The organism is Idiomarina sp. 28-8 (assembly GCF_000320945.2).
Lineage (GTDB): Bacteria > Pseudomonadota > Gammaproteobacteria > Enterobacterales > Alteromonadaceae > Idiomarina > Idiomarina loihiensis.
The window spans coordinates 187,130-242,979 of sequence record NZ_DF266792.1; the positions used below are offsets into that span (position 1 = coordinate 187,130).

At 46.5% G+C, this 55,850-nt stretch carries 60 protein-coding genes and 1 pseudogene (1 of these 61 cut by a window edge); 35 read left to right on the top strand and 26 right to left on the bottom strand.

Annotated elements, in window-relative coordinates:
- From gcvT to gcvP, 3 genes are all read left to right on the top strand, one after another.
- On the top strand, positions 1 to 810 hold an 810-nt coding region (gene gcvT, locus RJ32_RS11095), incomplete at its 5' end, for a glycine cleavage system aminomethyltransferase GcvT (RefSeq protein WP_034822304.1).
- Between the two features lie 50 nt (positions 811 to 860).
- Entirely contained in the window at positions 861 to 1,250 is a 390-nt protein-coding gene (gcvH, locus tag RJ32_RS11100) for a glycine cleavage system protein GcvH (protein WP_011235321.1), read from the top strand.
- 125 nt (positions 1,251 to 1,375) lie between these two features.
- Positions 1,376 to 4,264, top strand: coding sequence for an aminomethyl-transferring glycine dehydrogenase (gene gcvP / locus RJ32_RS11105; protein ID WP_034822307.1), 2,889 nt, complete (start codon positions 1,376 to 1,378; stop codon positions 4,262 to 4,264).
- A 141-nt stretch (positions 4,265 to 4,405) separates the two neighbouring features.
- On the opposite strand, the gene RJ32_RS11110 is transcribed toward gcvP, so the two are convergent.
- Genes RJ32_RS11110 through hsdR form a run of 6 tightly spaced genes read right to left on the bottom strand, consistent with a single transcriptional unit; the run spans position 4,406 to position 14,696 of the window.
- The gene (locus RJ32_RS11110) at positions 4,406 to 5,761 is read right to left on the bottom strand and encodes a phospholipase D family protein (RefSeq protein WP_034822309.1); all 1,356 of its coding nucleotides are present in this window, start codon (positions 5,759 to 5,761) and stop codon (positions 4,406 to 4,408) included.
- Positions 5,762 to 5,773: 12 nt separating this feature from the next.
- Positions 5,774 to 6,589 (bottom strand): hypothetical protein, encoded by an 816-nt coding sequence (locus tag RJ32_RS11115; RefSeq protein ID WP_051018783.1) that lies wholly within the window; start codon positions 6,587 to 6,589, stop codon positions 5,774 to 5,776.
- Between the two features lie 2 nt (positions 6,590 to 6,591).
- Positions 6,592 to 8,433, bottom strand: coding sequence for an AAA family ATPase (locus tag RJ32_RS11120; RefSeq protein ID WP_051018785.1), 1,842 nt, complete (start codon positions 8,431 to 8,433; stop codon positions 6,592 to 6,594).
- Between the two features lie 11 nt (positions 8,434 to 8,444).
- The gene (locus RJ32_RS11125) at positions 8,445 to 10,433 is read right to left on the bottom strand and encodes a restriction endonuclease subunit S (RefSeq protein WP_034822311.1); all 1,989 of its coding nucleotides are present in this window, start codon (positions 10,431 to 10,433) and stop codon (positions 8,445 to 8,447) included.
- Positions 10,433 to 12,238 carry an N-6 DNA methylase gene (locus tag RJ32_RS11130; RefSeq protein WP_034822313.1) on the bottom strand — a complete coding sequence of 602 codons (1,806 nt, stop codon included), beginning with the start codon at positions 12,236 to 12,238 and terminating at the stop codon, positions 10,433 to 10,435. The genes RJ32_RS11125 and RJ32_RS11130 overlap by 1 nt, the downstream gene beginning before the upstream one ends.
- 31 nt (positions 12,239 to 12,269) lie before the next feature.
- Positions 12,270 to 14,696 carry an EcoAI/FtnUII family type I restriction enzme subunit R gene (gene hsdR, locus RJ32_RS11135; RefSeq protein WP_034822315.1) on the bottom strand — a complete coding sequence of 809 codons (2,427 nt, stop codon included), beginning with the start codon at positions 14,694 to 14,696 and terminating at the stop codon, positions 12,270 to 12,272.
- 154 nt (positions 14,697 to 14,850) lie between these two features.
- Between hsdR and RJ32_RS11140 the strand changes: the two genes are divergently transcribed.
- The 3 genes from RJ32_RS11140 to RJ32_RS11150 all read left to right on the top strand — a co-directional run bounded on the left by RJ32_RS11140 (position 14,851) and on the right by RJ32_RS11150 (position 17,261).
- Complete coding sequence (locus tag RJ32_RS11140; protein ID WP_051018786.1) at positions 14,851 to 15,360, top strand: hypothetical protein; 510 nt, start codon at positions 14,851 to 14,853, stop codon at positions 15,358 to 15,360.
- Between the two features lie 258 nt (positions 15,361 to 15,618).
- Positions 15,619 to 15,939 carry a helix-turn-helix domain-containing protein gene (locus RJ32_RS11145; protein ID WP_034822317.1) on the top strand — a complete coding sequence of 107 codons (321 nt, stop codon included), beginning with the start codon at positions 15,619 to 15,621 and terminating at the stop codon, positions 15,937 to 15,939.
- Positions 15,936 to 17,261, top strand: a complete 1,326-nt coding sequence (locus tag RJ32_RS11150; protein ID WP_034822319.1) for a type II toxin-antitoxin system HipA family toxin — start codon at positions 15,936 to 15,938, stop codon at positions 17,259 to 17,261. Before RJ32_RS11145 ends, RJ32_RS11150 begins: the two co-directional genes overlap by 4 nt.
- Positions 17,262 to 17,268: 7 nt before the next feature.
- Here the strand turns inward: RJ32_RS11150 and RJ32_RS11155 are convergent, their stop codons facing one another.
- From RJ32_RS11155 to RJ32_RS11165, 3 genes are read right to left on the bottom strand one after another with little or no spacing between them, the layout of a single operon-like run.
- Positions 17,269 to 17,664, bottom strand: coding sequence for a TM2 domain-containing protein (locus tag RJ32_RS11155; RefSeq protein ID WP_370543303.1), 396 nt, complete (start codon positions 17,662 to 17,664; stop codon positions 17,269 to 17,271).
- A gap of 14 nt (positions 17,665 to 17,678) precedes the next feature.
- Positions 17,679 to 17,903, bottom strand: coding sequence for a membrane protein insertion efficiency factor YidD (gene yidD, locus RJ32_RS11160; RefSeq protein ID WP_034822321.1), 225 nt, complete (start codon positions 17,901 to 17,903; stop codon positions 17,679 to 17,681).
- Between the two features lie 10 nt (positions 17,904 to 17,913).
- Positions 17,914 to 18,129 carry a DUF4177 domain-containing protein gene (locus RJ32_RS11165; RefSeq protein WP_034822323.1) on the bottom strand — a complete coding sequence of 72 codons (216 nt, stop codon included), beginning with the start codon at positions 18,127 to 18,129 and terminating at the stop codon, positions 17,914 to 17,916.
- Between the two features lie 228 nt (positions 18,130 to 18,357).
- Here RJ32_RS11165 and RJ32_RS11170 point away from each other — a divergent pair, with 228 nt between their 5' ends.
- Both RJ32_RS11170 and RJ32_RS11175 read left to right on the top strand, forming a co-directional pair.
- Positions 18,358 to 18,642: a helix-turn-helix domain-containing protein gene (locus tag RJ32_RS11170; protein WP_051018788.1), complete on the top strand. Its 285-nt coding sequence runs from the start codon at positions 18,358 to 18,360 to the stop codon at positions 18,640 to 18,642.
- Between the two features lie 5 nt (positions 18,643 to 18,647).
- The gene (locus tag RJ32_RS11175) at positions 18,648 to 19,916 is read left to right on the top strand and encodes a type II toxin-antitoxin system HipA family toxin (RefSeq protein WP_034822325.1); all 1,269 of its coding nucleotides are present in this window, start codon (positions 18,648 to 18,650) and stop codon (positions 19,914 to 19,916) included.
- Between the two features lie 11 nt (positions 19,917 to 19,927).
- Here the strand turns inward: RJ32_RS11175 and RJ32_RS11180 are convergent, their stop codons facing one another.
- Positions 19,928 to 20,275, bottom strand: coding sequence for a VOC family protein (locus RJ32_RS11180; protein ID WP_034822327.1), 348 nt, complete (start codon positions 20,273 to 20,275; stop codon positions 19,928 to 19,930).
- A gap of 139 nt (positions 20,276 to 20,414) precedes the next feature.
- Between RJ32_RS11180 and RJ32_RS11185 the strand changes: the two genes are divergently transcribed.
- The 6 genes from RJ32_RS11185 (at position 20,415) to map (ending at position 23,839) form a co-directional block, all read left to right on the top strand.
- Positions 20,415 to 20,942, top strand: coding sequence for a DUF4269 domain-containing protein (locus RJ32_RS11185; RefSeq protein ID WP_235598952.1), 528 nt, complete (start codon positions 20,415 to 20,417; stop codon positions 20,940 to 20,942).
- Between the two features lie 67 nt (positions 20,943 to 21,009).
- Positions 21,010 to 21,348 carry a thioredoxin family protein gene (locus tag RJ32_RS11190; protein WP_034822420.1) on the top strand — a complete coding sequence of 113 codons (339 nt, stop codon included), beginning with the start codon at positions 21,010 to 21,012 and terminating at the stop codon, positions 21,346 to 21,348.
- 383 nt (positions 21,349 to 21,731) lie between these two features.
- Complete coding sequence (locus tag RJ32_RS11200) at positions 21,732 to 22,277, top strand: GNAT family N-acetyltransferase (RefSeq protein ID WP_034822331.1); 546 nt, start codon at positions 21,732 to 21,734, stop codon at positions 22,275 to 22,277.
- An 81-nt stretch (positions 22,278 to 22,358) separates the two neighbouring features.
- Positions 22,359 to 22,670 (top strand): cupin, encoded by a 312-nt coding sequence (locus RJ32_RS11205; RefSeq protein WP_034822333.1) that lies wholly within the window; start codon positions 22,359 to 22,361, stop codon positions 22,668 to 22,670.
- 196 nt (positions 22,671 to 22,866) lie between these two features.
- Positions 22,867 to 23,073 (top strand): ParD-like family protein, encoded by a 207-nt coding sequence (locus RJ32_RS11210; protein WP_034822422.1) that lies wholly within the window; start codon positions 22,867 to 22,869, stop codon positions 23,071 to 23,073.
- Complete coding sequence (map, locus tag RJ32_RS11215) at positions 23,066 to 23,839, top strand: type I methionyl aminopeptidase (protein ID WP_034822335.1); 774 nt, start codon at positions 23,066 to 23,068, stop codon at positions 23,837 to 23,839. Before RJ32_RS11210 ends, map begins: the two co-directional genes overlap by 8 nt.
- A 96-nt stretch (positions 23,840 to 23,935) precedes the next feature.
- Here map and RJ32_RS11220 read toward each other — a convergent pair whose 3' ends face one another.
- The 12 genes from RJ32_RS11220 to RJ32_RS11275 all read right to left on the bottom strand — a co-directional run bounded on the left by RJ32_RS11220 (position 23,936) and on the right by RJ32_RS11275 (position 36,322).
- A complete protein-coding gene (locus RJ32_RS11220; protein ID WP_034822337.1) occupies positions 23,936 to 25,246 on the bottom strand; it encodes a methyl-accepting chemotaxis protein in 1,311 nt (436 codons plus the stop codon).
- 238 nt (positions 25,247 to 25,484) lie between these two features.
- A complete protein-coding gene (locus tag RJ32_RS11225; protein ID WP_235598953.1) occupies positions 25,485 to 26,732 on the bottom strand; it encodes a PAS domain-containing sensor histidine kinase in 1,248 nt (415 codons plus the stop codon).
- A gap of 49 nt (positions 26,733 to 26,781) precedes the next feature.
- On the bottom strand, positions 26,782 to 28,107 hold the full coding sequence (locus RJ32_RS11230; protein ID WP_034822341.1) for a sigma-54 dependent transcriptional regulator: 1,326 nt from the start codon (positions 28,105 to 28,107) through the stop codon (positions 26,782 to 26,784).
- Positions 28,108 to 28,109: 2 nt separating this feature from the next.
- The gene (locus RJ32_RS11235) at positions 28,110 to 29,303 is read right to left on the bottom strand and encodes an FtsX-like permease family protein (RefSeq protein ID WP_034822342.1); all 1,194 of its coding nucleotides are present in this window, start codon (positions 29,301 to 29,303) and stop codon (positions 28,110 to 28,112) included.
- Between the two features lie 5 nt (positions 29,304 to 29,308).
- Positions 29,309 to 30,607, bottom strand: coding sequence for an ABC transporter permease (locus RJ32_RS11240; protein WP_034822344.1), 1,299 nt, complete (start codon positions 30,605 to 30,607; stop codon positions 29,309 to 29,311).
- Between the two features lie 10 nt (positions 30,608 to 30,617).
- Complete coding sequence (locus RJ32_RS11245) at positions 30,618 to 31,316, bottom strand: ABC transporter ATP-binding protein (protein WP_011235286.1); 699 nt, start codon at positions 31,314 to 31,316, stop codon at positions 30,618 to 30,620.
- Positions 31,317 to 31,356: 40 nt separating this feature from the next.
- Positions 31,357 to 32,625: an efflux RND transporter periplasmic adaptor subunit gene (locus RJ32_RS11250; RefSeq protein ID WP_034822346.1), complete on the bottom strand. Its 1,269-nt coding sequence runs from the start codon at positions 32,623 to 32,625 to the stop codon at positions 31,357 to 31,359.
- A gap of 312 nt (positions 32,626 to 32,937) precedes the next feature.
- Positions 32,938 to 33,234 carry a HigA family addiction module antitoxin gene (locus tag RJ32_RS11255; RefSeq protein WP_011235284.1) on the bottom strand — a complete coding sequence of 99 codons (297 nt, stop codon included), beginning with the start codon at positions 33,232 to 33,234 and terminating at the stop codon, positions 32,938 to 32,940.
- Complete coding sequence (locus RJ32_RS11260; protein WP_011235283.1) at positions 33,234 to 33,512, bottom strand: type II toxin-antitoxin system RelE/ParE family toxin; 279 nt, start codon at positions 33,510 to 33,512, stop codon at positions 33,234 to 33,236. The genes RJ32_RS11255 and RJ32_RS11260 overlap by 1 nt, the downstream gene beginning before the upstream one ends.
- 82 nt (positions 33,513 to 33,594) lie before the next feature.
- A complete protein-coding gene (locus RJ32_RS11265) occupies positions 33,595 to 34,470 on the bottom strand; it encodes a DNA ligase (RefSeq protein WP_034822349.1) in 876 nt (291 codons plus the stop codon).
- A gap of 128 nt (positions 34,471 to 34,598) precedes the next feature.
- Positions 34,599 to 35,723 (bottom strand): DUF6136 family protein, encoded by a 1,125-nt coding sequence (locus RJ32_RS11270; protein ID WP_034822351.1) that lies wholly within the window; start codon positions 35,721 to 35,723, stop codon positions 34,599 to 34,601.
- Positions 35,720 to 36,322 carry an ATP-binding cassette domain-containing protein gene (locus RJ32_RS11275; protein ID WP_082815464.1) on the bottom strand — a complete coding sequence of 201 codons (603 nt, stop codon included), beginning with the start codon at positions 36,320 to 36,322 and terminating at the stop codon, positions 35,720 to 35,722. Before RJ32_RS11275 ends, RJ32_RS11270 begins: the two co-directional genes overlap by 4 nt.
- Before the next feature lie 184 nt (positions 36,323 to 36,506).
- On the opposite strand from RJ32_RS11275, the pseudogene RJ32_RS11280 reads away from it, so the two are divergent.
- From RJ32_RS11280 to RJ32_RS11290, 3 genes and pseudogenes are all read left to right on the top strand, one after another.
- A pseudogene (locus RJ32_RS11280) lies at positions 36,507 to 36,905 on the top strand (thiol-disulfide oxidoreductase DCC family protein).
- A gap of 41 nt (positions 36,906 to 36,946) precedes the next feature.
- Complete coding sequence (locus RJ32_RS11285; protein WP_034822355.1) at positions 36,947 to 37,927, top strand: catalase family peroxidase; 981 nt, start codon at positions 36,947 to 36,949, stop codon at positions 37,925 to 37,927.
- Entirely contained in the window at positions 37,920 to 38,444 is a 525-nt protein-coding gene (locus RJ32_RS11290; protein ID WP_034822357.1) for a cytochrome b, read from the top strand. The genes RJ32_RS11285 and RJ32_RS11290 overlap by 8 nt, the downstream gene beginning before the upstream one ends.
- An 11-nt stretch (positions 38,445 to 38,455) precedes the next feature.
- Here RJ32_RS11290 and RJ32_RS11295 read toward each other — a convergent pair whose 3' ends face one another.
- A complete protein-coding gene (locus RJ32_RS11295; protein WP_034822359.1) occupies positions 38,456 to 38,707 on the bottom strand; it encodes a TIGR03643 family protein in 252 nt (83 codons plus the stop codon).
- Between the two features lie 191 nt (positions 38,708 to 38,898).
- On the opposite strand from RJ32_RS11295, the gene RJ32_RS11300 reads away from it, so the two are divergent.
- From RJ32_RS11300 to RJ32_RS14550, 6 genes are all read left to right on the top strand, one after another.
- Positions 38,899 to 39,198: a Rho termination factor N-terminal domain-containing protein gene (locus RJ32_RS11300; protein ID WP_034822360.1), complete on the top strand. Its 300-nt coding sequence runs from the start codon at positions 38,899 to 38,901 to the stop codon at positions 39,196 to 39,198.
- A 123-nt stretch (positions 39,199 to 39,321) separates the two neighbouring features.
- Positions 39,322 to 39,927 (top strand): virulence RhuM family protein, encoded by a 606-nt coding sequence (locus RJ32_RS15240; protein WP_235598954.1) that lies wholly within the window; start codon positions 39,322 to 39,324, stop codon positions 39,925 to 39,927.
- 15 nt (positions 39,928 to 39,942) lie between these two features.
- Positions 39,943 to 40,320, top strand: coding sequence for a type II toxin-antitoxin system death-on-curing family toxin (locus RJ32_RS15245; RefSeq protein ID WP_268766518.1), 378 nt, complete (start codon positions 39,943 to 39,945; stop codon positions 40,318 to 40,320).
- A 76-nt stretch (positions 40,321 to 40,396) separates the two neighbouring features.
- Positions 40,397 to 41,095: a nuclease-related domain-containing protein gene (locus tag RJ32_RS11310; RefSeq protein WP_034822362.1), complete on the top strand. Its 699-nt coding sequence runs from the start codon at positions 40,397 to 40,399 to the stop codon at positions 41,093 to 41,095.
- 7 nt (positions 41,096 to 41,102) lie between these two features.
- Entirely contained in the window at positions 41,103 to 41,555 is a 453-nt protein-coding gene (locus tag RJ32_RS11315) for a hypothetical protein (protein ID WP_034822364.1), read from the top strand.
- A 168-nt stretch (positions 41,556 to 41,723) separates the two neighbouring features.
- Positions 41,724 to 41,894, top strand: coding sequence for a DUF3545 family protein (locus RJ32_RS14550; protein ID WP_011235272.1), 171 nt, complete (start codon positions 41,724 to 41,726; stop codon positions 41,892 to 41,894).
- A 73-nt stretch (positions 41,895 to 41,967) separates the two neighbouring features.
- Here RJ32_RS14550 and suhB read toward each other — a convergent pair whose 3' ends face one another.
- A complete protein-coding gene (suhB, locus tag RJ32_RS11320; RefSeq protein WP_011235271.1) occupies positions 41,968 to 42,744 on the bottom strand; it encodes an inositol-1-monophosphatase in 777 nt (258 codons plus the stop codon).
- 108 nt (positions 42,745 to 42,852) lie between these two features.
- On the opposite strand from suhB, the gene trmJ reads away from it, so the two are divergent.
- The 3 genes from trmJ (at position 42,853) to RJ32_RS11335 (ending at position 45,309) form a co-directional block, all read left to right on the top strand.
- On the top strand, positions 42,853 to 43,575 hold the full coding sequence (gene trmJ, locus RJ32_RS11325; protein WP_011235270.1) for a tRNA (cytosine(32)/uridine(32)-2'-O)-methyltransferase TrmJ: 723 nt from the start codon (positions 42,853 to 42,855) through the stop codon (positions 43,573 to 43,575).
- A gap of 66 nt (positions 43,576 to 43,641) precedes the next feature.
- Entirely contained in the window at positions 43,642 to 44,121 is a 480-nt protein-coding gene (gene iscR, locus RJ32_RS11330; protein WP_011235269.1) for a Fe-S cluster assembly transcriptional regulator IscR, read from the top strand.
- A gap of 30 nt (positions 44,122 to 44,151) precedes the next feature.
- On the top strand, positions 44,152 to 45,309 hold the full coding sequence (locus tag RJ32_RS11335) for an IscS subfamily cysteine desulfurase (RefSeq protein ID WP_034822367.1): 1,158 nt from the start codon (positions 44,152 to 44,154) through the stop codon (positions 45,307 to 45,309).
- Here RJ32_RS11335 and msrA read toward each other — a convergent pair.
- Positions 45,306 to 45,851 carry a peptide-methionine (S)-S-oxide reductase MsrA gene (gene msrA / locus RJ32_RS11340; RefSeq protein ID WP_034822368.1) on the bottom strand — a complete coding sequence of 182 codons (546 nt, stop codon included), beginning with the start codon at positions 45,849 to 45,851 and terminating at the stop codon, positions 45,306 to 45,308. The genes RJ32_RS11335 and msrA overlap by 4 nt on opposite strands.
- Positions 45,852 to 46,017: 166 nt before the next feature.
- Between msrA and ndk the strand changes: the two genes are divergently transcribed.
- From ndk to der, 9 genes are all read left to right on the top strand, one after another.
- Positions 46,018 to 46,449 (top strand): nucleoside-diphosphate kinase, encoded by a 432-nt coding sequence (gene ndk, locus RJ32_RS11345; protein ID WP_011235266.1) that lies wholly within the window; start codon positions 46,018 to 46,020, stop codon positions 46,447 to 46,449.
- A 139-nt stretch (positions 46,450 to 46,588) separates the two neighbouring features.
- Positions 46,589 to 47,725 carry a bifunctional tRNA (adenosine(37)-C2)-methyltransferase TrmG/ribosomal RNA large subunit methyltransferase RlmN gene (locus RJ32_RS11350; RefSeq protein ID WP_034822370.1) on the top strand — a complete coding sequence of 379 codons (1,137 nt, stop codon included), beginning with the start codon at positions 46,589 to 46,591 and terminating at the stop codon, positions 47,723 to 47,725.
- A gap of 33 nt (positions 47,726 to 47,758) precedes the next feature.
- The gene (locus RJ32_RS11355) at positions 47,759 to 48,214 is read left to right on the top strand and encodes a tetratricopeptide repeat protein (RefSeq protein WP_034822372.1); all 456 of its coding nucleotides are present in this window, start codon (positions 47,759 to 47,761) and stop codon (positions 48,212 to 48,214) included.
- 20 nt (positions 48,215 to 48,234) lie between these two features.
- A complete protein-coding gene (locus tag RJ32_RS11360) occupies positions 48,235 to 49,359 on the top strand; it encodes a RodZ domain-containing protein (protein WP_034822374.1) in 1,125 nt (374 codons plus the stop codon).
- A gap of 16 nt (positions 49,360 to 49,375) precedes the next feature.
- Positions 49,376 to 50,494 (top strand): flavodoxin-dependent (E)-4-hydroxy-3-methylbut-2-enyl-diphosphate synthase, encoded by a 1,119-nt coding sequence (ispG, locus tag RJ32_RS11365; RefSeq protein WP_034822376.1) that lies wholly within the window; start codon positions 49,376 to 49,378, stop codon positions 50,492 to 50,494.
- Between the two features lie 72 nt (positions 50,495 to 50,566).
- The gene (gene hisS / locus RJ32_RS11370) at positions 50,567 to 51,844 is read left to right on the top strand and encodes a histidine--tRNA ligase (protein WP_082815465.1); all 1,278 of its coding nucleotides are present in this window, start codon (positions 50,567 to 50,569) and stop codon (positions 51,842 to 51,844) included.
- Positions 51,845 to 51,848: 4 nt separating this feature from the next.
- On the top strand, positions 51,849 to 52,457 hold the full coding sequence (locus RJ32_RS11375; protein ID WP_034822380.1) for a tetratricopeptide repeat protein: 609 nt from the start codon (positions 51,849 to 51,851) through the stop codon (positions 52,455 to 52,457).
- A complete protein-coding gene (gene bamB, locus RJ32_RS11380; protein ID WP_034822382.1) occupies positions 52,457 to 53,698 on the top strand; it encodes an outer membrane protein assembly factor BamB in 1,242 nt (413 codons plus the stop codon). The genes RJ32_RS11375 and bamB overlap by 1 nt, the downstream gene beginning before the upstream one ends.
- 3 nt (positions 53,699 to 53,701) lie before the next feature.
- On the top strand, positions 53,702 to 55,141 hold the full coding sequence (gene der, locus RJ32_RS11385; protein ID WP_034822384.1) for a ribosome biogenesis GTPase Der: 1,440 nt from the start codon (positions 53,702 to 53,704) through the stop codon (positions 55,139 to 55,141).
- Between the two features lie 47 nt (positions 55,142 to 55,188).
- Here the strand turns inward: der and hslO are convergent, their stop codons facing one another.
- Positions 55,189 to 55,850, bottom strand: partial view of an Hsp33 family molecular chaperone HslO gene (hslO, locus tag RJ32_RS11390; RefSeq protein ID WP_034822386.1) — the 3' portion only. 163 nt of this gene lie beyond the right edge of the window; only the last 662 of its 825 coding nucleotides appear in the window; its start codon lies off the right edge, out of view — the gene reads right to left on this strand; it ends in the stop codon at positions 55,189 to 55,191.

Genomic DNA, 55,850 nt, shown 5'->3' on the forward strand with positions numbered 1-55,850 from the left:
GAAAACGGCGGTGTTATTGATGACCTTATTGTGTATTTCTTCTCAGAAACCGCTTACCGCATGGTTGTTAACTCAGCAACCCGTGACCGCGACCTGGCATGGATTGAAAAAGTTGCTGCCGATTTTGATGTCACCACCAAAGAGCGTGACGACATGGGCATGCTGGCCTTACAGGGCCCTAAAGCCGCTGAAAAAATCCAGGGTGTATTAACCGCAGAGCAGTACGCAGAAATTGACGGCATGAAGCCTTTTGTCGGGAAAGACGTTGGTGATTACTTTATTGCGACCACAGGTTACACCGGCGAAAAAGGCTACGAAATTGTGGTTCCGGCTGAGCAGCTTGAAGCCCTGTGGAATGACTTGCTAAAAGCCGAGGTTGCTCCTTGCGGACTGGGTGCTCGTGATACACTGCGTTTAGAAGCTGGCATGAACCTGTATGGTCAGGACATGGATGAGAACATCACGCCGCTGGAAGCCAACATGGGCTGGAGCGTCGCGTTTGAACCGGCTGATCGCGATTTCATTGGTCGTAAAGCATTAGAGCAGAAAAAAGCTGAAGGTCACGACAAGTTAGTCGGCCTTGTGATGGAAGAGAAAGGTGTACTGCGCCACGGTCAAAAAGTAACCGTTGAGGGTGGCGAAGGTATCATCACTTCTGGTACATTCTCGCCTACACTTGGTTTCTCAGTTGCAATGGCTCGCGTTCCATCAAGTGTTGGTGATACAGCGGAAGTGGAAATGCGTAAAAAACAAATGCCGGTGAAGGTAGTTAAGCCAGGTTTCGTCAGAAACGGTCAATCTGTTTTATAATCGAACAAGATTCAATACATTCCGGGTACGCCGGTTAGAAGGAAAGTAAAATGAGCAATATTCCAGCAGATTTGAAATACGCATCAACTCACGAGTGGGTTCGTGACGAGGGCGACGGTACCTTTACTGTAGGTATCTCTGAGCACGCGCAGGAACTTCTTGGCGATATGGTGTTTGTTGAGTTACCTGACGTAGGTGACAAAGTGGCAACAGGCGACGACATTGCTGTAGCTGAATCTGTAAAAGCAGCGTCAGACATCTACGCACCAATGACCGGTGAAGTGGTTGCGATTAACGAAGACCTGGAAGATGCCCCTGAAACCGTTAACAACGACCCTTACGGTGACGGCTGGTTATTCCGTATAAAAGCAGATGACAGCAGCGAGCTGGACAACTTGCTGGACGCCAACACTTACGAGGCTTCAATCGACGAAGACTGAGGCCATTGGCGCATAGCACCAATGACACAGAGCGTCCTGAGCCCCGGAAATTAGCCGGGGTTCATTGTTTTTTGTATCCGATAAGTTTTCGATAAATTTCCGATAAATGTACGAGGCTGAGTTAAATGAGCAGTACTACCCTGACGCAATTAGAGCACCACGATGAATTCATTAGCCGCCATATTGGCCCAAGCGCTGATGAGCAAAAAGCCATGCTGGCTGAGCTGGGTGTAGATTCTTTAGAAGCATTAACCAAAGACACTGTGCCTGGTGCGATTCTGCGTGAACCGTTCCTGCAGACAGGGGAGCCGCAAACTGAACGCGAAGCTCTGGCTCGTCTTAAAAACATCGCGAAAAAGAACCAAATTTGTACCTCGTACATTGGTATGGGTTACTACGACACCGTAGTGCCAAACGTTATTTTGCGTAACGTGCTGGAAAACCCGGGTTGGTACACAGCGTACACGCCGTATCAGCCGGAAATTGCGCAGGGTCGTTTAGAAGCACTGCTTAACTTCCAGCAAATGACTATGGATTTAACCGGCTTAGATTTAGCCAGCGCCTCATTGCTGGACGAAGCCACTGCCGCCGCCGAAGCAATGGCCATGGCGAAGCGGGTTTCTAAAAACAAAAAATCCAACGCGTTTTTCATTGCTGACAACGTTTACGCGCAAACGATTGACGTGGTGAAAACCCGTGCCGAATACTTTGGCTTCGACATTATTGTCGGACCGGCGCGTGAAGCCTCTGATCATGACGTGTTTGGTGCGTTGTTGCAGTACCCGGACAAACAAGGCCAGCTGCACAACATTGAACAGTTAATTGGTGAGTTGCAGGAGAAAAAGGCCATTGTCGCCGTTGCTTCTGACTTAATGAGCCTGCTAATGGTGAAATCACCGGGCGAAATGGGCGCGGACATGGTGTTCGGTAACGCTCAGCGTTTTGGTGTGCCAATGGGCTATGGTGGTCCTCACGCCGCGTTCTTTGCTACCCGGGACAAATTTAAACGCTCTTTGCCAGGCCGTATCATTGGCGTTTCGAAAGACTCTCGCGGACGCCCTGCATTGCGTATGGCTATGCAGACCCGTGAGCAGCATATACGCCGCGAAAAAGCGAACTCAAACATTTGTACTGCGCAGGTTCTGCTGGCGAACATGGCGTCGTTTTACGCTGTGTATCATGGTCCGGATGGCTTGCGTCGTATTGCCAACCGCATTCACCGTTTAACCGACATTGTCGCGCTAGGTATGCAGGACAAAGGCGTGAAGCTGGTGAACAGCCACTGGTTTGACACTTTAACCTTTGAAATGAAAGAAAACGCTGCAGACGTTTTGGCGCGCAGCAAAGCGCTGGGTCTTAACCTGCGCGTAGACGGCGAAGGCGTATTTGGTATTAGCCTGGACGAAGCCAAAACGCGTGATGACGTTGAAAACTTATTTGCCGCGTTGTTTGGCGACAACCACGGTTTAGATATCGACGTACTGGACAGTCGTGTTGCTGGTGGTGACGTGGAATCTATTCCTGCTGATTTAGTGCGTACTTCTCAGTATTTACAGCACCCGGTATTTAACGAGTATCACTCAGAAACCGAAATGCTGCGTTATATTAAAAAGCTGGAAAACAAAGATTTAGCCCTGAACCATTCCATGATTTCTCTGGGCTCATGCACCATGAAACTGAACGCCACCGCCGAGATGATTCCGGTCACCTGGCCTGAGTTTGGTCAGTTGCATCCGTTCTGCCCGGCAGAGCAGGCGCAGGGGTATTACGAGCTGGTTGAAACCTTGTCTGAATGGTTAATTGACGTAACCGGTTATGACGACATGTCGATGCAGCCGAACTCTGGTGCCCAGGGCGAGTATGCTGGTCTGCTGGCTATTCAGAAATACCATGAAAGCCGTGGTGACGGGCACCGCAACATTTGTCTTATCCCAAGCTCTGCGCACGGTACTAACCCGGCTTCTGCTCAAATGATCAACATGAAAGTGGTGGTTGTCGACTGTGACAAACACGGCAACGTGGACATGGACGACTTAAAAGCCAAGGCCGAAGAAGCGGGCGAGAACCTGTCGTGCATTATGGTGACTTACCCGTCCACACACGGCGTTTACGAAGAAGGCATTAAAGACATTTGTGACCTGGTTCACAGCTATGGCGGCCAGGTTTACATGGACGGTGCCAACATGAACGCACAGGTTGGCGTAACCTCACCGGGTTACATTGGCTCGGACGTATCGCACCTGAACCTGCACAAAACCTTCTGTATTCCACACGGTGGCGGTGGCCCGGGTATGGGTCCTATTGGCGTGAAGCAGCATTTGGCTGAGTTTCTGCCGAACCACTCTGTTATTAATATCGAAGGCCCTAAAGCAGGCAACGGTGCAGTATCTGCTGCTCAGTTTGGTAGTGCCAGCATTCTGACCATTTCATGGATGTACATTGCCATGATGGGCGGACGCGGCTTACGTGAAGCCTCAGAAACCGCTATTTTGAACGCCAACTACCTGGCTGAGAAGCTGAGTAAGCACTTCAAAATCTTGTATCGTGGCCGCAACAACCGTGTCGCGCACGAATGCATTATCGACTTGCGCCCAATGAAAGACGCTGCCGGCATTGCCGAAATTGATGTGGCTAAGCGCCTGCAGGACTACGGCTTCCACTCACCCACCATGAGCTTCCCGGTAGCGGGTACCATTATGGTTGAGCCGACCGAGTCTGAGTCTAAAGCTGAGCTTGACCGCTTTATTGAAGCCTTGGTAAGCATTAAAGCCGAAGCCGAGAAAGTTGCCGCCGGTGAATGGCCAAAAGACAACAACCCGCTGGTGAATGCACCGCATACACTGGCTGACATTACCGATGCAGAATGGGACCGCCCATACGACAGAAAAACGGCAACCTACCCGGTTGAAGCTGTTGGCTACGACAAGTTCTGGCCAACCGTTAACCGTATTGATGATGTATTTGGCGACCGTAACCTGATGTGTTCATGCCCGAGCATTGAAGAGTATAGGTAAGTCTTGCGATGTTGTAGATCTCGAATAAAGAATGCAACTATCGGAATTAAGTTTGCAACTCAAATAAAGTTTTCAGCCGGTAGTTGAATCTAGAGATCAGTAAATATGAAAAAGCGAACCAGTTGGTTCGCTTTTTTGTTATTAGAAATTAATTCTTACAGGATATCCTAACGCTCTCAAAGCTTTATTTGTTCTTCCGTTACGAGGAGGGGTTGTTTCTGGCTGAGCCCAACCAACAACTTCGGCGATTGAGTTTATGCCGTAATGTGGTAACCATAGATCCTCTGTTTTACTTGCATGGTAAATACGTTCCCAAATATTTTCAGGTTTGCCTGAGTAAAGAACATCGTAAAGTACACTTCGAATGTCTTGCCCTTTTTTATTTCTTTGTTTCATAAACCATTCAGTAAATAATGGAACACGCTCCGCAAGTGTTAATGATGCAGCATCAGATCGTCCCAAGGTTGAGGCTTTCATCTTTATAATGTGATCTTTTGTGGCGTGGGTACACCAAAAAACCTGTTCCATGTCACTTATAGTCAGCGAGAGAAGTCCCTCTTTTGCAAGTAGCTCGCGTAATTTTGGAGCGCTGTAATTAAAGGTATCGTCTTCATTTGACGGAGCGCTATCTTGGCTTTTCCACCAAGCTAGAGCATTTAATAATGCCGATTGCGGGTCACTCTGATGCTTATTGTAATATCCTTCAAAAGGGTAAGTGTTATCTGATTGTTTTACCTGATTGTAGTAATAAGCATGTAAAAATTGATCAACTTGCCAGTAGGCAGGAGTTTCAGGCATTACCCAGGTTGGACGAAAATCAGTAATCTGCGAAGCAATATTATCGATTGTGGAGAGCGTTGCGTGCCACTCCTTGCGGAATGAATCTTTTTTCTTATCAACAGTTTTGTTCTGCGTGTAATCACTCACACCCTCAAAAAGTGGAATTTTGCGGCTTAATTTTGATTTAGTTTCAATTTCATCACTACCTAAACTTTTGCGTAGTGCCAGAATTGCTTTTTGCTCATTGATAATATCTTGAGTCAGTGAGGTAGACTCTTCCAGTTCACTGATGTTAAAAAAGAACGTTTCTAATTGAGGAATTAAGTTATTAGCAACGAGTTCTTCGTCAGTAAAAAACATTCCAGTTTCAATATTTGACCACCAAGCTCGGTTGGTTAAATTTGCTGAGCCTATATAAGCTCCATAGCCTTGCCACCAAATAATTTTTGAATGAAGAACGTCAGGGATAAGCTGGCAGAAAATATTGTTTTTTAAGTTTTGTAAGAGTTTCGTCAGTAATCGAGGTTTGACAGGTACAGTGTGGTCATATCGCATCCAAATATCTAAACGGTATTTATTTTCCAAACAATTTTTGAGCAATGTATCAGTATCATCGCCATAAGCAATTGCTGCCAATACACCATCGACCTCATCGTCTGGTTTCGGCATAAAAGAGGCTAAAAACTGTTTGTTTAGTCCATTTGCAATAAACTTCACATCTAGGGCCCTCTATTTCTGGAATACCGCTGCGATCAAAGCTTCAGGAGCTTTTTTGCGTATACAGGCCTCTGCAATTGACGAAAACTCAGCGTCATATTTCACTTTGTCTTTTAATTGTGCAATCGCCATTTCTTTCATTAGCCATATTAAGGCTTGTGCGCCATGTGCTCTAGCAACTTGATATTCTTGGATATGCTTTAGGCACTCGTCCCATTTTTTACCGCGCTTTTGGTTTAAACGATCTATTCGGTTCAAACCTAAAATTTCAATGGTCTTTTCGGCCTTGAATCTTTCTAGGTCGTCAATATCACCGGCAAGCACAGCGATACATCCATCGTCGTCGCGGTCATATGAGATCAAGCGTGTTTGCTCTGTGAGCGGGTCAATAAGTACAGCGCCTTCTAATCTCAATTGCATTTCTGAACAATTGACGATGGCGCGGCGCTCTCCCTCCATTAATGGAAAAAGGTCGCTCTTTTTCGTGTTAATTAAGTGACCTGCAATGACATAGTTTTTCCAGTTGAAAGTCAGCCACCAATAGCCATCTTCATAACTGCCATCTAGGTTTTTTACCCGACCTTTGGGGCGAAAATGATCAACGTGAATTGGGGAAGTGGATTCTTCGGCTTCTGTGTACCAGCATTTATTGGCGAACTGGCCCATTAGCCAGCCGCGTATTCTTTCATCACGCCAAAGCTTTTCGTGCTTATCAACGATCGCTTGGCGAGCAGCGTCATCAGCGGCTGTTTGTAACTGTGCGGTAATTGCGTCGGCCTCGGCTACCCAATCTGCTGGTGGTGTGCCTGTAATGATGACTTTTCGCATGCTTACCTCCTTAACTTCTCAGCTAATTCTTGCGCCAAGGACGACAAATCCTCTTTGCGTTGAGCCTTTACAAGTTGTTCCATAATTTTTTCTGCCAAGGCATTTTGTTCTTGTAACTCCTCTTCACTAAGTAACTCATCAAGTGGCTTGCTGCGGACTTGATACATCTGCTCAATAAAAAGTTGATACATTGGGTCGCGGTATTCACGTGAGAACCCCAAGTCATCCAGACGAACCACCAAACAATCGAGTTCTTGCTGCTCATCATGGTTTAACCCTTCATGCTTTCGCTTAGCGAGTAAGTCATTGCGGCGTTGCAGCGTGTTTAAAGTGTGTCGGTCGAGCGTGGACGGCAAACCAAACATTTCACTTTTTAGCAATCCTGATACTCCCATGCCTTGAGGGTGTTCATCCGGTTGTTCAACAAGAGTTTTATCGCCATTATTTTTGATTATATGAACTTGCTCTTTCTTAAGTGAACCAACCATCATAGGATCGTGAGTGGTGATGAGAATCTGCGATTCACTTTGTGAGTTAGAGTCTTTTTTAGTTAGCACGCCCTCGATGTCGTCGAAGTAACGAAGCTTCCAAATTGGATTTAAATGCGTATCTGGTTCATCAAGTAAGAATAAACATTGGTCTTCTCGGGTGATCCGCATAAGGCCAAGAACTGTCAGCATCTGTAGTTCACCCTCTGACAGTTGTGTAAAACTCACTTTTCCACCGTGTTCATCGCGTTTCTTGACGGTAATTCTTACCTCATCAATCAAATCGCCAATGTAAGCACCTTCGGCATAACGGAAAAAGCTATCTGGGCTGCCAACCAACTCACCTAGTTCCTTTAGTTTGTGTTTGTCAGGTACAAATAAATAAAGCTGTTTTTGCTTTTCTGTACGACCACGAAAATCAATTTGCTTAGTTGCTTCTTGTTCAATCGGTGCCCATGAGACTTGCCAGAGTTTATCAAGGAATTCACTGACCACATTACCTCGGGCATACCAAAAGCGGGCATCGCCTTCATTGAGTTCATTTTCATCGAATTTGCCGCTACGGCGTTTTTCGCGCAAACGGTGGGGCTCTTTAAGAACGAAAAGGGCTGACTCTAAGGACTCAATATGTAAGTTATCCAAAACTTTTTTAAAAACAGGATCATCAGATAGTAAGCACGCCAATAAAACCAATTGGCTATGGCCGCCACGGCAGTAGAATAGGCGGCGAAGTCGATCATCACCAGCTTTCTTAAGTCTAGCTTCTCGACGACGTTTGGCTTCTTCAATTGCTCGGATATCAGCATCGGAGGCGGTGAAGTTTTCTAGCAGATCTTCAGATAAAACTTCGTCGGTGGTGATTTCCTGACGTTTGTTAAATCGGCGCTGGTGTTCCTGAAATAACTGTTCGATGCGCTCATTCCGGCCTGAGTAATAGGCAAATATGTGTGTTGGTAAAAGTCGTGAACCGCGACGCTTATCCTGCGGGACTTTGTCCGGCGGGTCATTTTTAATCAGATACTCTTGGCTAACACGATCACCATCTACCCAAACGTAAGGGCGCTTCTGTTTGGCAGTATCTGCCTGAATACGCACTATGTGACCACGAATTTCGTACTCGAATGTGTAATCAAATGCCGCCTCACGGTCGAGATCTATGTCACGAAAGAGCGTAATTAACGCTTCAATTAAATTAGATTTACCTGTGCCGTTCTGTCCTATTAACGCATGGCTTCGAATACGCTTAGACTGCTCAAATTTGTCGGTACTTGAACTATGTGATAATTCAATGGCAAAGCTCATTTCTACATCTCGTAAGTTGCGAAAATGAGGAATGGCTAAATAACGTAACTGCATAATAAATCCTTTTACTCTTCTATTTTTTCTAGCATTTCAGCCTTTTCTGGTTCAAGTATCCAGCCATGGGCGACTTCGACTTTTAATTGTGAGTAAAAAGCATCTATCTCACCGCCAAAACGTTGCCATAAATCTTTAGCACTCATCTCGCCGTTATGGCGAGCTAGAATAGTGGCCAAAGGGGCTTGGGCTTTAACATCGGGCGGTGTGCCTAAACGTACAGGTGCCACCAGTTCAGTTTGTGGTGCTTTCATAGGTTCCTCTTCTTGTTCGATGGTGATGCCTGTAAGGGTGGAGACCGAGCTTGTTACCAAGTTCTCAGCAATGCGCTGCTTTTTCGAAAGCTGCTTCTCAAAGCGCTCACATATTTCAAAAAGCGAGTCAATTATATTCACGATTGCGTCTTGCTCTGGCTTTGGTGGAACGGGAACTAAAAGATCCTCAACACCACCGACACGCAAGTGTTTTACGGACATTCCGATAGCAGCCTCAATCATTCGAGTTTGAAAGCTAGGACTTCGAATCACATACAACAAAAAGCGATTGTTAAATAGTTCTGGAAACAAGCGGATAAGCATTGTGCGCTGACCAAGACATACTTTTTCATTCTCAGGAACGATTGCTGCTTCACCCATTGGTGCCTCACGAGTGAAAAAAATGTCTCCGGCTTTTGGCGGCATTCTTCTCGCCCAGTAATCAAAAGTTTCTTCAGTGATTTTCTTCGTGTTTGTGAGGCTCATTTCCCCGTTTCGAATATCGGTTGTTCGAACTAAGTGAATACCGTTTGCAACATAAGGCGCCGTTTTGTTATGGCAGTCGATCACGGCCTGCGAAACCTGTAAAAAGGTCGCCCAAGTCCAATGAGACGGGAGCTTTGTCTCGGGAATATTTATTGTTTGGGTGCGCAATTTTCTTAGCATGGCCTGCGCTTCCTTTTTCTCCTGACCTTCTGCTTTTTGTGACCAGACACTTCTTCGCTGAGTTATTGCTTCCAGTAACAACTCGCCTGTTGGGGAGTTACGATGCTCAATGTTGGATAAGTTACCGGATACAGCCAAGTCGAGAATTAATCCTTTGAAAGCCGACACATCCTCTGGCTCGGAAAACAGTTGGCCGAAGTTAGTTTGCAGGCTTTGCCAGCTTTCTTGCAGTTCGTGTGGGCTTTGGCTGGCGGCGACGGCTTGTAAGATAGCTTGACGTAAGTTGTTTTGCAGGGTGCGGCGTTTTTGTTGCTGCGCTTCTAGCTGATCGCACAGGGCCATCAGCTCATCAACTTTGGCGACAATGCGGGATTGCTCTTCGATTGGAGGCATAGGGAACGGGATAGACGCTAACGCTTTCCCCGACATGCTCGAGATGCCCATTCCTTTTCGATAATCATTTATCTCACCTGTTAAGCTGATTTTTTGAAATAGTCGAAAAGCAAAATACGGATCTACACAAGCGTAAAATCGAGCCCTATGCACATGATTCTGGAAGCAAATGTCGTAGTCATAGTTCCATACTGCTGCACGGCCTGCATCGCCACCTTCGCATATCAATAGGTCCCCTTTTTTTGCAGTGCATTTTTCGAGCTCCTTATCTTCGATTGGAACCTTCTTAACTTCACTCAGGTTAAAAGTGGCCCAATAAAGGTTGGAGGTTGTAATGTAGTCCCTTCTAGTGCCTGTGTTCCTGCGTTTGTCGAGTGTTTTTCCGGTATTGTGTTGAGCAATATTCCCAAACCGAACCCACACCCAATGTTCGGGAATGGTGTGTGGAATTTCCCTCTGCTGCAAATCAGGTACGAATTTTTGACGAGGTATTGCCTTTCTCTCAATCAAATTCTGTTTGGTTTGTTCGATCTGTTCGATATTGTCTTCGATTTGGCTATCAGTAGAAATTGGAACTACCAAGCGACCCTGCATTGCAAGAGTTAAAATTAACTCCCTCAATCGCTCCACGCCTCCCGGCGCATTGGCAATATGCCCAAACTCCGCCAAAAACTGTTGTGCGTCCATCAGACTTCCTCTTCATGGAAGTGATGGGCTAGCGCAGCGGCTAGCTCGTTTTTTAATTGATTTTCGGTTTCTTCAATTTCGCCTATTAGCTTTTTGTATTTAATCAGCAGTTCGTCTGGGTCGTGGCTTTTTTCTTCAGGTGCATTGGGATTTTTAAAATCCAAGTTATAAATCGGCCAGTAAAGGCGATCACCAGCAGCTTGGGCGTCGCGGGCTTTTAGGCGCAGGCCGTCGCTTTGCGCTTTCAAGCTTTCGATTTCATCTTCTACGCTTTGTCGCTGGGTTTTGTCGCTGACGCCTTTAATAGAATCACGCAAATCACGGATGCGATTATCCAGTACGCTTGCTTGGTTATTTAAGCTTTCGGCATTCGCCCAGTGAGGCGCAGCGGCGGCTTCGGCTTGTTCACGTTTGCTTTTGAAATCGACTTTCCAGGCGAATTCGTTTTCTTCACGGCTAGCAAAGTCATCACTTTCGTCGCCCCACCAATCCTGCTCGGGTTTAAATTCTTCCAGGCGGATAGGTTTGGTTTTGCTGTAGCTTTTGTAGCCTGGTGGGTAAGGGTGTTCGTAAAACCAGATGGAGTCGGTGTGAAAATGTTCGCTGCCGTCGTCTACCCGCGCGCCTTTTGTAAAAAACAACAGGTTGGTTTTAATGGTCGTGTAAGGGGCGAACACGCCTTTGGGCAGACGAATAATGGTGTGTAGTTTGCACTCTTGCAGCAGTAGTTTTTTAAGTGTGCCTTTAATGCCGTCACCAAATAAAAAGCCATCGGGTAGCACCACGGCAGCGCGGCCATTTTCTTTTAATAGCTTTTTGATGATCAACGCCATAAACATATCGGCGGTTTCGCGGGTTTTCAAATCCGCTGGGTAGTCGCTGCCTACACCGTCGTCTTCATAGCCACCAAATGGAGGGTTGGTGATGATGCAATCGACCTTTTGGTTTGCGCTCCATTCGTTCCAGCCGATGCCTAGCGTGTTTTTGTGTTCGATCTGACTGGGTATATCTATGCCATGAAGCAGCATATTGGTGGTGCAAAGTAGGTGTGGCAGTTGTTTTTTCTCTATGCCGCGAATGAGGTCTTCAATAGCGCGCTTGTCTTCGGCACTGGATTTCGTGGTTATTTGGTTGCGCAGGTGATCAATAGCGGCAGTTAAGAAGCCGCCGGTTCCGCAAGCCGGGTCCATTACTGTTTCACGATTATTCAACCGAGGGTTAATGCGGTCGGCCATAAAGGCAGTGATGGCTCGGGGTGTGTAAAATTCGCCGGCGTTACCTGCACCGCGCAGATCGTTAAGCAGTTGTTCGTATACATCGCCGATATTGGCGCGGGTTTTAAAGTCATGAAAGTTAATTGCTTCTTCGAGCTTTTCGATTACTGCTAATAATTGAGTGCCAGACTTCATGTAGTTGTTGGCATCTTCAAAGACACCGCGAATCACTTTGTGGAGGGCAACCGAAGTTGCATTGTTCTTCTCTGCATCGAACACAGGTATTTCCAGCTCTTTTAATGCAGGGAACAATTGGTTGTTCACAAAGCCAATGATGTCGCTAGCGGCTTTTTGTGGGGCTTTTTTGCCATCTACACCTGGAACATAAGCCGCCCAGTTTCGCCAGCGGAGCGCCTCTGGTAAAGGCGATTCATAGCTTGCGTCATCGTCTTCCCATTCTTCTTCGCGTTGATCGAATACTTTTAAAAACAGCATCCAAGTTAATTGGCCGAGTCGCTGTGCATCGCCATCAACACCATCATCTTTTCGCATGATGTCTTGAATACTTTTAATTGTGCTACTTAAGTTCATTTATTTTCTAATCTCAATCTTTATATGATGACTATGCAGTTAAACCATCTTTATATAATTCGGTTTCTAATTCTTTAATAGCGTTTTGGTATTGGTCTACACTGCCAAAAATACCGCGCCGAATCTGAGTTTTACTACCTAACTGATCAAAAGGAGGTAGCTCTAATACCTGAGGGTTTTCAATGTCTTGAACTCCATGTTCAGCAAACTTTTCAACCAACCCTTCAAGTACAGCCTTGGCTTGTTCGCCATATTTCCCGAATACATCACGTTTTTTAACGTTGTTTGCTCGTTCTTTGCGGGTTAAGGGCTTCTGGTTAAATGCTACATGTGCTACTAAGTCGAATACATCTAGCTCTTCGCCGTTAGGAATAGCTTGTTGAAGTAATTCTAACTTAATACCTTGCTCTACCAATTCATCGATTATGGCTTGTTTCTTATCGCTTTCGTCCCAGCGTTTTAAAAAAACATTAAGTGTACCAAAACTCTCTTTTAATGACTGTTCGATTTGGCCTTTTAGCAAAACTCTATAATCTTCAGTGATGAGTTTACCATCCGCGTCAAGATACTGAGAGCGCTCTGCGGCTAGGTCCACATCATCTAAATTAAATTTCTTTTTGGGTTCTCGGATCTCAGAGGTATCTTCTGGCTGTGGCGGCGAAGTGTCATCTAGCAGCGTTGAATCATCAGGCGCAATACCTTCCTCAGTTTCTTCTGGCGGAACTACTGGAGCATCTTCATCAGGTTCATAAATAATGACGGGTTCACCATCAAAGTCAGGATCTGAAAATAGGCGAGTAGCACCCTTGAAGTCCATAATGGTGAAGTAGAGTTTGTTATAGTCTTCTCTTAATCGAGTTCCTCTGCCGATGATCTGCTTGAACTCAGTCATTGAGTTTATGTTTTGATCAAGAACAATCAGTTGACAGGTTTTAGCATCAACTCCAGTTGTTAGTAACTTAGAGGTGGTTGCTATCACTGGGAAAGGTTCGTCGTTATCAATGAAGTATGATAATTGAGCCTTGCCTTCGTTATCGTCGCCAGTAATTCTCATAACGTAGCGGCGATTATTTGCAGCGGCAGGTATAAGTTTGACCAACTCTTGGCGCATTCTTTCAGCGTGATCCTGTTCGTCACAAAACACGATAGTTTTTGCCATTCGATCGGTATTTTCTAAGTATTCCCATACTTTTTTCGCGACGAAACGCGTGCGCTTTTCTAAAATCAGATTTCGGTCGAAGTCTTTAGTATTGTATTGGCGTTGCTCTACTTCTTGGCCGTATTTATCCGTTTTTCCCTTTTCAGGGGTGTAACCTAGAGCATCAACGTTCGTTGCTATACGAACAACCTTATAAGGTGCTAGAAAGCCATCTTCTATTCCTTGCTTTAGTGAATAGGTGTAAATGGGTTCGCCAAAATACTTAATGTTAAATTCAGGGTTTATAATTTCGCCATTAACTGGCTTTTTCTCTTTTGGTGTAGCCGTCAGGCCTATGTGCTTAGCGCTTTCGAAATATTTAAGAATGTCATGCCACGCAGAGTCCTCTTTTGCACTGCCACGATGACACTCATCAATCACAACTAAATCGAAAAAGTCAGCAGGGAATTGATGATAAATCTGCTTCCATTCTTCTTTACCAGTAACTGCTTGGTAAAGAGCAAGGTATATTTCGTAATTCTTCTTTGCTTCTCGATTTGTGACTTTATGCATCACTTCACCGAAGGGGGCGAAGTCTTGTTGCATTGTCTGGTCAACCAAGATGTTGCGATCTGCCAAGAATAAGATTCGCTTCTTCGTTTTTGATTTCCATAGCCGCCAAATAATTTGAAACGCGGTATATGTTTTACCTGTTCCGGTAGCCATAACAAGAAGGATTCTATTTTGCCCTTTGGCAATCGCTTCTATTGCTCTGTTGATGGCAACACGCTGATAGTACCTAGGTTCTTTTCCACTCCCATCACTGTAATAGGGTTGAGAAACTATCGATTCAGATGACTCTGTTGTTAAGCCTTTCCACTGTTGATAAATTGGCCATAACGACTGTAACGTTGGAAATTCGTCGAGACTTAACTCTCTTTCTACAGGTGATGTAATACCTGTTCTGTCATGAAAAAGAAATCCATCACCATTGCTGCTTATAGCGAATGGAGTATCTAGCATTTCTGCATAACTAAGGGCTTGCTGCATTCCATGTCCAACAGATACCGTATTCTTTTTGGCTTCAATTACGGCGATTGGAAGATTAGGCTTCGCATATAAGATGTAGTCGGCTCTTTTTGGGCCACCTTTTTTTTCAGGATTTTTAACGCGGGCCGCCAGTCGACCTTTAACCATCACGCGACCATCAGTCAGTTTTACCTCTTCTCGAAATTGATTTTGTTTCCAATCGGCTTTTTCAATTGCAGGTGTTATGTATTTGGTACAAATATCTCTTTCTGAGAGTGCTTTTTTATCCATGATGGTGCCTCAATCCTTTTGGAGTTGCCATGATTAATCTCCAAGCGATATTGAGATAGAAGTATGGCGCCTAAATTGAGCTAAGAGCGTACATTGGACTTTTTAGTCTGACAAGGTAATCTCGGATCTAAGTGTTGGATACGTTAGGTGAATTATGAATATCAAAGATCGACAAGACTGCGAATCAAATATCAGAAGAATTGAAGAGCTACTTGGCTGTGGTATTTTTTATCAAGAAAATGCTGGACACATACTTCAAGTGTCAGCATTCATTGATTTGATGATATGCCTCAGAGATTTGATGCATAAAACGGAAAAGTATGCTCAAAAAATCGATTTTACCGATGATATTTTGGTAAACGATTATGTGACAGACGTTTCCGATGCTATCAGGGCGGTTAGGGATGCATGCTGCCATATCGACTCGTTCAAGCGAAACTTTGATGAAAATGGAAATAGAGGCTCCCATAACATTGCGTATGGGAGGTGTAACTTTATGCGAAAAGGTGATTTAGAACTGAAGTCTGAATATGAAGATGACGCTGCAGTATTCTATGGTATGAACCGACTCTATTTTAAACGACATATTATAAGAGCCTTCGAAGAATCAAAGGCTTTACTGGCCGCTCATTTGAATGCTCCCTACACCCAACAAATAACGTAATTCGATGTAGCACAGTGGCGTGAATTAGCACAGCGCTAACGTCCGCTCTTGGCACGAAGCGGACTATCAATTCATATTCAAATCAAGTGTTATTAACAACCTTATTTCAAGTATGTTTTTATAGCCCTTTAAAAGTCTTGTAAGATGGATTAATCACTTTATAGTCCATACAAGGGCTTTTATATAAATATAATTACGTCCCTCAAATAGTCTGCTACACTCTAATTATCAGTTTAAAGTCTATTAAAGGTTCGTTATATGGATTCTAATCGTGTTTCAGCAATCATTGGTCAGCGAGTCAGGCAGTATCGGCTGAACCAGGATTTAACTCAGGAGGACTTGGCGACCTTAGCGAATGTCTCTCTGAATGCGGTTAAATCTGCGGAGGGCGGTAAAAGCACTTTACCGACGTATGTCGCTATTCTTCAGGCTTTGGGGCATATCGACAACTTACTGGCCGCATTCCCGGACGAGGGCGTTTCTCCTGTGCAACTACTAAAAAGTAGTACCAAACAGAAGAAGCGAGCCAGCGGTAAAACACGTGTGAAACCTGCTGACAATGAGGAGCTGGACTGGTGATTAATACCATTGAAGTTCGCTACAAAGGTGAGCCTGTCGGTGCCTTAAGTTATAACAAGGGCGACACGGCTGCGCGGTTCGAGTACTTATCTGAATTTGTCGAAAAAGACATTCCGCTTGCGCCTTTAACCATGCCTGCCGAGAAGGGACGAATTTACTCCTTTCCGGGGTTAAATTGGGATACCTTCAGAGGTTTGCCGGGCATGCTGGCGGACTCTTTACCCGACGACTTTGGTAATGCGGTACTGAACCAATGGGTTGCGCAACAGCCCGATCGCACAGAGCCCCTGAGCCCGCTTGAGCGGCTTCAGTATACCGGCGAGCGGGGCATGGGCGCTCTTGAGTATCATCCCGCGCGTAAGAATCAAACCAACGCCAAAAATAAAGACATTGAGCTCGAGAGCTTAATGAGGTTAGCGCAGGACGTGCTCGACGCTCGGACTGGCTTTCGTCAGCGCACGCATTTTGACGACGCGGCAGACAAAGAAATGATGCAGGCCTTATTAGCGGTTGGCACCAGCGCCGGTGGTGCACGGCCAAAAGCGGTACTGGCGTTTAATAAGGATTTCAGCCAGGTTCGCTCAGGGCAGGGGCTTGTGCCCGAAGGCTTTGAGCATTATCTGCTGAAGTTTGACGGCGTAAAAGAGCGCGACCCTTCTCAGCAAACCTTTGGTGACCCGCTTGGTTACGGTGCCATGGAGTATGTGTATTACTTAATGGCCACGCAAGCCGGCATTCATATGATGCCATGCCACCTGCTGGATGAAGGCAACCGCCGCCATTTTGTGACCAAGCGCTTTGACAGAATAGGCAATGAGAAAAAGCACATTCAAACGCTTACCGCTATTAAGCACGTGAACTATCACGACATTGGCGCGTTTTCTTATGAAGAGCTGTTTCAGGTTGCCCGCCAGCTACGGTTGCCACGGGCGGACGCTATAGACTTGTTTCGCCGTATGGTCTTTAACCACGTAGCAACCAACCATGATGATCACTCCAAGAACTTTGGTTTTATGCTCGAGGACAAGCAATGGCGGTTGAGCCCGGCTTACGACGTTGCCTTTAGCTATAAACCCGGAAACCCCTGGGTAGAGCAGCACTGGATGTCGTTAAATGGCAAGCGCAGCGGCCATACCCGCGCCGACTTTTACGCGCTGGCGGACGTTCAGTTACCAAAGGTAGAGCGCAAAGAAATAGATGCCATTATTGATGATGTGATTAACGCGGTGTCTCAGTGGCGGGAGTTAGCCACTGAACATGAGGTGCCCAAAGCGCTTGCCGACTCAATAGAGGATCACATCAGGCTGAAAGACTTTGCCTGAGAGGCGTTTAGGCGTTATCTGACTTAACTTTATGAATGAGCTCGCGCATAACGTTATTGTTGTAAGCATGAACAATTTGTTGTGACTTAAACAATTGTGGCAGCTCAATAATAACAATGCCGAGCAGAACGATAATTCCGACGATAGGAAAAAAGGGCAATAGAACCAGCCCGAGCAGCATGACGCAGAGGTTGATAACGCCGCGCTGCGTTTTACCCAGATAAAAATGGTGTAAGCCTGCCATTACAAGCCAGTTTAAAACGGCGTAGGTGTCGGGGTCTTTTATCTGCTCACCTTCAAGGCGGAAATATTCTTTTCGCTGTTCAGGCGTTAGCTCACGTATTTGCTTGCGCAGAGCTTCTTCTTCATCACGTAACTGTTCAGAAGACATTTCGTAAGACATAAGGGCTACCTTATTTAGGGCACTGGATCGTGCTTTTTATGCACGCAGTCAGGGTCATTACAACGCTTCATGCGTGCTAAACCAAGCTTTATACCGCGCCAGGGACCGTATTGGCTAATGGCCTGATAAGTATAGTGCGAACAGGACGGCTCAAAATTGCATTCGGTATTAAAGAAGTGGCGCGAACCGCCACGACGCTGATACCAACGAATTGAAGCTAAAATGAACCGCTTTATCATATAGTCGGCTTTATCGACCCAAAGTCACAATGGCCGCTTCGCGCGTCCAGAACAACCAGAAACGCTTTTGCTCCAGTACCTGAAACACGAGTTGCCAACCGTCAGCAGCTTCCTGGTTCAAAGTGGATTCAATTTTCTTTAACGGCAGACCACTTGAGCCCAGTAGCAGAGTGCCACAGCCACCTTCCGCTATATGAATGACTTTGTATTCCGTAAACTTAGACATGCTTTCTTCCTTGTTTTTGATTACTTCGGTTTAGTTGTAAGTAACTTACGTAAAAAGCTATGTAGCGTCAATTTTTATGAAATAGCCGATGCCAGCGTCGTCTGGCTTGTCTATCTTTTTACAATAATATTTTTACAATAATAAAATAACAACATAAAAGTAGTTTTTATATTGATTTACAATTTAAGTGTTGTATATTGACTTAATGTACAATTTATAAGTTGTTTTATGAAAACGATAAAAGACATTGCAGAACGATTAATTGCAGAGCGAAAAAAGCAGAACTTATCTCAAAAAGATATGCGGATGCTTATTGGTATGTCGCAGCAACAATATCAACGAGTTGAGTCTGGCCAGGATCTTAAAGTCTCGACTTTACTGCGTATCCTGGCTGGCTTAGGGCTTGAATTATCGATTACTGATCCGGAGCAGGTAGAGAACAGTCAAAAAGCTGAATCCTCCCATTCGGCTGATGATTTTTGGTCAAGTAAGCATAAGCATTTAGAGGACTAAAAATTATGACGGACTCTAAAAGAATAGAAAATGTTGAAGGATTACGGATCTCGGTTAACGACCAGGAAGTTGGGGTATTGACGCATTATTCTGGTGGCAAGAATATTTTCGTATTTTCGCCTAATTACATTGCGCTTCCTGAATCTGAGCGCCAGACCACAACCCTGACACAATTAGCCAATAAACAGTTTCTGCAGCAGCCATTAATTAGCACACAGCGATTAATACCTCTTTTGTCGAACTTATTGCCGGAAGGTGCGTTAAGAGAATGGATGGCTCGTTCACTAAAAGTTCATGCAGAGAACGAATTTCCTTTATTGGCTCATATGGGAGGAAACTTACCCGGAGCATTGCGTGCCGAGGCAATAAAAGCCGGTGAGGTACCTGATTGGGCGCTGGATCACCGTCAGCAAGTTGAAGCTGTACAAATTGATGTCGCACAGAGCCAGAATAAGTTCTCTCTGGCTGGCGTACAAATGAAGTTTTCGTCAGTAAGAGGGCAAGACGGGCGGTTTAATATTGGCGAAGATGCTAATAGTGATAGTTGGATAATCAAAACCCCGTCAACGATACACAAGCACGTACCCTATAACGAATATACCGCTATGTTACTGGCGCAAGCGGCAGGCGTTGATACCCCGGAAGTAAAACTGGTTGAACTGTCACAGTTGGATAATTTACCTGATATCCAATTACCGAATGAAACTCATGCTTATGCAATAAAGCGATTTGATCGAGATGACGGTCGCCGCATACATACCGAAGATTTTGCGCAAGTTTTTCAGGTGTACTCTCATGATAAATATAGAAAGTTTAATTACGAGCAAATTGCTAACTCTCTGTATCAGTATGGCTCGCAAGGGTTAAAAGATGCTCAGGAAATGGCACGGCGGTTGTTAGTTAACATTTTATTGGCCAATGGCGACGCACACCTGAAAAACTGGTCTCTAATTTATTCAGGCGGTGTAAGGCCGCGTTTGTCGCCAGCCTATGACATTGTATCGACGTTACCCTATGTCGATAATGAGCAAGAGTTTGCGCTGAATATGGCAAAGAACAAAAACTGGTATCAGGTAGATATGGCCTCTTTTGAAGCATGGGCAACCCGCATAGGTGTTCCGTGGCAGGCTGTTAGAGTTCACCTAGAAGACGTTATGGAACAAGCTAGAGCTCGTTGGCCTAATATGTTGTCAGAGTTACCTATGACCGACTCTCAGAAAAAGATATTGAAAACTCACTGGCGGAATCTACAACCAGATTTTCGTATTCAATAAGTCATTAACTGTTATTCCGACCATACAGCGTATTCATTCCCACTTGGGCAGGTAAACTGAAAACGCCGACCACCGGGAAAATCAAATATAGGCTTGAGGATTTTACCGCCTGCATCCTCAACGCTTTTCAGGGTTTGCTCAAGGTCTTTGCTATATAAAACCACCAGCGCACTGCCGGTAGATGTTTGAGCAACTAAGTCTGATTGGTAAAAACCGCCGTCAATTCCGGCATTTTGAATAGCCGCGTATTCCGGACCATAGTCTACAAACTCCCAGCCAAAGGCTTGTTGAAAGAAGCGCTTGGTTGCTTCAAGGCTCCGCGCCGGAAGTTCTATGTAATTAATTTTGGTTGAGTTCATGGTGTGCCTCGCATAGGGCTTTTTGAGAAACGATTTTACCTTTAGTTCTAGTTTAACCTAACGCTCATTTTTATCAGTATTATTGCTCATTTATTGTTGTATCGGCACAATATAGATAGATGCTATATGAATCCCAAAAATGGCCAAAATGAATAGCAAGATCCTCCGCGCCAACAAAGCGATAGAAGAATCGGGAATTCTGATTGAACTCAACGCCTATTCGCCGGAAGTAGTTAGTACGATATTTGTTTCTCTGGATACGAAGGAAAGCGACATCGATATCGTTTGTACGTACCAGGAACAAGAAGCGTTTATTGAGGCATTTGAATCGGCATATTCCGGCTATGAAGTGTACAGCATACGCCAACGCAAAGATCACGTTTTAGGTCAGTTTCACTGTAACCAGTTTTTAATTGAAGTCTATGCGTCGAAAACGCCAGTGGAGTTGCAAGCTGCATATCGGCACTATCAGGTGATGAAACGCCTTGTAAAAATCGGGGGTAATGAGTTCATCGACAGGATACGGCAGCTTAAAGAGAGCGGTCTTAAAACAGAACCTGCAATTTGTCGGGTTATGGGCATTTCCGGAGAACCCTACGCGGCAGTTCTTGAACTGGAGCACTGGTCTGAAAAGGAGCTTAAAGCGCATGTTGCAAATTGCATATAAAATTCGCAGGCAAACCGTGCAGCCCTTTATTGGGCATTCTTGTAAATTCTATTCCGGAGTAGGTGGAATGAAAATCGACGATATTGGCTCTAACTCCGATTACGCAGAAGAAGCGTTTACCTTTGAACAAACTGGCGAGTTATCCGGTGACGTTGTACTTGAGTTTGGCGCGCCCTGGTGTGGACACTGTCAGGCGGCAAGTTCTGCGATAAAAGAAGCAGTAACTGAATATTCAAGGCTACGTCATATTAAAATATACGACGGCAAGGGCAAACCACTGGGGCGTGCGTTCAAGGTAAAGCTTTGGCCGACTCTGATACTCTTGCAGAATGGTAATGAAGTGGCTCGTCTAGTAAGGCCATTACGTTCTGACGAGGTTCGTGAATTCATTTCTAAGGTCGATTAGAATCTGCTAACAAGTGAAGGCATCGGACGCTGTAAACTGAGCCGCAGCTTAAAGAGCGCTAGATGTATATAGGATAAAAAGTGGGCTGGATACATTTTCTTGAAGCATATTTCTCAGTCACCTATGTTGGGATGGCGGTGGGTGTATTGTATTCAATTTACACAGCCTATTTCAGCGCGAATTCTCGGACAGAAAGCCTTCTATTAAAAGCAAAGCCACCGCTGTCCGTAGTTTACGAATGCATTTTGAACGCCTTTCGATTCGGGTTCTACACTTTATTAGGGCTCGTGGCCCTGGGCTTTATTGCCAGCATAGTCTTATCCTTGTGGGCAATAGTAAAAGAGATAAGCATCTAACAAACATGGCATCAAATGACATGAATTATGATTAAAACGGAAAGACTGATACTTCGGCAATGGGATGACGAAGATCTCCTGCCCTTTTCGCAGATGTGTAGCGATAAGGACGTGATGGAGTTTTTTCCGAAGCTTCTGACAGCGGAAGAAAGTTTCAGTGGAGCGAGACGAATTCAGTCTCTCATTGCTGATCGAGGTTGGGGCTTCTGGGCTGTAGAGCTCCCCGGTGAGAGTAAATTTATAGGGTTTGTCGGGCTGCACACCCCCAAAGAAAATATGCCGTTCTCACCATGTGTTGAAGTTGGCTGGCGCCTGGCGAAACCATATTGGGGAATGGGTTACGCAACCGAGGCTGCTAAAGCGTCACTGCACTATGCTTTTACTCACTTGGGCTTAGAAGAGGTGGTCTCTTTTACAACAGCGCACAACATGCGTTCTCAAGCCGTCATGAAAAAAATTGGAATGTCCTATGCCTGTAATTTTAAACATCCGGATTTAGAATCTTCTCACCCGCTTTGCGATCATGTTTTGTATAAGATAAACAGAGAGCAGTGGGAGCAACATTCCTTATAATTTAGCCAGTTAAGGCGACGTTTACTTTCGTCTCCACTTCGCTGACGCGTTTTTAAAAGTAGCAGTAAGGAGGATAATAAATTGGAAGTCATTAGAAGTAAGCAATTCACAGCAGATAAGGCATGGGGTGCAAAAGATATTGCCAACATGAACGGCGTTACCACTCGATTGCACTGGACAGATCAACCTTATAAGTGGCACGTAAATGACGGCGAAGAGGTTTTCGCTGTAATGGATGGCACTGTAGAAATGTTGTACAAAGAAAACAACGAAGTGAAATCTGCGACACTAAACGCCGGGGACATTTTTTTCGCTTCAATTGGTACCGAGCATGTTGCTCACCCCAAAGGCCAGGCTCGAATTCTGGTGGTAGAACGTGAAGGTAGTGTATAACAAGGCACTTAATTCAGCTCCACGTATGCCGGGGCACTATAAATTTAATGAAACCCAAATATTGGAATAACAATACCACTACTGTTTTCGTATGGAACACTTCAGCAAAAAGAAGAAGGCATAATAAGCGCTAATGTTGCAAGACTCCCATTTTGAATATATGATTCGTATACACATCATATATTCAGGGGCTGCTATGGGAATTGTCAAAATTGATGACGAACTGCATGGGGAAATTCGCAAGGCGAGTTCAGTTATGGTTCGCTCTATTAATGCTCAGGCCGAGTATTGGATAAAAGTAGGTATGCTTGCCGAGGCGAACCCCGGCATGTCTTTTTCGGATATCATGCGCGACCAAATGAAGTTGGCCGACGTAGACATAAGGAAGGCTGTCGGTGGCTAGTGTAAAGCTGAAAAGTACTGACGAATTAAATGTCATGCGCGAGTCAGGCCGTCTTCTTGCAATGGTTTTTGACTACCTGGATGGCTTTATTGAAATCGGTATCTCAACCATGGATATCAACGATCTGGCGGAGAGGTACATCACAGATCAGCTGGACGCTCGTCCAGCGAGTAAAGGTCAGTATGGGTACCAATATGTTCTTAATAGCTCGGTAAACCAGGTTGTGTGCCACGGAGTTCCTTCAGCCACCCAAAAGCTAAAATCCGGGGACATCATCAACGTCGATATTACCCTGGAAAAGGATGGGTTCATTGCCGACTCCAGCAAAATGTATATGGTTGGCAATGTCAGTCCACTTGCCAAACGCTTGGTTGATAAAACCTATGAGGCAATGTGGCAGGGCATACGGAAGGTTAAGCCTGGCGCGACACTGGGCGATGTTGGTCATGCTATTCAGAGCTATGCCGAGAAGCATGGCTATTCTGTTGTTCGCGAGTATTGCGGTCACGGTATAGGCCGGGAAATGCATGAAGAGCCACAAGTTTTGCATTATGGCCATCCCGAGAAGGGGTTAGTTCTGAAAGAAGGAATGGTGTTTACCATAGAACCCATGATTAACCAGGGTAAAGCCAAGATTAAAGTTAAGAAAGATGGATGGACGGTTGTCACCAGCGACAAGAAACTATCTGCTCAGTGGGAACATACCGTGGCCGTTACTTCAGATGGTTACGAGGTGCTGACGCTCAGAACTGAAGAGCGTGTTTGACTATCACAGACACTGCGGCGGCCGTACGCCTTTGAAAAGAAGGCGGAGCACTCTCTAAATAGGCTCCCCCAGGAGCATGGTTTCAATGTATTTTTACTACAACTCATTGGCGAAGCGTTCAACTGCGTTGACCACCTGTTTGGCGCCTTCCCGAATCTCTATAATGACGGCACCCGACTGGTTGGCTAATTCCAGGCCTTGTTCTGCCTCCTCTCGGGTACTGGACATTTGACGCATCACCTCATCAGAGAGAGTCTGGTTTTTCTCGACGACGCTTACAATCTCTTCTGTGGCTTTACTGGTGCGGGCAGCCAGATTCCGAACCTCATCGGCAACCACAGCAAACCCGCGGCCTTGTTCACCGGCTCTGGCGGCCTCTATAGCGGCGTTTAGTGCCAGCAAATTTGTCTGCTCAGCGATGCCACCGATGGTTTGCACTATGGAGTTGATTTGCAGCGACTGTTTACCCAGTGCTTCAATGCTCTCGCTCGTCCCTTGCATTTGTCTAGCTATCTGCTGCATGGTTTCGACCGTCTTCTGAACCACCGCGGAGCCTTTTTGAGCGCTTACATCAGTTTGTTGTGAAACGTCGTAGGCGACGCTTGCACCTTCTCTTACCTGAGCTTCCCGTTCCACCTGGTCGGTGACCACGCTGGCAAATTTCACAACCTTAGATAAGTTGTCCTCGGCGTCATACACCGGATTATAAGTGGCTTCAAGCCATACTTCTTGGCCACGGCTGTCGACGCGCTTGAAGCGGCCTGCTACATACTCTCCGTTGTTTAGCTTTTTCCAGAATGCGGCGTATTCAGACGACTCGCTCTCTTCTGGTGTACAGAATATACGGTGGTGTTTGCCTGCAATTTGTTCGAGCCGGTAGCCCATGGCCTCCTGAAACTGCTTGTTTGCAGTAATTACGGTGCCATCAAGATTAAACTGAATAACCGCAGTGGAGCGGATCAGCGCATCAATGAATGCTTCACTTTCTTTTTTGCCTTCAACTGTTTTGGTTACATCGCGGCCATATCCCTGTACATGGGATAGTTTGCCGTCCGCGTTCTGTATCGGAAGCCAACTGATACGAAGCCAGACGAGGGAGTCATCAGCACGCAAGTAGCGGTAGTCATCGCTTATCGGTGCGAGCTTTGCAACGGCCTGATTAAAGTCTCGAAAACAAGCTAGCTTCGGAACGTAAGCTGGCACAATCTCTGACATGGGTCGTCCTAACAGCTGTTCGCGTTGGTAACCTAGAACATCAGCAAAGCTTTGGTTTACGGCAGATATGCATAAATCGGAGTTCAGTGTGATGGACAGCATCCCCCGATCCATCTGGCTAGCCAGTTGGCGGAGCATCGCTAATTCTTTACGCTGATCTTCGAGTTCATTTTTGAGGCGGCGATTAAACATCTGGATATTCCAGTCAACAATAATCCATCTTTATCGGCAGGTCTAACCAGCTCTTGAGCATAGGGGAAAAAAAGCGGGATGGGTCACCTGTTCCCTATAAAAATAAGTATGCTGACAATGATGACAACTAGTACGATTTTTACAGCACTCTTTATAAAGTAAACGCAGAGACAGAAAACCGGTTTAGCGATATCGTTGAAATCACTCATTTGAACGATGTGTGCAATAGTCACCGATGTCATGATGGGAGTTTAAGCAAAAGCTTTACCTCAAGCCCTCTCGGTTGATTACGTAAATTAATGCTACCGCCGTGGGCTTCAACAATATCGCGACACAGTGTTAAGCCAATACCTGAGCCTCTGACTTTAGTGCTGTAAAAGGGGATAAGCGCATGTTCAAGTTGCTGTTCGCTCATACCGCCGCCGCCATCTTGTAAAGTAATTTCCAGTTGCTGGCTGTGTTCGATGATTTGAAGGCGGATATGCTCTGGCTGTGAACCGCTTTCATGGGCATTTTTTAGCAAGTTCAACAGTACCTGATGCAGCTGGCCGGGGTCTGCTTGCCAGAGGCGTTTCGGTAAATCGCCAACCAGTTCAAAATCGTATAAGTTCTGCAATTGATTGATTAATCGGGGCCAGTTAACCGTAGTCATTTGTGGTGGTGGCAGTTTGGCAAAGTGGATATAGGCCTGCACAAACTGGTTGATATCGGCGGCGCGAGCACTGATGGTTTCAAACAGGCCGGCCAGTTCCGTCTGCTGTAATTGCTGGGCTCGCTGCTGACCTGAGTAGGCTAATGATGATAAAGGTGCCAACGAATTATTCAACTCGTGACCTATTACCCGTAGTAACTTCTTCCAGGCCGTCAACTCTTCTCGTTGTATCTCGCGAGTTAGGGGTTTAAGTAGATATAACCAGTGCTGGTTTTGATTGAGATTAAATTGATTAACCGATAGATGCCACACACTGTGGTCTGGTAAACGCAGTAAACCTTGTAGCTTTCTCTCTATTGCATCAGCCAAAACTGAAACCTTTGCTGCGGCGTCAGTCAGTTTGCTGCCATTAATTGCGTTGCCTGCGCTCAATAGCTGGCGTGCCGCCGGATTGCTCATAACGACGGTGTCACTGGCATCTGTTAATAGTAAAGCCAGCGGACTATTTTGTAATACCGTATCCAGTAACAATTCTCGCTGGTACAAACTCGCGCGTTCAGCCCGTAACTGGGACGACATGTTTTGTAAGCTCTCGGCAAGGCTACTAAGCTCGCGTATTTTTAATTGATTGGCGCTGGTATTAAAGCTGCCGTCCTGTAGGTTCTGAGCGTGCAGGTTGAGAGCTTGTATTTCTGTCATCAAAGGCCGTAGCATCCATCGCAGCAATCCTGCGAATAACAACCCTGCGACACAAATGGCACCGCTGATGAGCGGCGCATAGCCCCAATAAGCAAACTGAACGACTAACGCCAGTAAGGTTAGTAATATGCACACCAGAATGAGTCGATGACTCGTACCTAATCTAAATTGAGAAGATCTTAATTTAAGGCGTTTCAATACCGTAAAACTCCATGCGTCGATACAGTGCCTGACGGCTTATACCAAGTTGTTTAGCTGCGCGTGAAATGACGCCACCAGCTTGCAGTAAGGCCTGGTCGATAGCGCTTCGGTCAATATCATCCAATGCGCGTTTACCGGCACTTAATGTATCGGGAAGCCCTAAGTCGGCGCTGTTAATAGTGCTGTTGGTACTTAGCAGAAGCGCCCGTTGGCAGGCATTCTGCAGTTCCCGCACGTTGCCCGGCCAGTGGTAGCTTAACAAGAGTTGCTCTGCATCGTGGGAGAGGTTTTTTTCGCCGCCGAGAAAGTAACGTGCCAGTGGCAGAATGTCGTCCGGGCGTTCGGCTAATGCGGGGAGGGCAAGTTGCACCACATTAACCCGATAGTATAAGTCCTGACGAAACTCGCCCTGCGCAATAGCGGTAGTTAAATCGGTATTGGTAGCACTAATTAGGCGGACATCAACGCGGCGAGTGACGCTGGAGCCCAGGCGTTCATATTCACCCGTTTGCAGTACCCGCAGTAGCTTGGCCTGGCCGGATAATGACAAATTACCAATCTCGTCCAGGAATAGACTGCCACCATCGGCGGCTTCAAAACGTCCAATACGAGTTTTGTTCGCACCACTATAGGCACCGGCCTCAGCACCAAAGAGTTCAGCTTCCATTAAGTCGGCAGGCAGAGCCCCCATGTTGACCTTAACAAACGGCTTGTCTTTACGTGGCGAGTTAGCGTGCAGCACGTTGGCAATGCCTTCTTTACCGGCTCCATTGGGGCCGGTTATAAGCACTGCTGCATTAGCCGGAGCGAGCTGCAATGTCATTTGCACTAATTGCTGCATCTTATTGCTGGCGAAGACTAGCCCACAGAGATCTTTGCCGGCAAAAGCCGCCTGTCGCTCTTCGTCTCTACGCGCTTGTTGCTCGCTTAGCTGCTTTAACTTGAGCGCATTGGCCACAGTGAGCAATAAACGCTGATCGTCCCAGGGTTTGGCAATGTAGTCGGTGGCTCCAGCTTTCACCAGCTCGACTACCATATCCAACTGAGTCCAGGCCGTCATCAACACAATAGGCAAGCCAGGATATTGCTGGCGCAATTGGTAGAACAAGGCTTTTCCCTGATCCCCCTGCATTTCACCCACGGAAAAATTCATGTCCTGCAGAATCAAATCGATAGGTTGCTCACCTAACACCTGCCACGCCTGTTCAGGCGTTTTTGCGCAGCACACTTGGTAGCCCTGCAGAGAAAACAGCGTCTGCAGAGCCTGGCAAATGGATGAACTGTCATCAATAACCAATATATTAAGCATTGTTATAAAGCTTTGGTAGCAGTGGCGGGAGACACCCGGGTAGCAATGGTTGCAGGATACCATATGGCCAGGGTGACAGAGAATAACAAAATAGCGCCGGTCAACAACGGCAGCCACCAGTTGAGTGATGGCAAGCTGATAACCTGTGATAAACCATGGTTGAGAAGCAGCGCGCAACCGATGCCAAGCAGTGTACCGATTAAGGTACATAACCAACCTTCACTTAATAGCTCAATAAAAATCAGCCGCTTACTGGCACCCAAAGCGCGCTTGATGCCAATTTCCTGCTGGCGTTTTAATACCTGAAAGTGGGTACTGCTGTAGCTCGAAATCATGGTGACGACTAGCATTAAAGCACTGAGAATAGTGAGCAGAGTAGCCAGGCCATATTCATTGCGATAGAGCTGTTGCTGCTGCTCGGCAAAGCTCCGAATATGGAAAATTTCGATGTTGGGTTCGACCTGCTGTAATACGCTGGTTAATTGTTGGCGAACAGCTGAGGTTTGACCGGGCGATGTTCTTAGCAACAATGTGTACCCCCAGTCTACGCTGAAGGGACGGGTAACCTGAATGCTGTTATACATTACGTTCTCACCATTACGTTGACCATAAAAATCACTTATTACCGCACTTACCGAACCGCGGTTAAGCTGGCGGCCCACAGCTGACTGCTCTGGAAACAGATGTTCAGCGAGACTTTGAGTGAGGACCACGCTGGGGAAACTCTCTTTAGTAAAAAGGCTGGACTGCTGTGGAAGTCTACCCTGCAACACATCGACGCCCAGAACCTTAAAATAGTCGGCTGAGACGAAGTAGATTGGCACACTTGAGGTGTTGCTTCGCTCTTCGTCATCGACATTATAGACGTTGCCATTATTTCCTCCCTGGAGCAGCATGCCCTGATTGCTATAGGCTGCTGCGACAACACCGGGAATATTCCGCAGTGCATTGAGCTGACGTTCCAGCAGATCTTCTAATAGCGGGTACGCCCGAAGTTGCGGTGTGGTAGGTTTTATTTGTACCAACAGGGTCTCTTCCAAATCGAGGCCGGTTGGCTGATTCAGTTGTTGGTGCGTTTGCTGTGCCAGCAGCACACTGTTGAGTAAGAGTGCCAGAGTAATAGCCAGCTGTAACAGCAATAAAATGGTAACCACTTTACGGGTCAGCAATACTTTGAAAAGTAGTGGTAATGACATGGTGTTTATTCCTTTAACTGCTGATTCAATGAACCAAACGAGGCACGAATTGACGGGTACAGAGTGACTAGGTAACTACATAAAAACGCAGTCAACATTAGCCCTGCCATTAAGGTCAGATTCCAGTCAGAGAACAGGCTATTGCGGGGTAGTAGCGTATTCATTAATGAAACGCCTGCGTAGCCAATAATTAATGCGCCGGTAATGGAAAGGAATGTCATCAAAAGCACATCAGCAAGCATTTGCAACTGTAACTGGCTACGGCTGGCCCCCAACGCCCGGCGCAGGCTAAATTCATATTGATTACTCAAATAACGGTTGAGCGCTAAATGACTGGCATTAAACAAACATACTACCAGGAACAGCAAAGTGACCAGGGCAAAGGCTTTGATATCGCCGGGGTCGTCCCCAAAGTAGTCGACAATATTACGCATGGGTACAAGCTGATTATTGATCGGAGCCGGGTGGCGACCCGCTGCTTTTTCGTCTTCGGCCAGGCTTTGCATAAACTGTTTGTAAGCTTGCTGTTGTTCTTCAGTATCCAGTTGCACCCAGTATTGCAACTGGTGCAAGGCACCTGTTCGACCTTCCGTGGCTAATTGACGATAGTCTGTATCGTCAAAGGTTTGTGAGTTGGTTTTAGACAGATAATTTAGGTCGTAACCCGTTTCCAGAGGGAGAAAAATGTCTTCGCCAGCACTTAAATGATTACGTCCATTCGCATCATATAGGCGCGGTAACATCTGCCAGTCATCCAGAACCCCGATGACACTGACATTGCGGTCATCCAGCAGTATTGATTCGCCCACCACGTCGGTACGACCGAGTAGTTTTAATGCCATGGCGCGGGTAAGCAAAACTTCATTGTGGGCTTCATCGTCGGCCCACATCGAACCGTGTAATAGCGGCACCTCAAACATTTTGAAGAAGTCACGTTGGGTAATACGTATAGAAACTGGGGTTGGTGGCTGGTCAACGCTTAACCGGGCGTAACCATCGCTGCTATACATAGCCGCCTGAGCGGAAGGTATATCACTTGCTGACAGTTTCTGGACATTACTGTAACTAAGCACTCGGGGAGGGCGACAGTTATTGCAGTCGTTTGGTGTTATCAATGTCATGGGAAAAAACAGCTTGTCGCTTTTGTGCGGCAATGGGTCAGAGTTCAACTGGTAGTAGAAAGTGGCATTAGCGAAAAATACGCCCAGGCCGACACTCAGAATAAAAACGGTTAAGGCGTAAGGTAGTGGTGCTCGCTTAATGCTGAGTAGACTCACTTTAAGGTAATAAATAAACTGTTCCATAATCTTTCCTTTAAGCGCTGTGAGCTGCCAGTGGCTCGTACAGCGTGCTGTCATGCAGTTGGCCATCGACAATTTGAATATTGCGGGCAGCACGGCGAGCCTGATCCGGATCGTGGGTAACCATTAAAATGGTACAGCCTTGCTGATTAATTTTTTCTAACAGTTCCATAACCTGACGAGCCATTAACGAGTCGAGGTTACCGGTGGGCTCATCGGCAAGCAGAATGCGGGGTTGACCGGCAATTGCACGGGCAATGGCGACACGCTGCTGCTGACCACCGGACAACTGAGCAGGCAGATAGTCACGTCGTGCGTGGAGGCCGACGAGCTCTAATGCTTGTTCGATACGCTGTTTGCGTTCCGCTGCTTTTAAGCCGCGATAACGTAAAGGCAGCTCGATGTTGTCGTAGATACTGAAGTCTTTAATTAAGTTAAAACTTTGAAAGATAAAACCAATTTTTTCGTTGCGTAACTGTGACAGCGCTGAGTCCGACAAGCCTTTTACGGATTGCCCATCAAGTAAGTAGTCACCGCTATCAAAGCCCTCAAGGGTGCCTAGAATATTCAACAGCGTTGACTTGCCTGAGCCGGAAGGGCCGGTGAGAGCGACAAATTCGCCCTCGTTGACCTGCAAATTCACCTCGCGCAACGCATGGGTTTCAATGAGTTCAGTGCGGAAGATCTTGCTTAAATTTGTTAGCGTTATCATTGGTTGTTCCTTGTGTTAAGTCATAAAATTTGTCGTGTTATTAATTTAGATTGACCCTGTCCTGGCCTTTAAACTCACTCAGGTTTGAAATCACCCATTGCTCGCCTTCGGTGCCACCCTCAAGTATTTCTACCCACTGCACCGACAGTGCTCCGAGTTGTACCGGTTTACGCACGGCCTGATCATCGATAACCTGGTAGGCTTCTCGACCACCTCCTGAGCTGACAAAATCACCGCGGGCAATCATCAGTACATCTTCCTTATGTTCCAGAACCACGCGGGCGGTCACGCGCTGGCTTTGGCGTAACTGGCTGCTGTCCGACTCGCTAAAGCGCACCCGGGCGGTCACCTGATTATCGCGTACTTCCGGCGCTATGTAGCTGATGGCTCCGCGTAACTGTTGTCTGCCTAATTGCACTTCCACTTGTTGTCCGGGTAGCAAATCGCGGGCGTAGCTTTCGGGAACCGCGAGTTCCGCTTCATACTGGCTTAAATCGATGACGGTCAACAGCGCCTGCCCAGGCAATACGTGACTTTGTTGCTCGACCAGCCAGTTACCCAGCTGACCCGTGACCGGGGCGGTAATATTGAGAGCCTTCACTTTGCGTTGAAGCTCCTTAACTATCAGCTGCTGGCGGTGAATTGACTGGGTACGGGAATTCTGTTCAAAGCTCAGCTTATCGCGAGCCAGTTCGACTTTGCGTTTAGCATGGTCGAACTCAAGCTCGGAGGTTGCCACGTTGTCTTCAGCGATGTTGAAATCCAGTTGTCGGATAACACCGAATTCAATGGCTTGTTGGGCTCGTTGCAGTTCACGCCGCGCAGCTAGTAAATTAACCTGAGCCGTATTCATTACTTGCTCAGTATCTAATTGCTGTTCGCGTGCGGCTAATTCAGCACGCTCGGCTTCGCTTTGCATTCCGGCGAGCACGGCTTCTTGCTGCTGTAAATCATTCTGTAGCGCCGGGCTGGTGATAGTCGCGAGTAAATCGCCCTGTTTTACAGCTTCACCGGGCTGTTTAAACAGCTGCACCTGACCGATTTCTTGGCTGTACAGCGTAGGAGCGTTGGCAGCCACAATTTTACCTTGCACTGAAATGTCGCGTACTAAATCGCCACGTTGTACGGTGGCGAATTGCATCTGGTTACGCGGTAAAGTCAAACTGGCGCTTTGTCCAAACGACTGAAAAACAGCCACTGCCAACACAAGCAGAAGACTGACAGCAGCTACCCTAGGGAGAAATCGGCGTAGCGTGCTTTTCGCTGGACGCTGAATAATATGGTCTTGTTGGCTGGTTCCTTCAATCATGCTTTGTAATCCTGACGATGCAATAAGTGTAAGTCTTACCTCCTCTTTGCATTTTTGGTGCCAGAATTTAACCTTTTGATTTTAAAGGATTTAGTTATTTTTTGAGTTTTTAATCAAGTGTCCGCGGACAGTCACACTGTCCGTTATGATCTCGCGGACAATGGTCTGCTGTTTTGTATTCTTAATCAGCTTGGCTTTTTGCCATGCAAACGCGCTTTAACTTGATCTTTTGTATTGCGCTCATCGAATGTAGGTATTTGAGCGTTTACGCGAGTCAACGCTGGATATAGCAGCGAGCCTGTTAGGCATTTATCATGCGATCGTAAGATCAAGCTTCTGAACCTTATCTAAACTTAAGTTTTTTCCAGCATGCCATAAATCGTATGCATCCTGCATCGCTAGCCAACTCTCCGGACTTCTGCCCAAAGCTTTGGATAAACGCAACGCCATTTCAGGGCTTATACCACTTTGGCATTTCAAAACTCTGTTTAAAGTGGATGGAGAAACATTTAACTTTGTAGCTAAATACCGGCAACTCAAGCCAAAAGGCTGCATATAAGTTGCTAGAATAAATTCGCCTGGGTGGGCTGGGTTAAACATAATAGACATCAGTGATAATCCTCGTAATTAAGTAGATATACATGACCATCACGAAACTCGAAGGTTAAACGCCAGTTGCCACTAACCGCTATCGACCAAATATTTTTTCGACTACCTTTTAACGGGTGCAGTTTGTATCCCGGAATGTCGAGATCTGAAACTTTCATAGCTGTATTTAATGCCACTAACTGCATACGTAACCTTGCTGCATGGTTCGCTTGAATTCCACGAGTACTTCCAATTTCGAAGTAAAGCCTCAGTCCTTTGTGCTTGAAAGTTTTGATCATGAGCTCTTAGTGTAGCGTGTTGCGCAACGTTGTCAATTCGTGGTTTCTTTGTATTTTTTGCATACGCACCGTGTCTAAAAGCTTATTCACCCTCTACAACCTCCCTAATTCGTAAAAAGCTGGCAAAGCGTGGCACGCCATTACTGGTGTAGCCGTGATACTTGTAGGTAATGATACTGCCGACAGGCGGAGGGTTAGCGCGTTCCGCGTCGGTGAATCCGGTGCCAACAGAAAATTCAATGCCTTGCTGATTGCGCACGCGCAGCGCACCGAGCATGTCGGTGTATTTACCTTTGCCGGGTAAATGCGCGATGACCTCGGCCTCTTCATCGAAATAGGGCTTTAGCTTCAATAAAGCGTCGCTTCTACCCGACTGATGAAGCGCTGTAGCTAAGTGCAACATCAGGCCTTCTGCGCCTTGATCAACCATGGCTTGCAGGTGCTCGCTTAATTCATGATTGGAATGAAACCGCTGTTGTTGTACTGCTTTAATATGTTCAGCGTTTACTTGCTCAATTAACTTTGAGTAGTTTTTGTATCGTTCCTCAAAAGGTAGCTGTGCGTCAGGCATATCAAACACCATATACTTCACTTTCCGCCAACGGTTGTCCTTTGGTGTTTGGGTGCGCACAATAGAGCTTAGCGCCTCAAAGTTCTGACGTTTTGTCCACAGTTCACCGTCAAGCCAAACGGCGGGTAGCGGTGCAGTAAACCACTCCGGAGCTGATATCAGGTTGCCTTGCCGAGTCAGCAGTTTCGAGCCTGTCCAAATGGCCCGGATACCATCGTATTTTTCACTCACCAAATAGTCGCTGATGGGGTTGCTTGTGTCCTGTTCATACACTTTTGCGAGCTGAGTTTGCGTTGAAGCCTGCAATGCGGCAGCAGGCAAGGCACAAAAGGCAGCGATAAAAAATGCCGCTAAGTAAACGAGATGAATTTTAGAGAGTTTTGGCATCCTTGCCTCTTATTTTGGACTGAGTTGCAGCGCGTCTGCGCCGGGTGTCACAAAGAGACTAGCATTGCTTACTAAAGTTGGCAGCGCGGCAATGTCGTATTGTGGGCTAAGCAAAATGGTTATTGTTTTTACAATGCAGAGGCTGCCAAAAAAGCCAGAAGTGCTGCCACGCATGGGAACAACAGAAACCACTGCGGGCGCAGTAATATGCCAAGCGCTGTGCTGATATAAAATAACAGCCATAATGCCCATTGTTGCTCTGTAAAAATACCCGATAGCAGGATAAGCAACACGCCTGCCAGCGCTTTAACAAACGCATAAATAATGCTTTTACTCAGCTGAATTGACTGCTTCTCCGGCAAGCTGCCTAAATACAATTGATAGTGTTTTCTAAGTGCCTGGGTTCCAAACAAGCTACTTGCTAACAACAGTGCACTGACAAAACTGACCAAATTTAGAAGGTAGGGCTGAACGTCGGGCTCTATTTGAGAAACGCTGAGGCGAGTGACCGCTACGAGCAGTAGCAAAGTCACCAGTCTTAACTTCTCTCCGTTGGGGGATGCAATGTCGGCTTGTAAAAGCAGCCGAAACAGTCCTTTCGGCCATTCCCCGAGTGTTATTGTGAAGCTTGGTATAAAACGCTCAATCAGAACTGCGGCGCTCCACAGTAGCAGCCATTCGGGTTTGGTTAATTCCCAGGGCAATGCAAAAGCGATGAAAGGAAAAAGCAGCAAGCTGAACCAGGGAAGTCTGTTGTTAACGGCAACAAAACCGTAATAAGCTGCGAAGAGCACGACACCCGTTAAAGGAATGAGCTCAAACCAAAGCTGCCCGTCGCCGGACAACAGCCTTCCATTTTGCTGAAACGCCACAATAAGCAGTAAAGCCAGCGGCCCCAGAATAAAAAAGTTTGCTCCGTACAGTATTAACCCCAAATTACTGAAGGATTTGACGAGCGGCCTGGTCGGCAATGATTTTATATAAAGCTGGTAGTGGGTGGCGCAAATACCGTCCCGCTGAAAACTCATCCAGCTATACAGCAACAATAAATAGCCCCATAGGGTGTTCAGATAAACCGATGCGCTGGTTTCCGGGCTGGCCAGAATGCCTATCGACAAAAGCGGCAGCATAATAAGTACCGGCAGGGCGAGAGGAAATAAAGCCACCAGTCCCATGCTAATTTGCCTCAGGCTGTCCAACCACTGCTTCAGAGACTCATGGTAAATTCTGATTCGAAATAACCAGTAACTCACACCGCACCATCAATGATGTTTTCCAGAGCGATGTGCTGCACCTCGGTATTGTCTGAAAATACAGTCTCGTGGCTGGCGACGATAATCTGACCGTGATAACTGTTCAAAACCTTTTCCAGCACCGCGCGGGTTTGGTCATCAAGCCCATTACCGGGTTCATCCAGTAGCAGTAACTCCGGCTGGTGCATCAAGGCGGTAATTAAACTCAGCTTTTTATAATTACCCAGCGAAAGGTTGGACACTTTGGTCGCCAGGTATGGCTCCAGCCCAAACTCGTTAGTCCAGTTGTTAGTAGGGCAGTTAAATTGCAGCGCGTGAAATTTAAGTAACTCCTTCACCGTCATAAATGCTGGTAAGGCAACTTTGCTGGCGCTTATGCCTATGTTGTTTTTACTGCTTGCGAGAAGAACATTTTGCTTCTGATGGGTAATTTCCCCTTCACGCGGGGAGATAAGCCCTGCCGCTAATAAAAGCAGAGTGGTTTTGCCAATGCCATTGGGGCCGGTAATGCAAACGCGGGGCGCATCAACAGTTAAGGATAAATGACGGAAAATACACCGATGCCCGTTAAACTGACTGACCTTGTCGAAAACTAACAACTGCTGAGGTTCCTTAGCTGATGAATGGTTTATGTTTTTGTTATAGAGACTTAACTTTATACCATTGATGACCAGCGGGGAAAATAAGCCTTAGGCATTTGCAGACCGGTTTTCGCATTACATTATGAGTCAAATACGCAAAAACAGCGTATAAGAAGGTGTAATTCGCAAAACGGTGGTTCTAATGTCAGAACAAAGTTCGAAACTTGTTATCTTCTTCGACGGTGGATGTCCGCTCTGCGTAAAAGAAATGCGCCATTTAAGGAAGCTGGATGAACAAAGAAAGATCCAGTTTGAGAACATTAACGAGCCGGATTTTAACCAGCGCTATCCTGCAGTAGACGTTGTTAAGGCTAACCAGTATTTACACGGGCAGGCTCGTTCTGGTGAAATGATTTATGGTCTGGATGTAACCTATGCGGCCTGGTCGTAGGTGGGTAAAGGCTGGATGATCGCGCCTTTACGCTGGCCTTTCATTCGATGGTTTGCCGATAAAGCGTACTTATTTTTCGCGCGCTACCGTAACCGCATTTCTAAATTATTAACAGGGAAAGAGCGCTGCTCGCAGTGCTCGATTGACTGATATACTCTAACCAAAAAAATGATAACAAGAGTACTTTCAATATGAAAAAACAATATCTGGTGTTATTGCTGGCGCCAATAATGAGCGTGGCAGCCGATGATCCCCCCAAAGTTAGTGCGCAAGAGTTTGTGAATTTACAGCAGGGAGAAACCGCCCATGAAGGCTTTCGGCGTGCTCACGCAAAAGGTATTTGCCTCAGTGGTGAGTTTCGTTCAAACGGGCAGTTAGCCGGCTATTCAAAAGCGGCACTATTTGAAACGGGCTCCATGCCGTTTATCGGGCGTTTTTCTGTTGCAGGGAATAATCCAACAGCGCCTGACTTAAAAGCACCGGTGCGAAGTTTGGCTCTGAGCTTTGCCATGAGTTCGACCGAGCAATGGCGTATTGCAATGAATACACCGCCCGTTATGGCTGTTAAAGATCCGCATACTTTTTACCAGCAAATTCAGGCGATTCAGGCCGGTCCTAAAGCAATACAAAAGTTTTTTGCCGAACACCCTGAGAGCAGTGGCTTTTTAAGCTGGAAAGCGCAATACCAACCCAGCGGAAGTTTTGCTGCTGAAACTTATAACAGCATTAACGCGTTTTATTTTGTGAATTCAAACGGCGAAAAGCAAGCCGTACGCTGGAGTCTGCAACCGACAGTTTCAGTTTCTGCTGACAACTTAGAGGGTGTGGACGCTCTGCACCAAGAAATTACCAACAGGGTAGCGAAAGAAAACATCATTTTTGACTGGGTTTTTACTTTGGCAAATGAAGAAGATGACGAGAACAATCCAGCAAAAGCATGGCCGGACAGCCGTGAGCAGATTACGGCGGGGCAAATTATTATTACCGGGGTAACGCCGCAGTTACAGGGCGAATGCCACGGTATAAATTACGACCCTCTGGTGCTACCAACCGGTATTGAGGCAACCCGTGATCCCATACTACGTGCTCGTTCCGCGGCTTATGCCGAGTCTTATCGGCGCAGAGCAAAAGAAGCGTTAATGGGCGAGCTGGAGGAGCAGGGTAATGAATAACACACAACAGTTTTCCTTGTCGATGCGCTTGTTCCACTGGGCTATGGCGGCTTTGGTGATTTCGATGCTGGCGGCTGGCCTATTGATGGTTCGTTCTTTAGAGCCTTGGCAGTTAAGCATTCTAACCGTGCACAAAGCTTTTGGTGTTGTGGCTGCCGTACTGGTTATTGCCCGTTTAGTGAATCGTTTGTTCCATCAAATTCCGCCACTACCCGGAGACTTATCAAGCGTGCAGAAATTTGTCGCTAAGGCTTCTCACTGGCTGCTTTATTTGCTGTTGTTCGCCATGCCAATTTCAGGGTACTTAATGCAGTACTTTGCCGGGCGGCCAATTGAGGTATTTGGCTGGTTCCGCTTACCGGCCGCGCTTACTGTCGATATTGAGAACTATGTTGTATTCCGGGAGCTGCACGGCTGGCTGGCAATAGCTCTTATGGCATTGGTTGCTTTGCACGTTGCTGCAGCCTTGCATCATCACTTTATCCGCAAGGACAAGGTTCTGAAAAGTATGCTTTAGTGCGTTGTTGCTTAACGCTGTTTATATTGTGTTGGGCAGTAGCCGCGTGACACTCCCGCGGGGCGCAGTTTACGATGTTTAGTATTGCGCCCCGACACACGTTCCCGCCATAAGCGAAAGCTGCCGGGCTTTAGTTGCGAGCGCATAAACTTCACAACCTGCTTTTCCTGCAGGCCGAATTGTTCTTCAATAGCTTCAAATGGCGTGCGGTCTTCCCACGCCATTTCTATAACGCGAGATACTTCAGATTCAGTCAGGTTCATAAACAGGGTACTTAATGTCTTTCACTCAATTACGTTCGCCTTTGGGAATCAGATCTTCACGACTACACCGACTCTGTTCTACAAACCGTAAAGATGCTCCGCGTATCTTTATTTTAAGATGTGCTGTACTACACTTAATAATGAATAAGTTGAGAAAACGCACTGACATTTTAACGATTAAGGAGGCTGCTATGCCAGACGTTTGGCGTGACAAAGACGAGCGTATGTATCAGCATATTAAGCAGTCTCAGCTGGATGACGGAAAAAGTGAAGATGAAGCAGAGGAAATTGCCAGTCGCACTGTGAATAAGCAGCGACGCGAAGAGGGGCTTACCGATAACACCACTACTCAGGGGACAGGTAACCCCAATACCCGACTGGAAGAGCGCACCAAAGATGAGTTATACAATAGGGCGCAACAGCTTGATATTGATAACCGCAGCCAAATGACAAAAGACGAGCTGATTGAGGCTATAAGGCAAAAGCAGTAAGGGATTAAAGCTGACGAGTGACTGCTTTGGTGGTTTAATGAAATCATTGTGGCCGAATGAAGAAATGCTAACTATGCAAGAGTGCTTGGTGAAGACACAAAGCTCAAGGATGAGGAATAAAGCGTGAACGACAAGCAAATTCAAATATTTGAGAGCCAGGATGGGCAGGCACAATTGGAAGTGGCTTTGGATAAGGAAACGGTCTGGCTCTCTCAAGAGCAGATGGCGGAGTTGTTTGGGCGTGAACGCTCCGTTGTTGCAAAGCATATTCGGAATATATTCAAAGACGATGAACTCGACAGAAATTCAGTATGTGCAAATTTTGCACATACTGCTTCTGATGGAAAAACTTACCAAGTAGGTTATTTTAATTTAGATGTCATTATTTCTGTCGGTTACCGGGTAAAATCTCAACGAGGTGTGCAGTTCCGCCAATGGGCAACGAGAGTTCTGAAAGAGCACCTCGTTGAAGGCTACACTCTAAACCAACGCCGGCTCCAAGAGCGCGGCATTGAATTTGAGCAAGCCCTGAATCTACTCAGTCGTACACTGAGCAACCAAGGGTTAGTTTCTGAAGCTGGTGAGGCTGTTGCAGAGGTTATAAGTGAGTACGCTCGTTCCTGGTCGCTATTGCAAGGTTATGACGAGCAAGTTTTAGCTGAGATAGGTACCAGACAAAATGGTATGCAGGCTCTGGATCCGGATAACGCAACCGATGCCATTCAATAGCTTAGAAAAACACTTATAACTAAAGGCGAAGCCACTGAGTTATTCGGACAGGTTCGTGGCAACGGGCTTTCTTCGGCATTGGCTACAATAGAGCAAGGTTTTGCGGGTGAGTTGTTTTACCCCAACATAGCAAGCCGAGCTGCCCATCTGTTGTACTTTGTTATCAAGAATCACCCCTTAGCAGACGGTAATAAACGCTCGGGCTCTTTCCTATTTTTGTGGTATTTGCGATTAAATCAGCACTTGTTAGCTAAGCCCGTTGAAAAATTGATTAACGACAACACGCTAGTGGCTTTGGCACTATTAGTAGCCGAGAGCTTACCAAACCAAAAAGAGTTGATGATTCGTTTGGTAGAACATTTTATTCTCCTTAAGGAGCCTGCCGATAACTAAGAATTAAAGCTGACGAATGACTGCTTTGGTGGTTTAATATATCCCCTAATTCGCAAGGAAAAGCAGTCAAATTGTCATGGCCGACACGCAGTACATAACCAAAAATCGTCTTTCGCAAGAAGTGAATAAAGCCCGCGTATGGGTCGCTATTATTGGCGCGCCTATTGCGGGTTTTTTAATGTACAAATTACCAAACCTCTGGTGGATTGTCGGACTAATTTACCTCTTCAGTATTATTGGGGCGGCATCTACTAAGCGTTCGGGTGCCAGAGGCGAATTAAAAACACTGAAGCTTTTAGAGAAGCTCCCTGATAGCTACATTTTGTTTAACCAGGTTGATGTACCCAATTCGCGAGCAAAACGCGGCTTCACGGAGCTGGATTTAATTGTGGTGGGCCCTAACGGCGTGTTTGTAGTCGAAGTGAAGAACAACAATTCTAAAGTAATGGGAGATGAGCAATCTTCTAATTGGGTAGCTCATAAAGTAGGACGCAAAGGTGGCCGGTATACAGCCAAAGTTCGAAATCCAATAAAGCAGTTAAAAAAGCAAGTACATGTATTAGCAGAGCACTTGAAGAAAAACCGCGCATCTACCTGGATAGACGGAGTTGTGTTTTTTTCACACCGCAGCGCACGGGTTAAGCTGTCTTCACCTCCAAGCGTGCCCGTGATTGAACGTAAAGGACTGGTCGAGTATATTTTGAACTATCAGCCCAAGCGGGCACCTTCGAATATTGATACCGTCGTGCAGCAGTTAGTAACGCTTAAAAAGTGACAGATAAATGAATAAATACCATAGCTTCAAAGAGAAACTTAATGAGCACATGCTAAAAATTCCTAAATGGATAAGATTGGCTTTGATCTTTCTTCCCTATTTTCTCTTGTTTTATTTTGAGTTGGGATTTTGGGGACAATTGTATGGGGCTATGCTTGTGTTGTTGGCTTTTTATATTACCCCTGACGCTTTTGGGAATCGGTCGCACAACCGAAGCGAAGTAAAAAATATGATGGCGTTGCTGGGTGTACAGGGTGAGCAATTGCGTGTAGGACTTGAGCAGGTGCCGGCTAAAAAGTTAAAGCGAGTGGCTGTTGGTGAATATGATAAAAACTCAGCTATTTTGAGTTTTCCTTTTAACTACCAAATTAGCCATCATTATGTGTTTCCGATTCAGCAATTTGACTCCGTTCAGAACTTCTTTAAGACGAATTACCCCCAAGTTGAGTTGATCACCTAATTCTTCACACCTTCGCCATCATTTGTTAACAAAAGCGTAACAAAGTTCTTTTAATGTGGCCTGGTGTGTGGTACTTATGAGTTGTGGTTTTTTTGTTAACAAACAGATTAACTGCAGCGCTAATACCATAATTAAAAAAGTTGTATCAAAAAAGCAGAGGGTCATAACATGGATCATTCAGAAGAACTGCAAAAGGTTAATGACAAGTCTGGTAAGGGTCGCGCGGCAAAACGTAAATGGCGTGAAATAGAGCAGCTAAAAGAGAAGTACCGGTTGCGGGAAGAACTCTCTGATATGGATTACTCGCTTGAACTCGATTTAGAAGAAATCGAACTATAAAAAAGAACGCCGTCTGGGTGACCTCAGACGGCGTTTTGCTTTTGGGCTTACTGCTCTTGTTTTTAGAAAGAGCTTAGCGAATTTGTGCCAGCATTTGTTTTAATGCTTTTGGCGCACCTGCTGCTATGTTGCCTGACTGAATGTAGTTGTGGCCACCCTGAAAGTCACTGACTATGCCACCGGCTTCGCGAACCAATAATTCGCCAGCCAACATATCCCATGGCTTAAGACCCATTTCCCAGAAGGCGTCGTGGCGTGCTGCTGCAACGTAAGCTAAGTCCAGTGCTGCTGCGCCTGCACGGCGAACGTCGGCACAGTGCTCAAACAACTTGCTGAACATTTCCAGGTATTCCGGTAAACGGTTTTTCATTTTGAACGGGAAACCCGTTGCTAAAATAGCGCCTTTTAATTCCACTTTAGGTGAAATGCGTAAACGACGACCATTTAGCTGCGCACCGGCGCCGCGGGTAGCGGTGAATAATTCTTCGCGCATAGGATCGTAAACAACGGCCTGTTGAACAGAACCTTTGTGAAGTAACGCTATAGAGATACAAAAATGGGGGATACCGCGCATGTAATTGGTCGTGCCGTCTAGCGGATCAATAACCCACTGGAAGTCGTTTTCTTTTCCAGCCTGAGTACCGCTTTCTTCTGCGATGATGCCGTGATCAGGGTAAGACTTTTTGATGGTGTTGATAATAGCCTGCTCTGCAGCTTTATCCATATCAGTAACCCAGTCGTTCAAACCTTTTGATTCGGCTTCAACAGGACTGCCCTGGTCGAAATTTTTAACTAAAATTTTGCCGGCCGCACGCGCTGCGCGCACCGCAATATTTAACATCGGATGCATACCAATTACCTGTGCTGTAAAAGAACAATTTTCGGTCGCGGATCATACCAGTGTTACGGTATCATGCCAAACTTTTCCATAAGCCGAGAAAAACTCAAGGGAAACGCCATGCTTGATAACATTCGTATTGTTCTGGTGAATACGTCTCATACCGGAAACATTGGCTCTGTCGCCCGTGCCATGAAGACTATGGGGTTGTCTAAACTAACCTTAGTCGACCCTGTGCAGGAGCCTGATAGTCACGCATCGGCGTTAGCTGCGGGCGCAACCGATATTCTGGCGTCGGCGACTATTGTGGACACTCTCCAGGAGGCCATTGCCGACTGTGGTTTGGTTATTGCCACCAGCGCTCGTAACAGAACATTGGATTGGCCGCTGTTAGGCCCGAGGGAATGTGCGGCAAAAGTATTGGAGGAGACCAGTCAGCATCAGGTTGCTCTGGTATTTGGCCGTGAAAACAGTGGATTAACCAACGAAGAGCTACAGCAAAGTCAGTTTCATTTACACATACCAACTAACCCCGATTACAGTTCACTAAACCTGGCTATGGCGGTGCAGACGGTGAGTTATGAGCTACGCATGCAGTGGCTGGAATCGAAACAACGCGCCCCGGAAAACTTACCGGAATACCCGCGTGCTGAAGATTTAGAACGGTTTTATGAGCATCTTGAAAAGACTCTGGGTCAGACTGGGTTCATTGTTCCTCAGCACCCCGGACAAGTCATGACAAAACTGCGTCGTTTATTTAACCGCGCCCGCCCGGAAGAAAATGAAATTAATATTTTACGTGGCATCTTAGCCTCTGTGGACAAATCAACGGGTAATACTTGACTAAAATAGTCGGGAATGTAGAATCTCAATACATTAACGATGAATTAAACAGCAGAGGAAACCACCATGCGCCTGACGTCAAAAGGTCGATACGCAGTAACAGCTATGCTGGACGTTGCGCTTTTTACGGCAAATGGTCCCGTGCCGTTAGCAGATATTTCTGAGCGTCAGGGAATATCTCTGTCGTATTTAGAGCAGTTGTTTTCGCGCTTACGTAAGCACGGGTTGGTGGACAGTGTGCGAGGTCCGGGTGGTGGTTATCGTCTGGGTTGTGCCGCAAATGATATTTCTGTTGGTGCCGTCATTCATGCGGTGGACGAGTCAATTGATGCAACGCGTTGTCAGGGTAAAGCTAACTGTCAGGGCGGCGAACGTTGTCTGACCCACTCTTTGTGGGAAGGGTTAAGCGACAGAATATCCGACTTTCTGGACGGTATTACGCTGGCTGAGTTGATGAAGAAAGAGGACGTGGGTGACGTTCTGAATAGGCAGAATGCGTTGCATAACCACAGTGAAGAAGAGATTAAGTTAAACTCTCACCTATAATATTGCCTTTAAGTTGTCAGGAGCAAGCAAGTGTCTAAGTTACCTCTTTATTTTGATTATGCTGCAACCACGCCAGTCGATCCTGTTGTAGCAGAAAAAATGATGGGTTGTTTAACGCAGCATGGCTTGTTTGGTAACCCCGCATCGCGTTCGCATAAGTACGGCTGGCAGGCAGAAGAAGCTGTCGATATTGCCCGCAATCAGGTTGCTGATCTTATTAACGCTGACGCGCGCGAAATTGTTTTTACCTCAGGTGCGACTGAGTCAGATAACCTCGCCATAAAAGGCGCAGCTCAGTATTACTCAGATAAAGGCAAACACGTTATTACACTTAAAACCGAGCACAAAGCGGTTTTAGATACCTGCGGACAGCTGGAAAAAGAAGGCTTTGAAGTGACGTATCTGGATGTCGGAACTGACGGCTTGCTGGATATGGATTTGTTCCGCTCAGCCTTGCGCGAAGATACGGTGTTAGTGAGCGCAATGCTGGTTAATAACGAAATAGGTGTGCTTCAGGATATAACCGCTATAGGTCACTTGTGCCGTGAAAATGGCACAATATTTCATGTTGACGCCGCTCAGGCGTCCGGCAAAGTGCCAATGGATATGTCGGAATTACCGGTCGATTTACTATCTCTTTCTGCTCATAAAATGTATGGCCCTAAAGGTATTGGGGCGTTGTATGTACGCCGCACTCCGCGAGTTCGTCTGCTTGCGCAAATGCATGGCGGGGGTCATGAGCGTGGCATGCGCTCAGGCACGTTACCAACTCACCAAATTGTCGGTATGGGTGTAGCGGCGGAACTGGCTCTTAACGAGCTGGAACTGGAGCCCGCACGAATTGAAAACTTGCGTCAGCGACTATGGAAAGGGGTTAGCCAGTTAGAAGGTGTAACTTTGAATGGCTCTGACCAGCAACGGGTTCCGCATATTACTAACATCAGTTTTGCCGGAGTTGATGGTGAACTGTTGCTAATGGCGTTAAAAGATCTTGCGCTCTCATCGGGCTCGGCCTGTACGTCGGCCAGTGTTGAACCCTCGTATGTGTTAAGAGCATTAGGCGTTGAACATGAGCTGGCAATGAGTTCATTGCGCTTTAGTATTGGGCGTTACACGTCCGAAGCAGATATCGATAGTGCGGTAGAGCTTATCCACCGCACTATCGGAACCTTAAGAGGCGCTGCTTAGTCCTTTAGCAGGCCAGCAAAGGTTTTACGGAACTTAGCCAGCTTCGGTGAAATTACCGCCTGACAATACGGGTTTTCCGGGTTTCTGGCGTAGTAGTTTTCGTGGTAATCCTCTGCCGGGTAAAAAGTCCCTAACTCAGTCACTTCCGTTACGATAGGAGCTGCAAATGCTGCATCGGCTGCAAGTTCCGCAATAATACTTTCCGCTTCACGTTTTTGCGCGTCGTTATGATAAAAAATTGATGTGCGATATTGAGTACCCACATCGTTACCCTGACGATTCACCTGAGTTGGATCGTGCAAAGTGAAAAAGATTTCTAAGATTTGACGGTAAGAGATTTGCTCCGGGTCGTACTGGAGTTGTGCAACTTCGGCATGTCCTGTTTCGCCACTGCAAACCTGCTCGTAAGTTGGATCGACAGTATGCCCGCCAGTGTAGCCCGATTTAACCGACTGAATGCCTTTTACCTGAAGGAAGGCTGATTCAACACACCAGAAGCAACCTCCGCCCAGGGTGGCTTGTTCATATTCATTGTTCGCCATGTCAGAACTCCTTATCGTCAAATAGACGTCTATATGGCTATATAAGTTCTCTCATCCTAGCTGAGAATGAATGAAAAAACAATCACTGGGTATTCGATTTCTGCGCCGATCTCACGTATAATCCGCGCGACTGATTTATCCCTTAATTTTATTGGAGTTTATAACCATGGCTTTAGAGCGCACTCTATCAATTATCAAGCCTGATGCAGTTGCAAAAAACTTAATCGGCGCTATCTACAACCGTTTTGAATCTGCTGGTCTTCGCATTGTTGGTGCTAAAATGATGCACTTAAGCAAAGAACAGGCTGAAGGTTTCTACGCAGAACACAAAGAACGTCCTTTCTTTGGTGCTTTGGTTGAATTCATGACTTCAGGCCCTATCGTTGTTCAGGTTCTTGAAGGTGAAGACGCTGTACGTAAAAACCGCGACATCATGGGTGCTACGAATCCTGCAGAAGCACTGGCAGGAACTATTCGTGCCGACTATGCTGAAACTATAGACGAAAATGCGGTACATGGTTCAGATGCAACTGAATCTGCTGCACGTGAAATCTCTTACTTCTTCAGCGACGAAGAAGTTTGCCAGCGTACTCGCTAAGACTGTATTTGAATGTAGCCTGATGCTATTGCATCAGGTGAGATCTAAGATGTAGGCAGCCTGACGTTTATGTCAGGAGCTCACCTGACATGAATGTCAGGCTACAATACGTCGAAGCACATCAAAAAACCGGAGCTTTATGACCAACGCAATAGATAAAAAAGTGAACTTACTCGACCTGAATCGTGAGGGAATTAAAGAGTTCTTTCGTGAGATGGGTGAGAAACCATTTCGTGCTGAACAAGTAATGAAGTGGCTGTATCACTTTTGTGTCGATGACTTTGATGAGATGACGAATCTTAATAAAGCATTGCGTGAAAAGCTCAAGCAAGTCGCTGAAATACGCGCGCCTGAAGTTCGCGAACAACAGCAGTCATCGGACGGTACGATTAAGTTCGCTATGACCTTGTTTGACGGTCAGGACGTGGAGACAGTCTGGATACCCGAAGGGGATCGCGCTACGTTGTGCGTGTCATCTCAGGTTGGTTGTGCCTTAGAGTGTACGTTCTGCTCAACCGGGGCCCAGGGCTTTAACCGTAACCTCAGTGTGGCGGAAATCATCGGCCAGGTATGGCGGGTGAACCAGCTGTTAGGGGCTTATGGAAAAACCGGAATTAAACCCGTAACGAACGTTGTCATGATGGGCATGGGTGAACCCTTGCTTAATTTAAACAATGTTGTTCCGGCAATGGAGTTAATGTTAGATGACCTGGGTTTCGGTTTATCTAAACGCCGCGTTACTTTAAGTACTTCAGGTGTTGTTCCTGCGTTGGAAAAATTGCGTGAACGCATTGATGTAATGCTGGCTATTTCGCTGCATGCACCAGACGATGAACTCCGTAACGAAATTGTACCTATTAATAAAAAGTACAATATAGAAGAATTTCTGACATCAAGCCGTCGTTATGTTGAGCAGTCAAAAGCTCAGCGTAAAGTAACGGTAGAGTATGTCATGCTGGACCATGTGAACGACTCAACCGATCAGGCACATGCGCTGGCGAAAACCTTAAAAGATACCCCGAGTAAAATTAATCTTATTCCATTTAACCCTTTCCCGGGCTCGGACTACGGGCGCTCTAGCAATTCGCGAATTGACCGTTTTGCCAAAGTGCTTATGGAGTACGGTTTGACGGTAATGGTACGGAAAACTCGTGGGGATGATATCGATGCAGCTTGCGGACAATTAGTGGGCGATGTCATCGATCGTACAAAACGTATACTGAAACGTCAGCAGAAACAGCGTGGTGGAGAGGCAATAGCTGTAAAGACCACGTAAATTTACAGAGTCGCAGGCACAAGGAGTGTGATAATGCGAGCCGCTTTATTATTGATAGCCGTAGCGCTATATGGTTGTACCGCTAACCCTGAACAGTCGGTATCTGTGGGTAATGATGTACGGTTGCAGCTTGGACTTGCTTATTTGGCGCAAGGGAAATTGAAGCTTGCGTATCCGCATTTGCAAACCGCATTGACGAACAATCCCCGGTCTCTGGATGCCAATCTTGCCTTAGGGCAATGGTATTTAGCGACAAATGACGTTGATTCAGCTTTGTCACTTTACCAACAGACATTATCATGGCAACCTATGAGCGGTGCATTGTACAATAACTATGCGGTTGCGCTGTGTGTGGCTGGTGACTGGAAAAAAGCACTCAGGTATTTTGATAAAGTGACATTAGATCCAGCGTATCCACATCATGCCAGAGCAGAGGCCAATAGGGCCGAATGTCTGGCTCGGGTAAGTCACGACGCAGCTCAACCATAACAGGGAAACCCCTTACAATCATGACTGCTGAAAACGAATCAACACAAGATAACAAAAAGCCAGAATCGGAAGCGGCACAAGAACCCAAGCAAAAGCCGAGCAAAGGTCCTGGTGAAATTCTGAGAGAAGCCCGTGAAGCTAAAGGTTTAGAGCAACGCGAGGTTGCAGACCAGTTGCGTTTGCGAAAGCAGATTATTGAATTGCTGGAAGCCGATGATTATTCAACTTTTTCGACGGCAACCTTTATTAAAGGCTATTTACGCTCCTATGCCAAATTACTTGATTTAGACGATACCGAGCTGTTTGAGGCTTATAAAGCCAGAGGCTATAAAGAAGTTGAAAGCAGCCAGATGCAGAGCTTCTCAAGACGTAAAAAGCACGAGGAAAGTGACAACCGCTTAATGTTAATTACTTATGTAGTTATCATTATTGTCGTTGCCTTGGTTATTTGGTGGTGGCAAGAGCCGGATCTTGGTTTTAGTGAAGGCGAAACTGGCACACAGGAAAGTTCAGAAATTTCTCCGGTAAATACTGATGATGAAGCTGATAACGTCGGTGACATTGAAATTTCAAACCAGCCGACGGAGCCACAAATTGAGCCGAATGAAGATGAAGCCGTATTAGAGTCGGAAGTTGAAACCGATGATACGAATGTTGCGGTCGAGTCTGTACAAGAACCCGTTAGTGAAAACGGCGCGAATGATAACGAGAACAACGACGAGAATACCAGCGAGAATATCAGCCAGAATAACGACGAATCGCAAGCCGATAATTCTGAGTCTGCGGCTAATGATACCCAAGAGTTACCAACTGAAACTGCTGAGCCGACAGATAACGAAGTTGAAACTCCGACTGAGTCCGCGCCTGTTGAGCCGTCGTCGCAATCAGAAACTGTTTCAGCCAGTCTGGTGTTAGAGTTTAATGAAGAATGCTGGGTTAAAATTGATGATGCTTCCGGTGAAACTCAGGCGGTTGGTGTAAAAGCTGCAGGCTACCGTATGCCAGTTCCTGGCGAAGCGCCTTTTTCAGTAACACTGTGTAAACCTGAAGCTGTTAATGTCAGCTTTAACGGTGAAGCCTTCAGCATGGACCAGTTCCGGACTGGTCGTGTCGCGCGCTTCACCGTACCGTCAGAAGAGCAGTAGAGGTCAATTTAAGGTTATGATGCACGAAAATCCAATTAAACGCCGTCCTTCACGCCGATTGTATGTAGGCAATGTGCCTATTGGTGATGGCGCACCGATTGCTGTGCAGTCCATGACAAATACCGAAACAACCGATGTTGATGCGACCGTTGCGCAAATAGAAGCGCTGGCTCAGGCTGGTGCTGATATTGTTCGTGTGTCTGTACCAACAATGGAAGCTGCCGAAGCTTTTAAGCAAATAAAGCTACGCAGTCCTGTCCCCTTGGTTACTGACATTCACTTTGATTACCGCATTGCGCTTAAAGTTGCCGAATATGGTGCTGACTGTTTACGTATCAACCCGGGCAATATAGGCCACGAAGACAGAATAAAAGCTGTAGTAGATGCAGCACGTGAGCGTAACATTCCAATTCGTATTGGAGTTAATGGCGGTTCGTTAGAAAAAGATCTACAAGAAAAGTATGGGGAACCCACAGCCGAGGCGTTAGTCGAGTCTGCAATGCGGCATGTCAATATTCTCTACAAGCTGGACTTCTACGACTTTAAAGTCAGTGTTAAAGCGTCAGACGTTTTTCTAGCGGTTGAATCCTATCGTTTATTGGCGAAAGAAATTGATCAACCACTGCACTTAGGTATTACCGAAGCTGGCGGTAAGCGTAGCGGTGCGGTTAAGTCCTCAGTTGGTTTAGGCATGTTGCTGGCAGAGGGTATTGGTGACACGCTGCGAGTTTCGCTCGCTGCCGACCCTGTTGAAGAAATTAAAGTTGGCTTTGATATATTAAAGTCACTGCGTATTCGTGCACGGGGCATTAATTTTATTGCCTGCCCAAGTTGTTCCAGACAAGAGTTCGATGTTATCAACACCGTTAATGCCTTAGAGGAACGTCTGGAAGATATTACTATTCCCATGGATGTTTCAATTATAGGCTGTGTGGTTAATGGTCCGGGCGAGGCTCTGGTATCGCATGTAGGTCTTGCTGGCGCAAAAAACAAAAGTGGCCTGTACATTGGCGGAGCACGTCAAAAACTCCGGCTGGATAACCAAAATTTAGTGGATGAGCTGGAAGCTCAAATTCGCGAACAGGTTAAGTTCATAGAAGCTAATAAAATTGACGTAAAAGAAATTAACGGTTGATTTTACCCGCATCGACAAAGTCCCTATAATACCCGCTTATTTTCTGTATCGATAACCAGACGAGAAGGTTCCGTGGCGAATACAATCCAAGCAATTCGTGGCATGAATGATTTGTTGCCAGAGCAGAGTCCGGCCTGGCAGCAGGTTGAAGCAGTAATACGACGTGTTGCTGCAAGCTACGGGTATAGCGAAATCCGTATGCCAGTGCTGGAAAGCACACAACTGTTTAAACGCTCTATTGGTGAAGTTACCGATATTGTCGAAAAAGAAATGTATACCTTTGATGACCGCAATGGCGAAAGTGTGACCTTGCGCCCTGAAGGGACAGCGAGCTGCGTGCGTGCGGGTAATCAGCACGGTTTGTTGTACAACCAAATTCAGCGTTTGTGGTACATGGGGCCTATGTTCCGTTACGAACGTCCGCAAAAAGGTCGTTATCGTCAGTTTCATCAGTTTGGTATTGAAACCTTTGGTTTAGAAAGCGCCGATGCCGACGCGGAAGTCATTCTGCTTTCGGCTAGATTATGGCGCGAGTTTGGTATTGCTGATCAGGTCGAGCTGCAACTGAACTCTCTGGGGTCTAATGAAGCTCGGGCGAATTATCGCGATGCGTTAAAAGCTTATTTGTCTGACTATGCAAGCGAGCTGGATGAAGACAGTAAACGCCGGCTTGAAAGCAATCCGTTGCGTATTCTGGACAGTAAAGACGAAAATACTCAGAAGATTCTGGAAGGTGCGCCAAGCCTGTCTGAATACTGGGACGCAGAATCGAAAGAGCATTTTGAACAACTAACCGCTCGTCTGGAAGCGGCCGGTATTTCATACACTTTAAACGAACGCCTGGTTCGTGGTCTGGATTATTACAACCGTACCGTGTTTGAATGGGTTACCACGGCTCTGGGCGCTCAGGGAACGGTTTGTGCCGGTGGTCGTTATGATGGACTGGTTGAACAATTAGGCGGTAAGGCTACGCCTGCAGTCGGTTTTGCAATGGGTATGGAACGCCTGGTGCTGTTGCTACAGGAACAAGGCAAGCTGACCCCAAGACGAGTAGTCGATGCTTACTTGATGCAGTTAGGCGAAGAAGCGGAACTAAATGCCCCGCGAATTGCCGAACAGCTGAGAAATGAGTTGCCGGAACTGCGTCTGGTAAGCCACTGTGGCGGTGGTTCTATGAAAAAACAAATGAAAAAAGCGGATAAGTCGGGTGCTCAAGTGGCACTCATTATCGGTGCAGATGAAATCGCACAGCAGCAGGTAACGGTAAAACCATTACGCACTGCTGAAGAACAACAAACTCTGGGCTGGCAGGCACTTATTGAGTATCTGCAGCCAATGACGAGAGGGTAGTCAGGTGGATGAAGAACAGCAAGTAGAACGTTTAAAAGAGTTCTGGAAAGAGCACGGTAAAGGTATTGTTGCCGGTGTAGTCATTGGCTTTGGTTTGTTTTACGGCTGGCGTTACTATGACCAGCATACGCTGGAAACGCAGCAGCGTGCTTCGTCAAACTATCAGCAGTTAACGGCCGAGCTCTCTGAAGGTAGCGAAAACGCGATGCTGGAAGCGCAAGAGTTTGTTAGTGAAAACCCTGACAATGTTTATGCACAGTTGGTGGCTTTGCAGTTGGCTCAACATGCGGTCGAACGAGCTGACTTAGCAACAGCTGTTACTGCGTTACAGTCGGTAGTCGACAGCGCCGAAGATGAAAACATGTCAGCTTTAGCCAGTATCCGGTTAGCCCGGGTATTAATTGCTCAGGAACAGCTTGATACCGCTTTAAGTTTAGTTAAGAAACCTCTGCCAGAAGCTTATGCGGGCTTTGCTGCAGAGCTTGAAGGCGACATTCTGGCCGAGCAGGGGAATACCGAAGAAGCTCGTGCCGCATACGAACGCGCATTGCAGGCGGGTGAGTCATTGACTCCGGCACTGCAAATGAAACTCAACAGCCTGGTTAAGTCATAATGCAATTGATTAAACGCTTTACCAAAGGCAGTTTGTTATTGACTGCTGCAGTTCTTGTTAGTGGTTGCTCTATTTTTGGTGACGATGATGAAGAGCCCAAGTTCGCGGTACTTCAGCCAATTTCTGAGCAACTACAACCAAAAGTTATATGGGATGCTTCTGTCGGAAGCGGTATTGGTGAGCACTTTTCCCGACTGAACCCTGTGGTTGAGTATGGCAAGGTCTTTGCTGCTGACCGCAATGGCCTGGTCAGTGCTTTTGACAAAACCTCAGGTGAACGCCTGTGGCGAATCGACCTGCGTCAGCGCATTACATTTGATGAAGCAACCGATGAAGGTTGGTTCAGTGGTTTATTTGCAAGCCCGTTCCCAGCGCGCATATCGGGCGGCTTAGTTGCTCGCTATGACCGTATCTTTTTGGGTACTGAAAATGGTGACGTCGTTGCTCTGGATGCTGAAACTGGTGATGTCGTCTGGCATACCGAAGTGAACAACGAAGTCATGTCAGATCCTGCTGTCGGTGAGGGACGTGTGGTTGTGCATACCGGTGGCGGAAAAGTCATTAGCCTGGACGCTGAAACCGGTGAAGAGCAATGGGAATACGAATATCAGACCCCCATGCTGACGGTGCGTGGGGCATCGGCTCCGGCAATTATCAGTGGCGGTATTGTAGTTGGCGACAGCAACGGTTCCGGTATGGTGCTAATTGCTGACAGCGGACAACAAGCCTGGAGTCAGCCTATCGGTAAGCCCAGCGGAAGTACCGAGCTGGAGCGTTTAGCCGACGTTGACGCAAAACCGGCTACTCAGGGAACAACGTTATACATGGTCGCTTTTAACGGCGAACTCGTAGCGCTTGAACTCATGAGCGGTGAAGTGCGCTGGAAGCGTGACTACAAAGCCTTTGAAAATATGCTGGTGACGAGCGGCCGAATTTTCTTAACCGATGTGAAAAGTCACGTTTACTCACTTGACCAGAGCGGTGGTATTGAGCGCTGGAGTAACACACAGCTGTTTGGTCGTAAGCTGAGCGCACCTGCATGGCATCGCAGTAACGTTGTTGTTGGTGACTTTGAAGGCTACTTGCATTGGCTGGACAGTGAAAGCGGCAACATTGTTGGCCGTTACGAAGTTGGCGGCGATGGAGTCTATGTTGCTCCTGTCGTTGATAATAACATTATGTATGTACAAACTCGGGACGGTGATATCATCGCGCTCGATACTCAATCAGGAAATGAATAAGAGATGTTACCTGTTGTCGCGCTGGTCGGGCGCCCAAATGTGGGGAAATCCACGCTTTTTAATCGTTTAACGCGGACTCGCGACGCACTGGTAGCGGACTTTCCCGGGTTAACCCGGGATCGTAAATACGGTCAGGCAAATTACGACGGTTATCAATTTATTGTTATTGATACCGGTGGTATTCACGGTGATGAAGAAGGCATTGACGAAGAAATGGCAAAGCAGTCACTGCTTGCTGTTGACGAAGCCGATGTTGTTCTTTTCATGGTGGACGCGCGTGACGGTGTTACCGTTGGTGACCAAGCCATTGCGGATCATTTGCGCAAGCAGAATAAGAAAGTTTACCTGGTCTGTAACAAAATTGACGGTATTGATGCCCATTCGGCAATGGCCGACTTCTATTCGTTATCTTTAGGCGAACTATACGGTATTGCAGCGGCCCACGGTCGTGGTGTTGAGCAGTTACTTGAAATTTGTTTTAAACCAATAGCGGAAGAATACCCCGATGTTATCGTCCCCAAGGACGTTGAGTCTGAAGAGCTGGAGCATGATGAAATTGACTACGACAAACTGCCACTAAAACTGGCTATTGTTGGTCGTCCAAACGTCGGTAAGTCAACTTTAATTAATCGTATACTGGGTGAAGAGCGGGTTGTCGTTTATGACATGCCGGGTACCACCCGTGACTCCGTGTATATTCCGATGCAACGGAACGAGCGCGAATACGTTCTGATTGATACCGCCGGAGTCCGTCGTCGTGGACGTATTGGTGAGGCTATCGAGAAGTTTTCGGTAGTTAAAACTCTGCAGGCAATTGAAGACGCAAACGTTGTTCTTATTGTGGTTGATGCACGCGAAACCATTAGTGATCAGGATCTCAACTTAATTGGCTTTGCTCTAAATGCCGGCCGCTCAATTGTTATTGCTGTGAACAAGTGGGATGGTTTGCAAAACGACCACAAAGAAGAGATAAAGCGTGAGCTGGATAGACGCTTAGGTTTCGTCGACTTCGCCCGTTTGCATTTTATCTCCGCGCTGCACGGTACGGGCGTTGGTCATTTATTTGAGTCGGTTGAAGAGGCTTATGCTAGCGCAACCCAGCGAATTAGTACCTCTAAGCTCACCAAAATAATGGAAATGGCGCAGGAAGAACATCAGCCACCACTGGTTAGTGGCCGCCGGGTGAAACTTAAATATGCGCACGCAGGTGGCTATAATCCACCACGTATTATTATTCATGGCAACCAGGTGAAGGATTTACCGGGGGCTTATCAGCGCTATTTAATTAACTACTTCCGGAAGTCTCTGGGTGTTATGGGTACGCCAATAAAAGTAGAGTTCCGTGAACCGGTTAACCCGTATGAAGGTAAGAAAAACCAGCTGACTTTGTCACAGCAGCGAAAGCGCAGACGTTTGATGAAGTTCCTGAAGAAGAAAAAGTAGCTTTAAACGAGAAAAGCCTGCTTATTATGCAGGCTTTTTTGTATCTGTTAATTAAAGTCTGAAGGGGTAAAGCGGTACTCGGTCAGGCAGTAATCACAGGTCATCATAATTTCGCCTTCCTCGGCTAAAATTTCTTGAATTTCTTCCGGGCTTACTGAAGCCAGTGCCTCCAGAGTGCGCTCACGTGAACAGCCACAAACAAAAGTGACTTCCTGTGACGGATACAGATGCACTTGCTCTTCATGATAAAGACGATGCAATAGCTCTTCAGCCGGTAGTGTGAAAATTTCTTTGGCAGTAATGGTGTTCGTTAAAGTGGCCAGATGTTCGAACCCGGTTAAGTCCATGCCGGTTGCAGGCAGGCGCTGTAACAGCATTCCGGCTGCATGTTCGCCGTCGGCGTGCAGCCAGACCCGGGTGTGTAGCTGTTCTGACTGTTCAAAATAGTCTTCCAGCATGGCTGCAATTGAATCGGCGCTGGCACTGACAACGCCCTGATAACGCTCACCGGTATCGGGAGTCAGGGTTATAATGAGTTGGCCTTTGCCTATCATTGATTGCAAATCAGCGCTGTCAATTTCGGCTCTTAACCGGGCTATACCCCGAAGTTCCTGATTATGGTTGCCATTAACTGCTATAAAGTTAAGTGGTCCATCGCCCTGGAGTTGCACTGCAATATGACCTTCAAATTTTAAAGTGGCAGTTAATA

What these genes read in the sequence shown, in the direction of transcription:
- gcvH (WP_011235321.1), top strand. Translation starts at nt 861, where the DNA reads ATGAGCAATATTCCAGCAGATTTGAAATACGCATCAACTCACGAGTGG.
- gcvP (WP_034822307.1), top strand. Translation starts at nt 1,376, where the DNA reads ATGAGCAGTACTACCCTGACGCAATTAGAGCACCACGATGAATTCATT.
- RJ32_RS11115 (WP_051018783.1), bottom strand. Translation starts at nt 6,589, where the DNA reads ATGCGAAAAGTCATCATTACAGGCACACCACCAGCAGATTGGGTAGCC.
- RJ32_RS11120 (WP_051018785.1), bottom strand. Translation starts at nt 8,433, where the DNA reads ATGCAGTTACGTTATTTAGCCATTCCTCATTTTCGCAACTTACGAGAT.
- RJ32_RS11125 (WP_034822311.1), bottom strand. Translation starts at nt 10,433, where the DNA reads ATGGACGCACAACAGTTTTTGGCGGAGTTTGGGCATATTGCCAATGCG.
- RJ32_RS11130 (WP_034822313.1), bottom strand. Translation starts at nt 12,238, where the DNA reads ATGAACTTAAGTAGCACAATTAAAAGTATTCAAGACATCATGCGAAAA.
- hsdR (WP_034822315.1), bottom strand. Translation starts at nt 14,696, where the DNA reads ATGGATAAAAAAGCACTCTCAGAAAGAGATATTTGTACCAAATACATA.
- RJ32_RS11140 (WP_051018786.1), top strand. Translation starts at nt 14,851, where the DNA reads ATGAATATCAAAGATCGACAAGACTGCGAATCAAATATCAGAAGAATT.
- RJ32_RS11145 (WP_034822317.1), top strand. Translation starts at nt 15,619, where the DNA reads ATGGATTCTAATCGTGTTTCAGCAATCATTGGTCAGCGAGTCAGGCAG.
- RJ32_RS11155 (WP_370543303.1), bottom strand. Translation starts at nt 17,664, where the DNA reads ATGTCTTACGAAATGTCTTCTGAACAGTTACGTGATGAAGAAGAAGCT.
- yidD (WP_034822321.1), bottom strand. Translation starts at nt 17,903, where the DNA reads ATGATAAAGCGGTTCATTTTAGCTTCAATTCGTTGGTATCAGCGTCGT.
- RJ32_RS11165 (WP_034822323.1), bottom strand. Translation starts at nt 18,129, where the DNA reads ATGTCTAAGTTTACGGAATACAAAGTCATTCATATAGCGGAAGGTGGC.
- RJ32_RS11170 (WP_051018788.1), top strand. Translation starts at nt 18,358, where the DNA reads ATGAAAACGATAAAAGACATTGCAGAACGATTAATTGCAGAGCGAAAA.
- RJ32_RS11175 (WP_034822325.1), top strand. Translation starts at nt 18,648, where the DNA reads ATGACGGACTCTAAAAGAATAGAAAATGTTGAAGGATTACGGATCTCG.
- RJ32_RS11180 (WP_034822327.1), bottom strand. Translation starts at nt 20,275, where the DNA reads ATGAACTCAACCAAAATTAATTACATAGAACTTCCGGCGCGGAGCCTT.
- RJ32_RS11185 (WP_235598952.1), top strand. Translation starts at nt 20,415, where the DNA reads ATGGCCAAAATGAATAGCAAGATCCTCCGCGCCAACAAAGCGATAGAA.
- RJ32_RS11190 (WP_034822420.1), top strand. Translation starts at nt 21,010, where the DNA reads ATGAAAATCGACGATATTGGCTCTAACTCCGATTACGCAGAAGAAGCG.
- RJ32_RS11200 (WP_034822331.1), top strand. Translation starts at nt 21,732, where the DNA reads ATGATTAAAACGGAAAGACTGATACTTCGGCAATGGGATGACGAAGAT.
- RJ32_RS11210 (WP_034822422.1), top strand. Translation starts at nt 22,867, where the DNA reads ATGGGAATTGTCAAAATTGATGACGAACTGCATGGGGAAATTCGCAAG.
- RJ32_RS11220 (WP_034822337.1), bottom strand. Translation starts at nt 25,246, where the DNA reads ATGTTTAATCGCCGCCTCAAAAATGAACTCGAAGATCAGCGTAAAGAA.
- RJ32_RS11230 (WP_034822341.1), bottom strand. Translation starts at nt 28,107, where the DNA reads ATGCTTAATATATTGGTTATTGATGACAGTTCATCCATTTGCCAGGCT.
- RJ32_RS11235 (WP_034822342.1), bottom strand. Translation starts at nt 29,303, where the DNA reads ATGTCATTACCACTACTTTTCAAAGTATTGCTGACCCGTAAAGTGGTT.
- RJ32_RS11240 (WP_034822344.1), bottom strand. Translation starts at nt 30,607, where the DNA reads ATGGAACAGTTTATTTATTACCTTAAAGTGAGTCTACTCAGCATTAAG.
- RJ32_RS11245 (WP_011235286.1), bottom strand. Translation starts at nt 31,316, where the DNA reads ATGATAACGCTAACAAATTTAAGCAAGATCTTCCGCACTGAACTCATT.
- RJ32_RS11250 (WP_034822346.1), bottom strand. Translation starts at nt 32,625, where the DNA reads ATGATTGAAGGAACCAGCCAACAAGACCATATTATTCAGCGTCCAGCG.
- RJ32_RS11255 (WP_011235284.1), bottom strand. Translation starts at nt 33,234, where the DNA reads ATGTCTATTATGTTTAACCCAGCCCACCCAGGCGAATTTATTCTAGCA.
- RJ32_RS11260 (WP_011235283.1), bottom strand. Translation starts at nt 33,512, where the DNA reads ATGATCAAAACTTTCAAGCACAAAGGACTGAGGCTTTACTTCGAAATT.
- RJ32_RS11265 (WP_034822349.1), bottom strand. Translation starts at nt 34,470, where the DNA reads ATGCCAAAACTCTCTAAAATTCATCTCGTTTACTTAGCGGCATTTTTT.
- RJ32_RS11285 (WP_034822355.1), top strand. Translation starts at nt 36,947, where the DNA reads ATGAAAAAACAATATCTGGTGTTATTGCTGGCGCCAATAATGAGCGTG.
- RJ32_RS11290 (WP_034822357.1), top strand. Translation starts at nt 37,920, where the DNA reads ATGAATAACACACAACAGTTTTCCTTGTCGATGCGCTTGTTCCACTGG.
- RJ32_RS11295 (WP_034822359.1), bottom strand. Translation starts at nt 38,707, where the DNA reads ATGAACCTGACTGAATCTGAAGTATCTCGCGTTATAGAAATGGCGTGG.
- RJ32_RS11300 (WP_034822360.1), top strand. Translation starts at nt 38,899, where the DNA reads ATGCCAGACGTTTGGCGTGACAAAGACGAGCGTATGTATCAGCATATT.
- RJ32_RS11310 (WP_034822362.1), top strand. Translation starts at nt 40,397, where the DNA reads ATGGCCGACACGCAGTACATAACCAAAAATCGTCTTTCGCAAGAAGTG.
- RJ32_RS11315 (WP_034822364.1), top strand. Translation starts at nt 41,103, where the DNA reads ATGAATAAATACCATAGCTTCAAAGAGAAACTTAATGAGCACATGCTA.
- RJ32_RS14550 (WP_011235272.1), top strand. Translation starts at nt 41,724, where the DNA reads ATGGATCATTCAGAAGAACTGCAAAAGGTTAATGACAAGTCTGGTAAG.
- suhB (WP_011235271.1), bottom strand. Translation starts at nt 42,744, where the DNA reads ATGCATCCGATGTTAAATATTGCGGTGCGCGCAGCGCGTGCGGCCGGC.
- trmJ (WP_011235270.1), top strand. Translation starts at nt 42,853, where the DNA reads ATGCTTGATAACATTCGTATTGTTCTGGTGAATACGTCTCATACCGGA.
- iscR (WP_011235269.1), top strand. Translation starts at nt 43,642, where the DNA reads ATGCGCCTGACGTCAAAAGGTCGATACGCAGTAACAGCTATGCTGGAC.
- msrA (WP_034822368.1), bottom strand. Translation starts at nt 45,851, where the DNA reads ATGGCGAACAATGAATATGAACAAGCCACCCTGGGCGGAGGTTGCTTC.
- ndk (WP_011235266.1), top strand. Translation starts at nt 46,018, where the DNA reads ATGGCTTTAGAGCGCACTCTATCAATTATCAAGCCTGATGCAGTTGCA.
- RJ32_RS11350 (WP_034822370.1), top strand. Translation starts at nt 46,589, where the DNA reads ATGACCAACGCAATAGATAAAAAAGTGAACTTACTCGACCTGAATCGT.
- RJ32_RS11355 (WP_034822372.1), top strand. Translation starts at nt 47,759, where the DNA reads ATGCGAGCCGCTTTATTATTGATAGCCGTAGCGCTATATGGTTGTACC.
- RJ32_RS11360 (WP_034822374.1), top strand. Translation starts at nt 48,235, where the DNA reads ATGACTGCTGAAAACGAATCAACACAAGATAACAAAAAGCCAGAATCG.
- ispG (WP_034822376.1), top strand. Translation starts at nt 49,376, where the DNA reads ATGATGCACGAAAATCCAATTAAACGCCGTCCTTCACGCCGATTGTAT.
- bamB (WP_034822382.1), top strand. Translation starts at nt 52,457, where the DNA reads ATGCAATTGATTAAACGCTTTACCAAAGGCAGTTTGTTATTGACTGCT.
- der (WP_034822384.1), top strand. Translation starts at nt 53,702, where the DNA reads ATGTTACCTGTTGTCGCGCTGGTCGGGCGCCCAAATGTGGGGAAATCC.